We start from the raw sequence: 57,671 nt of genomic DNA, 5'->3' as shown, positions 1-57,671 counted from the left end.
ATCCCATTGGGTTCACTAGGAATATAATAATGAGAAAATTATTCTCACTACTCGGATTCATTCTTTCTAAAATAGGTCGTTCGATTACATTTACACGTAATTTAATCTTGAACCTGTTTTTCATTTCTTTTATAGCAATTATTATTATTGCTTTGCAGCAGCAAAAAGATGCCCCCGTCACATTTGCAGATAATACCGCTTTGGTTCTCAACTTAAATGGCGTTCTGGTTGATCAGCCAAAATTAGTCGACCCATTCGACCAAGTTATTGGTGAGCTTGTTGATTCTCAAGATGTCATTAGTGAAATTGCAATTTCAGACGTTGTAAGTGTGATTAACAGCGCTAAAACTGATAATGCCATTAGCGCATTAATCTTAGATCTTGCCCGACTAAAACCTGCGAGTTTAACTAAATTAACGGATATTTCGGATGCATTAGTTGAATTCAAAAAAAGTAACAAGCCAATTTATGCTTACGGGGATTACTTTAGCCAAGAACAATACTTCCTTGCTTCATTTGCGGATGAAATTCTGTTAAATCCTGCAGGGGGCGTATTACTGCAGGGCTATGGTAGTTATAGTCTTTATTTCAAAGATGCCATTGATAAGCTTAATCTCTCATCACACGTATTTCGCGTTGGCACGTATAAATCATTTGTTGAACCCTTCACACGTAGTGATATGTCAGCAGAAAGTAAAGAAGCTAAATTAAACTGGTTAAATCAACTTTGGGATACTTACACCAGTACCGTTGCTAACAATCGTTTAATCAACGCTGACGATGTGGCACCTAAAGCAGATATATTTATTGAACAACTGCAATCAGTCAATGGCAATATTGCCCAATATGCTTTAAAACAAAAACTTGTAGATCAGCTATTAACACGTGAACAAATTTCGCGTTATCTGGCTAAAAAGCTAAACAGCGAATCGGATAAATATGAGAAGGTGGAGTTTTTAGATTACCTTAATCTTCTGCCTACACAGTTTAAAGAACAAGATTTTGCGAGTAAACCTGGAGTTGGTATCATTTTCGCCAATGGCCAGATCTTAGATGGTAACCAACCTCCTGGCGCTATTGGTGGAAAATCGCTGACTAAATTGCTATTACAAGCAAAAGACGACGAAAAGATTAAAGCCTTAGTCCTACGTATCGACAGCCCAGGTGGTAGCGCATTTGCATCAGAACAGATCCGTACCGCATTATTAGAAGTGAAAAAATCGGGTAAACCCGTGATAGTGTCCATGGGTAGCGTCGCCGCATCCGGTGGTTATTGGATAGCTTCTGCGGCAGATGAGATTTGGGCTAAACCAACCACGATCACCGGTTCAATTGGTATCTTTGGTCTATTTGCGACAACCGAAAAACTACTCGCTAAAATGGGCATTTACAGTGATGGTGTCGGGACAACAGATTACACAGGACTATCTGTAAATCGGGAACTGCCTGAACACATGGCTAAAATTATCCAAATGACGGTTGAAAATGGCTATAGCAACTTCTTAAATGTCGTTGCTGAAGGTCGAGATATGACAATAGAAGAAGTTAATGAGGTTGCTCAAGGTCGTGTTTGGACTGGTAGCGATGCGCTTAATCTTGGCCTTATTGATAGCCTTGGTAGCCTAGATGATGCAATTGCGTCTGCCGCAGAAAAAGCAGGTGTATCGAGTGATTCATTAATTTTAATTCAAACACCCCGTAGTGAGCGTGATAGATTACTGTCTATGTTCACTCAATCTGTTGCAAAGCAAGTATTAACAGAGCTCAACATTAGTCCTAATGGTAGTGTGGCGACTTGGTTAGCAACAATGAGTCGACAAGCCGGACAACTCACTAACTATTCAGATCCGCAAGGCCTATATGTGGAATGTTTAGTATGCGAAATTAAATAATCCTCTAGATTAGCTGGACCTAGTGAATAATGATATTAAGCGGTAAATGAATCCATTTACCGCTTAATTCAAATTTATATCTTAATTACCCTATTAAATTGCAGTTTTATTAGGCAATCTAGTATCAAGCTATTCCATTAATTGATTTCAGCACTATAATCCTCTTTAAAAACGCACAGGGGAATTTATTAATGGCTAAGAAATCAATCTACATCGCATATACTGGTGGCACGATCGGTATGCAACATTCAGAGCACGGTTATGTACCGATGGAAGGATTCATGACGGATTGCTTAGCGCGTCTACCTGAATTCCACCGCGAAGAAATGCCTGATTTCACCCTTCACGAGTATTCGCCGTTAATCGACTCTTCTAACATGTCACCTTCTGATTGGCAGCAGATCGCTGAAGATATCCAAAGCAATTATGACGACTACGATGGCTTTGTGATCTTACATGGTACTGATACCATGGCGTACACAGCATCAGCATTATCATTTATGTTAGAAGACCTTGGCAAACCCGTGATTGTTACTGGTTCACAGATCCCACTGGCTGAGATCCGTTCAGATGGCCAAAGCAACTTACTGAACTCGCTTTACCTCGCAGCAAACTACCCTGTTCATGAAGTCTGTTTATTCTTTAATAACCAATTATTACGTGGCAACAGAACAACGAAAGTGCACGCTGATGGTTTTAGCGCGTTTGCAACACCAAACTGCGAAACACTATTGAAAGTTGGGATTAACATTGAAGTCATGTTAGGTGATGTAAAACCAATTACTGAAAAAACACTTACCGTTAGTAACATTACACCACAGCCGATTGCGATCGTGACACTTTACCCTGGTATTTCAACAGAAGTTATCTTTAACATTCTATTACAACCCGTTAAAGCGTTAATTTTGCTAAGTTATGGCGTAGGTAATGCCCCGCAAAGTGAAGCACTATTAAATGCGCTTGAAGCCGCGAACCAGCGTGGTATCGTGGTGGTGAATCTTACCCAGTGCATTAAAGGTAAAGTTAACATGGGCGGTTATGCGACAGGCGATGCCCTAGCGCAAGTTGGTGTTATTTCGGGTTATGATATGACAACAGAGGCAGCATTAACTAAGTTGCATTATCTCATCAGTAAAAAACTACCGAGTGAAGAAATTAAAATACAAATGCAACAAAATATCCGTGGTGAATTAACCCACTAAACTATCCTAGTACAGTATCAAGTAAACCGCGCTAGCATACGATTTAGATTAATGTTACCAATAAAAAAAACGGGAAAGACAATAGCTGTCTTTCCCGTTTTTTTATTCAAATTTTAGCTTGTAATAAATTAAACCACTACAGCATCACTTGCTGATATATTCGTTGTTTTATGCTTAGCGAGTACATAACCAACCACAATCAGAAAACCTTGGAACAACATCACAGATGTAACAGCATAAACACCATGTTCAGAGAATGCTGATACCACACTGCTTGCTAAGAAACAAAACATCGTCTGTAAGAAGTTAAGCAAACCTGCAGCGGTTGCACTACAATTCTTGAAGTCAGCGAGTGCAGCATTAATCACCAATGGATAAATCGCGCCATTAGCCACGGCTAAAAAACAGAATGGGATCAAAATAGGCCAAATAGTCGTTGGTGACGTCGCAAAAGCAATCACAAACATAAGCACAACCGTTGTGATAAACAATGTAATTAACCAAGGCAATAATTGTTTCGCACTAAAACGTGTTAATAGGTTACGACAACCATAACCACCAACAAGAAAAGCCACTGTCTGAGGTAGATAACTTAGACCAATATCCGCCCCCGAATACCCCATTGCAGTCATAATGAATGGCGAACCGGTTAAATAGGCGAAGAATGCAGCTGAGCACGCCGCAAATATCAACATATTACCAATGAATATTTTTGATTTTATGATTTGCTTATAATCACGCGCCAATTGCAACGACAACTTTTCTTGTTTTTTACCTAAAGGTGCGCTTTCTTGTTCGCGACTTGTTGCAAATGCCAACGCTAAACCAGTCACTACAAGCACAACAAAAATACTACGCCAGCCAAAAAACTCTTCTAATCCAGCGCCAAGTAAAGGTGCTAATGCAGGAGAGAGCGCGACCAGTGGCATGATCGTCGCAAAAACACGCTCTGACGCTTTACCTTGATAACGGTCAATTACGACCGCCTGCCAAATGACAGTACCACAACATGCACCTAATGCCTGGCCAAAACGTGCAAGAAGAAATAGCTCAATACTGTTAGATACGGAGATAACAGCGGTTGATATCACAAAGATAGCCATGCCAACAAACAGCATTTTTTTACGGCCTACACGATCAGATAACGGACCATAAACTAATTGACCCAGTGCCATACCCAATAAAAAAATACTGAGCGACAAGCTAATTAATGTCTGAGATGTACCAAATTCATGACGAATCGTTTCAAATGCGGGTAAATACATATCAGTTGCAAGAAAACCCAACATGCTTAATCCAGAAAACCAAACCATCGTGCTCATTGGGACTTTATTTTTAGTGTTATTTTTAATATTGTTCATTACTTAAACTACATAGACTAATGATGATGTTACTAGTTTAATACTGGCGATTCTGTTTGAGAAACGCTAATATTTCACTATTGCTTTCAAAAAATTTGATGTGTATGTTTTCCCAACAAGATCTACAAGTTATCGACGCAGTTGCAAGACGCGGAAGTTTCACAGCTGCAGCAGATGAATTATGTAAAGTACCAAGTGCTATTAGCTATACGGTTCGTAATATTGAAGAGCGATTAGCGGTCGCATTATTTATTCGTCTGCACCGAAAAGTAGAACTAACACCTGCAGGTGAATATTTCGTGATTGAATCTCGGAAATTGCTCAAGCAAATGGCACATATGAAATTTCAAACACAACGCGTCGCTAACGGTTGGAATCAAAGTGTGTCTCTTGCGCTCGATAATGTAGTACATGAAGGCCGTATTAACACCATGGTGGGTGACTTCTACAACGCATTTCCAGATGTAGAACTTTTACTCACGATGGAGGTGTATAATGGTGTTTGGGATGCCTTAGTTGATTCACGCGCCGATATTGCCATTGGTGCAACCGCATCAATCCCAGTGAGTGGTGGTTTTGATTATCGTGGTATGGGGGAACTAAAATGGACATTTGTCATTAGTCCTAATCACCCACTAGCCAGCGCAGAACAAGCAATAAGTAACGAGGAGCTAGCAAGATACCCTGTTATATGTTTAGAAGATACAGCACGCAAACTGCCTAAACGCACCACCTGGTTACTTGATAATCAACGTCGTCTTGTTGTACCAAACTGGCATAGTGCAACCCAATTACTCAAAGGTGGATTAGGTATTGCTATTATGCCTGCACACATGGCAAATAAACTGTTAATGAGTGGAGAGTTAATAGAGAAAAAGCTCATCACAAGTTTGCTTGTCAGCGACTGCTGCCTAGCTTGGAATACCAAACGAATGAGCCCAGCAGTTCAATGGCTACTTGATTATTTAGGGGATAGTGACCAATTACATCAGCAATGGTTAGAATAATAGCTGTTATGCTAGCCATTGATATTCTATAATTAGTATTAATATCAGGATTTAAATAGGATTTATATTTCTAATGGCTGCTAAAATTTCAAATTTTCGAAAAAATTTTTCACGAGCGCCACGTTATCAACGTTTATTAAGTTATGCGCTTGTTGCCTATTTAATGTATGCCTTACTATTAGGTTTACTTGTCCCCTATCTCGTTAAAAGTATCGCACCAGAAAAAATCAGTGCTTTACTTGGCCGCCCAGTACAACTTCAAGATATAAGTATTAACCCTTTGTCGCTCAAATTTGAGATTAAAGGGTTTGAAATTCAAACTCAAGAACAGGAAGATTTTACCGGTATTGGTCGACTCACATTGCAAATAAACTTATGGAAAAGTTTATTCAATGGCAGCATCAATATTGAGACTATTGAAATTGACCAAGCCTTTGCTAATATTGAAAAATTAGATGAGAGTCAATTTAACTTCTCTGATATTCCAGCACACATAGCTGCACAATCTAAACCATCAGAAACACCAGTACCAGTTAGCGAAGACACAAATGAAAGCAGTGAGTTACCGCATATTCAAATTGCTAATATCAGCATCACCAACACTGCGTTTAACTTTAAAGACAAGCCTACAGGTGCTGAACTCGACTACCCAGCAATCAATATTGTACTGACCAAATTCAATAGCCTAGCAATGTTGAATCGTGACAAGCGGAGCAACGCGCCATCCCCGACTTACAACAGCTATAATTTGAGCATTGAAGGTGCAGACAATAGCGCAGTGACCACGGCAGGTCGATTCCAATTAACACCATTGGAAGCACAAGGTAATCTGGCTCTTAAACACATAAAATTAGTGACATTTTGGCCATTCGTAGCAGAACAATTAACGGCTAAACTAGAGTCTGGCGTTATTGACTTTACAACTGACTATCAATTCATTAGTAACGATAAGTCACCGCAATTACTCACTGATGCGGGTCAATTTTCGTTACGTACATTGATATTCTCCGAACCAGAAAAAGAACTCATTAACCTACCGTTACTCACAGTAGCAGGCATCAAAGTTGACTTATTGCAACAACAAATTGGTTTAGATAATATCAGTACCGATGGGTTAAAAGTTAATGCAGTTGTAAACAAGGACGGTGTTGTTAATCTAACAAATGCTTTTACACTAAAACATACAGAACCAACTAGCGCATCATCAGATAGCAAAATAACCGCTAAATCAGAATCACAGGCAACGCAATCTGAAAATAATGAGGCTCAAGCAACGGAAAGTAAAGAAGCACAAGAGTTGCTCGTCATTCTTGGTGAATTTAATTTAACCAACTACGATATTAATGTCATTGAATCTATGATGACGGATGCAACCGCATGGCGCCTGTTCCCTATTAACGTCAGAACTAAATCATTGACCAGTCGTCTCGATACACCCATTGAATATGACTTAGCCCTAACGATTAACGATAAAGGTACCTTCTCTTCTCAAGGTAGCGCAGATGTAAAAGAACAATCGCTTGATGCTACGATCAATTTAGATAAATTGAACCTCGCACAATTTCAACCTTATCTAAAACCTTACGTGAACATCACAATCCAAAATGGTGAATTCACAACGCAAGGTAGCCTTTATGCGAATACCAAAGGTGCAGCTCGATTTGATGGTTCAATAAAACTAGAATCACTAGCAATTAATGACAACAAATTAAATAAAACGCTAATCAAATGGCAAAACTTCAATATCAACAGCCTTAAATTTGATAAAGAAGCAAACAGTTTGCTTATCGACCATGTTTCTTTTGTACAACCATATGCTCAAATGATTGTCGCTGCAGATAAAAGCTCCAATGTGTCAGATCTTGTTGTCAAAACCAAAGACGAGAAAAAAGAGGCGGCAGTTAAAGGTGAGTCCCAAATAAAACCTGAAACTCAAAAAATTAAAGCGACAGAAGATGCAATGCTGATTGAGATAAACAAGATCACACTCGCACAAGGTAAAGTCGATTATACCGACAATCTTCTTAAACCTACTTTTGAAGCCACTATCGACAAGTTAGAAGGCCATGTAGGTAAACTATCATCAACGGCAACCAAGAATGCGGAACTAAATATCAGAGGCATAGTAAACGAGTACGCACCTCTCACATTACGTGGTGAAGTTAACCCTCTCATCCCACAGCCGTATGTGGACATCGAATTTATCTTTGATAATTTTGAGCTACCCTCTATGACCCCCTACTCTGGTACTTATGCAGGGTTAGATATTAACGAAGGTCAGCTCTCACTTGCACTTAAATACAAGTTAGAAAAAAATCATTTAGAAGGTCGCAACCAAATATTCATTGATCAGCTTGATATGAATAATACAAAAAACAGTGACGCAGGGACAATATTACCGATTACTTTAGCTATTCCATTATTAAAAGACAGCAATGGCGCTATTGATTTAGGCGTTGAAATATCGGGGGATGTTAATGACCCGAGCTTTAATGTCGGCGAAATACTGCTAAAACAATTTACCAATATCATAGTGAAAGCCGCTACATCGCCATTCACATTATTAGCTAGCATCGTAGATTCCACAGAGGAATTAGATAAAGTTAATTTTGCTAAGGGCTCAGTGATACTTACCCAACTCGAACAAAATAAACTCGATACATTAGCAAAAGCACTAGTACAACGACCACAATTAAAACTCAATATTAAAGGCAGCTATGATGCGAACGTGGACAAACAAACACTTCAAAATAGAGCCGTAAATACGAAACTAAGTCAATTAACAAACGCGAATATTCCAGAAACGACTAATGCGACGAATCTACCACTATCAAATGATATGGAAGATGCACTTATCACGTTATATGAACAAGAAACCCAAGGCAAAGCGGATACACTACGTAATACGATTTCAGCTCAGCAGGCGTCACTCGATAAATCAGCACTTAAGCAAGTTTGGCTTAGCAGTTTATATGCCGAAACAAGTAAGCAACAAGCTATCACAGATAAAGTGCTAAGAAAATTAGCTAAATCTCGAGCTAATGCAATTAAAACTCACCTACGAGATATAAGCAAAGTTGATGCGGGTCGTATTTTTGTATTAAGTCATCAAAGCAATGTGCCATCAGCAAGTACGCAGACAACCTTGACGCTTGTCGTTAAATAAGGTGATTAAATAGTATTATATAAGAATAGGCTTCATTGACAGTGCCATCACAACCGATGAAGCCTAATTTTATTTTTCAGACACAATATCAGCTTTCGTAGATTCAACAATAGCAAGTAAATCATGAGTTTCCATCGCTGATACTTTATGCTTCGCTAGCACTTCTTTAAACAAAACGACCATCCGATACCATTCTTTTTCCGTTATGTGCAAGTTCTTATGCGCCTCTTTCATTTCTCGTCCTTTATAAATACAGGGACCATTTGTGACTTGACACATCATAGTAGTGACTTGAAACTTTAAATAAGCTTTAGGCACCCTTGCTCGTGAAGTGTTGATTGCTGAATTTTTATTTAACTCGATATCGATTATGACCGTATCTACAAAATCATTCACAACAACAGTTATCGGTACTAGTCCTCCAAGTCTGTCGTAAAGTGAAATATCTGAATGTTCATACCCAACATCTTTTGAAGCTTTAACACCCAAACTAAACGCTATACTAGAAATAAATAAACATATAAATAATACAGTAACTAATAAAGAATTGTATCTCATCATAGCTATTTCCTACTGCTGTAAATTAACAACACCATAGCGAAAGTTTAGCTAAATTTTAAATATTTTCCATTGTCGATTAACCAACCAAAGACCTGCTACGTCAGCACCATATCCAATAAATATACAAATCAAAGATCATCACTTATGCTTACATGAGTTTGAGCTAATTAGAATGCCAAACTGTATGCAATCTACTGATTAATATTTAGTGATTTGTAATTGGAGACCGACTTATGCTTGAAGATAACTTTGTCACATTAAAATCAAAACTATTAATCCGGCATACTCAGCAATTCATGAATAACAAGCTAAGTTACACCATGCTATGTGATTATATTTGGGAAATATTACAAGACTGGCAACGTTTGAATATTGTGGAGAACAGAATATCAAGTCAAAAAGAAATGGTTTTTTGGTACTTAGTATTTGAATTGCAATTTCAAGATGAAACGTCTTTATTATATGATAAAGACGTTAGTTTAAAATTACATAACTGTATCTTGTTTTTGCAAAATGAGCTTAAGATGCCTAAAGACTGTATTGGTGTAAGGCCTAATTACGCTTAATAAGCGATATCAAATACAGCAATAATTTGTAAGTTAATATACTCATCCAATTCATACGTATTTTTTCGCAGTTAACTCCGCCAACCGAACAATAACACGCACTGATTTTTCCATCCCTGCAGCCGTAATAAACTCATGAATACCATGAAAATTATAACCACCTGTAAAGATATTAGGACAAGGTAATCCCATGAAAGACAATCGAGCACCATCAGTGCCTCCACGGATAGGTTTAATATCAGGCTGTACATCACAATCAATCATCGCTTGTTTCGCAATCTCAATAATATGTACGTGAGGCTCGACCATTTCACGCATATTATTATAACTATCGATTATTTTCAGCTCTACCCGTTCACAACCAAGTTCTTCATTTAATTCTAAGACTTTTTGTTGTATAAATTCTTTTCGATGCGCTAATCCCATCGTATCAAAATCACGAATAATATAATTCAAGGTGGTTTTTGCCACACTCGTTTGCATTGAATTCAAATGGTAAAAACCTTCATACCCTTCCGTGCATTCAGGTGTTTCGTCTGCAGGCATCATCCTTTGAAATTTAGCTGCAATTCCCATGCTATTAACCATCTTATTTTTCGCTGAACCTGGATGCACATTTACCCCGTGACAAATTATTTCAGCAGCGCTCGCATTAAAATTTTCAAACTCGAGTTCGCCAACTGGGCCGCCATCAATGGTATAGGCCCACTCAGCACCAAAATTTTTAACATCAAACAAATTCGCACCACGACCAATTTCTTCATCGGGTGTAAAGCCGATACTAATATCACCATGTTTGATTTCAGGATTAGCTTGAAGATACGCTATCGCGGTTATGATTTCAGCAATACCGGCTTTGTTATCAGCACCTAATAAGGTTGTACCATCGGTCGTTATTAGCGTATCACCATGTAGGTCGTTCAAATCTGGGTACATCGAAGGTGATAAAACTTCGCCATGTCCTAAACTTATATCACCACCTTGATAGTCCTTCACTATTTGCGGTTTAACCCCCTTCCCAGATGCATCAGGTGCTGTATCCATGTGCGCAATAAACCCAACAGTTGGTACTGTTGTGCGAATATTACTGGGGAGCGTTGCAGTTAAATAACCATTGTTATCTAGTTTTACATTCTTTAGTTTTAATGCCATCAGCTCTTGCTTTAACTGTGCAGCAAAAACTGTTTGCCCAAGCGTACTTGGGCATGCATCAAACGTATAATCAGATTGGGTATCAAAACTTACATAACGTAAAAAACGTTCAATCAAGGTAGTCATAATAAAGCCTTTTAAAAATAAGTAGTTATGATGTACAACCATTATGCTTAATAAATAATAACGATTCGTTGTTCTTAATCATAAATAGGTATTAATTTAACTTTATTAATTTTCCCCCCCTAACCTACGGGCCTTATCAGCCCCCGACATTGTATTATAGCCCTCATTTTTATTGTCTATTTATACAGCTCTATTTTTGCTATTAATCACATTTAAGCATAAAACAAAATGCTCACTTTTAGATGTTACAACCAACTTATCACTTAAAACTTTCATTTCCAGAACAATCGTTATATCATGCTCCTTAACAGCTTAATTAAATAAACTATAGTACTTAAAATACAACAAGTTAGTGAATTATCATTTGTTTGACCACCAAATTTATAATCAATTAATAGGGAACTGTTATGTTAGGTACCGCCAACAGCAAAAATGCAACACGTGTATTACTATTAGGCTCTGGAGAGCTTGGAAAAGAAGTGACTATTGAATTTCAGCGTTTAGGGGTAGAAGTCATTGCCGTTGATCGTTATGACAATGCACCCGCGATGCAAGTCGCGCATCGCAGTCACACCATTGATATGCTTGATGGTAATGCCCTAAGACATGTGATTGAACTTGAACAACCGCATTATGTTATTCCAGAAATAGAAGCCATCGCAACAGATACCCTGCTTGAATTAGAACAAGAAGGTGTCAATATCATTCCTACAGCGCGTGCAACCAAGCTAACAATGGATCGTGAGGGTATTCGTCTTCTGGCCGCAGAAACCCTTAATTTACCTACCTCACCTTACATCTTTACTGACAATAAAACTGAATATGAAGGCGCAGTGGCAGAAATTGGCATTCCATGTGTGATAAAACCAGTCATGAGTTCATCAGGTAAAGGTCAAAGTATTATTCGTGATAAAGATGACATCGAGCAAGCTTGGCACTATGCACAAGAAGGTGGCCGAGCAGGCGCAGGGCGTATCATTATTGAAGGCTTTGTAAAATTCGATTTCGAGATCACCATGCTTACAATCAGTGCGGTAGATGGCATCCACTTCTGCGACCCAATTGGTCACCGTCAGCAAGATGGGGATTACCGTGAGTCATGGCAACCACAAATAATGTGTGATGATGTGCTTGCCAAAGCACAAGAAGTATCTGCCGCGGTAGTTAAAGAATTAGGCGGTTATGGTCTATTTGGTGTCGAACTCTTCATTCGAGGTAAAGACGTATTTTTTAGTGAAGTTTCACCGCGTCCACACGACACAGGTATGGTGACACTAATCTCACAAGACTTGTCTGAATTTGCTTTACATGTACGCGCTGTTTTAGGGCTACCTATCACCCAAATCCAACAATATGGTCCATCTGCCTCTGCCGTTATCCTAGCAGAAGGTCACTCGACTAATATTAGTTTTAATCAATTAGCGCCAGCATTGGCCAGTGTACCAGGCAGTCAAATCCGTCTCTTCGGCAAACCAGAGATCGCCGGCCAACGTCGCTTAGGCGTGGCTCTGGCTCGTGGTATTAATAGTATCGATGCTATTGATAAAGCCAAGAAAGTAGCACAAACAGTTGAAGTGACTCTTAATTAATATATACCGTTGACGAGCATAAAGTCTAACGATCAAAAAAGGCTAACAAGTTATTACTCGTTAGCCTTTTTTACATCTGTAATTCAAGTTAATTGTTGTATCTATACTTTTAATTATTAACGATTAACGATTAATTATAAACTTAACATCACACCAGCAATCGCAGCGCTCATCAAATTAGCTAGCACACCAGCAAAGATGGCGCGGAAGCCATGTTTAGCAATAAATTGACGACGTTCAGGGATCATACTGCCTAAACCACCAATTAAGATAGCCATAGTACTGATATTAGCAAAACCACACAATGCAAAGGTAATAATCGCTTGTGAATGTTCACTTAATTGATCTTTTACTTCCATCAACTGAATAAACGCTACAAACTCATTTACGACGATCTTATTACCAATCAGCGAACCTGCAACAATCGCTTCATTCCATGGTACACCAATCAACCAAGCGACAGGAGCAAACACATAACCTAGAATGATTTCAAAGCTTAATGTTAGATTAAACCAATTGCCAATACCACCTAACATACCATTCAGTAACGCGATAACACCGACAAACGCTAACAAGGTAGCACCAATCGCAGTTGCCATACTTAAACCAGCCATTGCACCGTCAGCAAGGGCTTCAACCACGTTTGTTGCGCGCGGTAATTCAACTTTAGTGATTTCATCATCGCTTAGTTTATCTGTTGATGGCGGGAACAAAAATTTCGCCATTAACAAACCAGCAGGTGCAGACATAAATGATGCCGCAACAAGGTATTTGATCTCAACACCGATCATCGCGTAACCCACGAGTGTGCCACCAGCAACAGACGCTAGACCGCAAGTCATCACAGCAAAGAACTGCGAATCACTCATACCTTTTAAATACGGTTTAACCACTAAAGGCGCTTCAACCATACCAACAAAAATGTTTGCCGTTGCCGCTAACGATTCTGCGCGGCCAGTGCCTAATAATTTCTGTAAACCACCACCAACAATGTTAATCATCTTCGGCATAAAGCCAATATGATACAGCGCTGAAATTAACGCAGAGAAGAACACAATAATACCTAATACATTGATAGCAAATACAAAGTTTCCTTCAACTAAACTACCAAATAAGAACGATATACCCTCCTGGCCATAATCAATCACGTTTGATACACCTGCACTAAAGCCATTTAATGCGTCTTTTCCTGCTGGAAAATATAATACAATGAAAGCAAACGAGATCTGTAATGTAAACGCTAGCGAGACAGTTCTTAGTGGGATATTGCGGCGATTGTTAGAGCTGAAATACGCCGTTAATAGGATCACTATTATGCCTAAAATAGATATCATGGAACAAACCTGTTTAATGATTAAAATTATAAAGATGCGTATTGTAGTCCGCACCATTATTACAGCAAGCCCAGTAAGTTACTTGCTTGTTACAATTAAATTCAAACGTCTTGTTGTGATAGCTAATCTATTGTTTTATAACAATTCAACAATGATATTTTAGGTATTGTTTCCATATGGAAAAGATATTTCCCCATGAGGAGATAAGTTCTTGTAGATTAGATTTTAATCTGTGACTTTAATTGCCGATCCCAGTATGAAGGCTGACCAATATATTCTTTGAAAAAAATGATCGCCGCGCTAATTTTCTTCGGTAAATGCTTACGACTTGGGTATACAGCATAGAACTGCATCCTTTGACTCGCCTGCCACTCTGGTAATAGTTGTATCAACTTTCCCGCTCTAAACTCATCCGTTAATAAATACGTCGCTAAGTAGGCAATTCCCCATCCTGATATCGCGGCATCGCGGATAGCTTCGGCTAAATCAACACGATAATCACCATTAACATTTACATATAACGTGTCAGTACCTTGTTTGAATGACCATAAACCATAGTTACGCTCACGGCTTTGGTAAATCAGGCAGTTATGATTCTCAAGGTCTTCCGGATGTAATGGCGCTGAGTTGTGCATCAGATAATCTGGTGACGCAGCAACCACAAAGCGGGTATCAGCCAAATGCTGAGCCACATAACCTTCGGGTATATCTTCAATGTTCGTCAACCACAGGTCTAAACCGTCATCAATCATATTGGTTTTATAATCAAACAGACTCACTTCAACATGCAAGTCGGGATGCAATTTACGAAATTGTTCAATTGCAGGGATGATATGGATCGTACCAAATGACTGCGAAACACCTAAACGCAGGATACCCGTCACTTCATCTTGCAGATTAGCCATCATGACATCAGCGTCTTGTACACTGATTACCACGTCAGCACAATAATGGGCAAACAGTTGTCCCGCATCAGTTAAGGTGAAGCTTCGCGTTGAACGCTGCACAAGTTTAACGTTTAAATCAGCTTCTAAACACTTGAGTTGCTTACTGACATGAGAAACCGACACACCTAACGTATGTGCAGCAGCAGTAAAGCTACCAGTTTGTACAAGTGTATGGAAAAGTGCCATTTGGCTAGCGCGATCTTGAATCAAATGAGAAGTACCGAGTAACGTCCGATCTGTGTGACCAGGTAATAAAAAATAAACACCGTTATTGATGTTTATACGGTCAGTGTATACAAAAATCAATATGCAATAAAGCAGTAAGCCATTGCGGGACTAAAGTGCTGGCTTACTGCTCGATTATATTAAGGTTTATGATATAAAATTGAACGAACGTAACTGCGTGTATTAGCGTTATGATCTGACATAAACTCAGCGAGTAAGTTGATCATTTGGGTTACCCCCTCTTCGCCATTTTTCTCTCGGATCATATCAACAATCATGTCGACTTCCTTACTACCATCGACTTCAAAACTCGGGTCACTCACTAGTTTCTCAGGCACCCAACGTTCAAGGTAATCAGCCAATTTCTGTGATTTGTCATATGATTTCTTGGCAAATACCTCTACAAATGTCGTATTTGTGTATTCAATAACAGGCATCTCTTGTTCTAACGCTTTAAATAATATGCTACTAAAGTCATTATTTTCATAGGCTTGCTTGGTAATGTTCTCTTGAAATGTTTCTAATACTAAATGGCGATTAGAGAGCAATTGAATCGCATCTATTTTCGCTTGCGGGAAACCCATCATATCTTTGGCATTTGTCCAGATACTCGACACCGTACTCACACCCGGTTGTAATGTTGAGTGATATGACTGTGCAATGTCTCCAATGTAGTGCATGCCCCATCCCATAAAGCGCCAGCCCCAATAATCATGGCCAGTACGAAAAGCATATTCAGATAACGCTTTGTACATATGGACACGATAATCAGGGAAGGTATCACGTAAGAAGGGGGCGAGTGTAAAGAGTACACTTGATTCATGGTAGAACCCCATATGGAAAGGTGCTTGCGAACTGTATTCTAATGCAGGATTACCAAAGGCTTGTTTACCAAAACCATACAGTTTACCCGCGTTGGTATTGCTGTCTTCAAACAAACCAATATCTAAACCATTATCAGGATCATCATTAGCCGATACTAACACCTCGATTGGCGTTACCATTTCTCCACTTTTCACTTCAACAAAAGTCATGGTGTTGTAATGGTCTAGACTTTTAAATACGGTAACTTCTGAGGAATCCATTCGACGACGGCCTTGTTTATCCTGCCCTGGTAATAATTGAATATACGGATTAACACGTGCATTCGGGTTGATACGTATGGCATGGGTGAAACTTGTTTGTAAGTCTTGCCCAGCAGCGTCAAATGCTAAGGTATCTGGACGCGGTTTATAATACAGGACGTTTTGGCGTAACCAGTCTTCATTGCTTGCTAATAACGTTTCTAACCCTTGCGCCTCTGCTGTCACAAATTCAGCTAAGGTTTCAACCTTAATCGGCACTTGATCTGCGACGTCAGGAATAGTCTTTAATATTGGGTAGGTAATAAGACTGTGTTCAGACCATGCACTGGCGTTACTCACAACGACACTACTACACAAGATGACTTTCAGCAGTCTTTTAAACAAGATCGAGATAAACATAATATTCCTTTAAAATCTGTCATATGTTGAAGCGCCAACTGATTTTTTCGCGCAATCAACACTGTGCCTTTAGGTTGAGCGTACTCATGAATAATCTCGGATCATCAATCTTATCCAGCATTTCAATGCTCGGTAAACATTCGTCATCGACATAATCGGCAAAGTCCGCATCCGGATCAAACACTAAGATATCCAGCGCTAATCGATCCATACCATATAAACCGCGGTGGATCATATCAGCTGAAAACACGAGTAAGTCGCCCGCGGCTAAGTTCATTACCTTACCACTAGAGAGACTATCACAGCTCACTTTGCCTTTTATTTCTTGTCGTACATTAAACTCTTCTTCATTGTCCCAGCGCTTATGCGTACCAGGGACGAGTTCCATGCCAAGTTCATCAAACAAAGGAACGCGAAGATGTACCACTTGCGTCTCTTGCACGGCTATTTTTTGCTGTTCGACCTCATGATCGTATTGACAATCACGATGCCAAAAATCTTTTTGTTTAGGGTTAACAGGGTTGAAAAATAATTGGGTATTCATAAATGCTGGATTAGACGGTATAACCGATTCGACAACATCCATCATTTTTTTTGAGCTGATGAAATTGAAAAGCTTCAGCCGATCGTCGCACTCTAAATAATCGATGCCGGTAATGACAGACGAATTAAACGCTTCAGAACGATAGAATTGTATATTGTCTTCTTTCCAGCGCTCATGGAATTTTGATACGACTTCTCTCAGCGCTAAAATCTCATCGGTATTAAAATAATTTCTTATTACAAAGTAACCTTGCTCGTCATATTCGCTATTCAATTGACTTTGATTCACTACCTTTAACACCCATTACCTCTATTTTATGATAACAACCCGGCTGCCAATCCTTTGTTAGATACCAGACTAGCTCTAAGGATTAAGCCGAGTTCGTTGTAAGTTACTTTTTCAAGAATGAATTCCATTTCTTCTCCATAACGTTTTAATATTATTTAACTATACCAACACTTGTCGTGTATTTCTGATGTAGTGATGGATCTGTCCTTCAACTTTAACATCAATCATTTCTTCTGGTCGACGATCATTAGGACAAGGTATTCTAGGTGTTGTACCAAACAATCGGCAGATCAACGGGCGTTCCTCGTACACAGTGCAACCTTTAGGGCCTAAATGTACGCAGTTATACTCATCTAATGCGGCATCATGCTCAGCATCCGTTTTATATGGCAGGCGCGACATTTCTTCTGCAGACGTAGTTACAGGTCCACAGCAATCGTGGCAACCCGGTGTACATTCAAACGTCGGGATTTGTTTGCGCAGGCGTGCAAGTTCCTCTTTATTATTGTTCTTACTCTTGTTTTTTAACAATAATTTTATTTTCTCGTATTCCGAAACCATTATAGTTTTCTACCTAACTTCACTAGAAGATGACAATGCCTGTAAATTTACGGCGTATGTTAACATTTGTAAGCATACGACGCTTTGATTTACTGCGCCTTTTCACCTAGCTCACTAGCGACCAAATAAAATGGGCTGAAAGCTATGAGTAACAAACAGAGACCGCTATTTTGTCCTTTTTTAAGGACTCGTTATTTTTTTAATTTAACCGCTGTTCCAAAGACCATAATTTCAGATGAGCCATCCATAATTGCGCTTGTAGTAAAACGAATGCCTACAACAGCATCAGCCCCCTTTTCATGCGCATCTGCAATTAGACGTTGAACAGCTATATCCCTAGCCTCCGTTAACATTTCTGTGTAGCCTCGAATTTCACCACCGACAATACTTTTTAAACTTGCCATGATGTCACGTCCTATATGCTTTGCCTGAACGACGTTACCTGTCACTACACCTACTATTTCTTCGATTTCCTTGCCTGGAATTGACTCTGTGGTTGAATAAATCATAAAATTTCCTTAAAAATATAAAGCTAAGCTCAACAGCGTAGCAAGCTAGCGGGGATTTGGGAATAAACGTCATGTTGTGTTGATGTTATTCTTTATCTTTTGCGGATTCATTTTCCACTTTTCTCTCTAGGCAGCGTCCTCTCGGTTCATCTCCCTCATGCAGCACAATATTAGTATGCAAAAACTCAGCAGCCTCCGCGGAGCCTTTTACTTTCTTAGCGCTGCGCTCTAACATTTCGGATTCAAACTCAGTTAACACACTTTCCCTCACGCCAGCTTTACGCCATTGAGACAAGGGTCTACATTCTTTTGTAATTACCCTAGCCAATGCCAACGCATCCAGCAGTGCTTGATTCGCACCTTGTCCTTTGAATGGACTCATAGGATGAGCAGCATCTCCAATCAAGGTCACGTTAGCCCCTTCCTGTAACAATTCAGGTTCGAGTAGTGCTCGGTCATACACAGGATAACCAGAAACCATCACTTCCTGCGTCGCCGTTAAAATCTGTGGAATGGGATCGTGCCACTGACATCGTCGCAACGCTTCTTCTTTTAGCGCTTTAGCTCCTTTAGCACTCAAGGCCTTAGCCTCTTCTTCTGGCATTGGAAAGCTGAGCTGCCACATCACCGAGTCCGATGTATAAGGCATGATGTAGATCCGCTCATGGCCATTGGCGGTTTGGAATACCGTGGCCGAATCCAGTAAAACACGATCAAGACCTTCATCTTCAAGATCGGCCAAAGGACAAATCCCCAAAATCACGATACAGCCTAAATAATTTAAGGGAGAATTATCCTCACCCACCAGTAACTTGCGCACCGAACTGCGGATACCATCCGCCCCAACGACAAGATCCGCATGAGCGTACTTCATCTCACCTTCAACCTGAAAGCTCAAATCAACACCTTCACCCTCAGATTGTATAAAACCAACTAACTGATGGCCCCACTGCACCACATCATGTCCCCCTAACTGCTCAAGTAAAGCTAAACGCAACGACTGCCTTGCGATATGCACATTCGTGCGTTTGGGTAAATTTTTGTCGTCTGACGGCACCCATTTTCTGATCCCCCATTCACCGAGCACTTTTCCTTCGGTCGTATGAACCACATGTCTGGTTGAGATGATCCCCTCCTCTAACGAGACAATACCCAGCCCCTCGATCGCTCTACTCGCTTGTTGTAAAGTAAGTCCATAACCTTGGGATCGTGCATCGAAGCTGCTATCGCGTTCATAAAGTGTAAAAGGAATGCCACGGTGAAGACAAGCTACAGCAAGGGCCACCCCACCTATTCCACCGCCAATGATGGCAAGATGTGGGTAGTTTTCTTGATCCGGCTCTTTATCAGAAAAGGCTTGGATAGCAGATCGAATCAGCCCGGAACCTTTACAGTGCGAGCATGCATCAAGGTGAGCCTTAGGGCGAACGGGAGCGCTCCCTTCGCGGTTGTTTCTTTCAAATATCTCTAGTTCTCGCTGGTAGCTGAGTCTTACTTTCTTTCGGAGCCGCTTACTTACTTTCCCGCGTCCCTTACATTCTGCACAAATAGTCCAGTGGTTCTCTTCAATCTTCAACTTTTCTACCTGTCCTATGTTTAACCCGCTATTGGTACACTTGAATAAGAAAACTCCCAGCTATTAAGTTCATATTAAGGCTGACATTAAGCTGAAAGCTAAGCTGTAATTATAACGCTGATTACGGTCTATTACCGTTTAACTCGATAAAACTTAGCTTTTTTTACATTCAGCCTGCATTTCCGGCTGTTTTATAGCGGGGTAAGAGCGAAGAGTAACCGTGATAAGCTTACTGTAGCGTCTCCAATAAATGATTTTATCTAAGATAATTTTCATACTAATGCCTTATTTCCTCTTTATACACGTCTTACATCTAATTTTGGAAAATACTATCTCGCCATAAAATAAAAGACTAACTACATTAATAAATATAAATGAACAATAATATCAACAACTAAGACCTAGACATAAGAAGTAAATACCCAATCAAACCCAATTTTATAAATGAGATTAAGTTGCAATAATTATGGACTAAGCAATAGAATCAACCCAAAATATAAATTGAATAGTGAAAATTATTATTTTTAATCAGTACCTTAAGTAATATGGAAATTTAAAGTACGCAGCATTATATTCGGACACCAGTCATAACAGAGTGCCGAGTAAATAAGGATATTAGATAAATGCAGCATATCACCAAGATGTACTTACTACTTAGCTTGTCATCAGCTAGCTTTATTGCTCAAGCGGCTGAATCTCATCGGCTCAATTTAAAAGATGCAGAAAGTATCGAAAGTCGCCTTCATTTAGCAAATCAATTTTCTATTCGTGGGCCCCAAAGCAATCCCCACAGCTTTAAACTATTGCCAGAAGTGTCCCCCCAAACGTTTTCAGGCCAAAGCCAAACAAAAAAGACAGACAAAACTCACAACAAGTATCAGCAAAATTACTTAGGCATTCCTGTTTGGAGTCATCAAATAGCCGTGCATCGTGATGCTAAGAGTCGGATTTATGCGCTCAATGGCAAACAATTAAAAAACATTGAATTAGATGCTAATCTTTCGAGCACTGAATTAGCAAACACTAAACCAAGCAAAGAGCTACAAACAACGCTCATCATTAAAGCAAAAAAACAATTTGGTTTAAGTGAAAGCGCCCAAGTATCAAACATTGAAATTACAAATTATATTCACTTAAATGAACAAAAAAACGCAGTACTGGTTTGGTATATCTCATTTAAGCTTGAAGATGATGAAGGTAACATCGCACAACCTATCTTATTAGTTGATACCGATACCAAATTTATTATTGATTCATGGAATAACCTACAACACGCGACGGCAACAGGACCCGGTGGAAACGCTAAAGTAGGTCAATATGAATACGGTACTCATTACACAGCACTAGATGTAACACAAAATGGTAATGATTGTTTACTTGAAAATAAAAACGTCCGTACTGTTGATTTGCAGCACGGTACAACCAACAACGACACCTTTGCTTTTACTTGTTCACGTAATGAATATAAAGAAATAAATGGCGCATACTCTCCGCTTAATGACGCTCATGGATTTGGTAATGCTGTATTTGATATGTACAGAGACTGGTATGGATTAGCACCTTTGACATTCCAATTAGTCATGAAAGTGCATTACAATAATAACTATGCCAATGCTTTTTGGGATGGCTCGAGCATGACATTTGGGGATGGCGATAACAATATTTATCCTTTGGTTTCTCTTGATATTGTCGCCCATGAAGTCAGCCATGGTTTCACAGACCAAAATTCTGACTTGATTTATAATGGTCAGTCTGGCGGTATCAACGAATCATTTTCAGACATGGCAGGTGAAACTGCAGAGTTATTTGTACGTGGCAGTAATGATTGGTTAATAGGTGCAGATATCACCAAAAATGGCGGCGCGTTCCGATTTTTCGAAGACCCTACCCTTGATGGAAAATCTATTGGTCATGCCGAAAATTATTACGAAAATATCGATGTTCACCATAGCAGTGGCGTATTTAACCGTGCCTTTTATATTCTTTCAAACACACCAGGATGGAACATCAAAAAAGCATTCTCGATTATGCTTGATGCAAACCGCTTTTATTGGACTCAATCAACAGATTTTGTCGATGGTGCGTGTGGCGCAATTAACGCGAGCGTAGATAAAGGTTATGACGCTTTTCCCGTTATCAATGCTTTTTCACAAGTCGGTGTTACATGTGACAATCTTCCTTTTAGTGATCAAGATAATGATGGCATGTCTGATTATTGGGAACAATCCTATGGTTTAGATTATACGACGCCAGCTGATGCGGCACAGGATCTCGACCAAGATGGTTTATCAAACTTAGGTGAATACCTTGCAGACACCAATCCAACCATTTCAGACTCTGATAGCGATGGCTTAACAGATTATGAAGAAGTATCAATTTATAGTACAGACCCGAATAATACAGATACAGACAATGACCGACTTCCTGACCAATGGGAAATTAACGTTGGACTCGATCCATTAGATCCTAACGATGCACACTTAGATTCAGATTCCGATGGCGTAACAAATATAAACGAATATTTATTAGGTTCAGATCCTTTCAAATCAAGCTCAACGCCTGAAGTCGTCATAAACTCCCACTTCAATTTCGAAGATGCTACGATACCAAGCCAATTAGTTAATATAGATAACAACTGGGAATTAGTAAGCGGAGGCTCGTCGACAGGCACATATTCAATCGCGAATAAAACCATTGCGCATAGTCAAACTACAGAGCTTCTCTGGATCGCTTTATTTAGTGAAGGCACATTTACCTTTGACTATAAAATAGATAGCGAACTTGGTTTTGACTTCTTTGAACTATATATAGATGATCAACGAGTACTCCAAGCATCTGGAGACGAAGATTGGCAACATTTCAACTACACATTATCTTCAGGTCTGCATACCATTCGTTTCCGCTATAGTAAAGATCCGTTAGTTTCTGCAGGTTTAGATCGTGCTTGGCTAGATAATATAGCATTCTACTCGACTGATCTTGATAGTGATAATGATAATGATGGTATGACAAATTCATGGGAAGCCAGTAATGGCCTTAACCCAAATGATCCAACCGATGCTAATACCGATTTAGACAACGATGGGTTAGATAATTTGACCGAATTTCAACTCGGGACTTTAGCCAACAACGCAGATAGTGATAACGATCAAATACCTGATGGCTGGGAAATATCGTATGGTTTAGACCCACTAAATAATCTTGATGCATCTGATGACTTAGATAATGATGGTTTTTCTAATCTTTCAGAGTTTCAAGCAGGAACTGATCCAAGCGATGCAAATCAGCAGCCGCCATCGATTAAAAATGTTTTATTCGATTTCGAAGACCTGCAATCACCACAAGGTTGGATTAGTGATGTCAATGCCAACGCCAGTTGGAAAGTTAGTAATGATGAAGCAAACAATAGCAACTATTCATTAACGTCTCAAAATATAGAGCATAATCAGAATTCAACTATCATCTGGTTCGGGAATTTTAATGAAGGGGTTTTATCCTATGATTATAAAGTTGAGTCAGAATTAAACTGGGATTTTTTAACCGTTTATCTTGATGACCAAGCTATAACCAATATTTCAGGTGCTCAAGACTGGTCAACACACACTGTCAATATTTCAGCTGGCAATCACACCATTAAATGGGTTTACCGTAAAGATAGTAGTGTATCTACCGATCAAGACAGAGCTTGGATTGACAACGTCAGTTTTAATTCAACCATTCAAGATAGTGACAATGATGGTATGCCTGACCAATGGGAATTAGACAACAGTCTGGATCCAAACGATCCAGCCGATGCGTCACTTGACCCTGATCAGGATGGCCTTACTAATTTAGCTGAATACCAGGTAGATTCTGACATCAACAACAGTGATACGGATGCTGATGGTGTACCAGACAGTGAAGATAGCGCACCTCGCGATAGCAATATAGGTAAAATGCAACCGCCAACGTTTAGCGCTATTGCTGATATCCAAATTGAAGCAGAAGCGACATTAACGGACGTTAGCGCCCTCACCTTACCGCTTAATACTGTCAGTGATAACAGCGGATTACCCGTTCAAATAAATCACAATATAACGGTAAACCTAGCAATTGGTGATCATAACATTACCTGGACTGCAACGGATCACTCAGGCAACACTGCAACAGCAACACAAATATTACGAATTAGAGATACGATTGCACCAGAATTTAATTTATCTCCAGTCTATCAAGTTTCTAGCCAAGGTATATTTACAGATCTAACTCAAGTGTTAAACCTACAAGCAAATGATCTTATAGATGGTGATATTAACGCACAAATAACGACACCTTCTCTACTAAAATCGGGATTACACCTTGTTAACGTTCAGGCTGTAGATCAATCAAACAATATGGCAAGAGCACAAGTTACTGTTGCCATCAATCCACAAATTGAAATACCAGCCCAAATCCAAACAGCAGTCGGCAATCAAGTCATCGTGCCTGTTTACCTCAATGGCCCGGCAGCCCAATATCCTGTGCAAATTGATTACACAGTAACTGGGTTAATAACACCCATACAATCACAATTAGAGATTAACCAAGGTATGTCGGGTGAATTAGTATTTAATATTCCAACAAACCATTCCGGTAATAGTATTACTGTCGGTCTAGACAGTGCTGTAAATGCACACATCACCAGTGGTATTGGTCAAATATCACTAATTAGCGATAATCAAGCACCAAGCCTGAGCGTTAATATTAAGCAAGCCGAACACCCTGTGACTTTAGTACAAAAAAGTCTTGGTTTAGCTTATCTTGATGTGTCGATCAATGATATCAATTTAGCTGACCAGCATACAGTTTCATTCAACTTCCCGAGTGAATTCGGAGCGGCACTCACTCAGAAAAATGGAAACCGTATCGAATTTGATCCAGCGACGATCCCAACGGGTACTTACTCTGTCGATATAACCGTGTCAGAAACGAATACTGCGGCACTGTTATATAATCAGCTAACAGTCCAAATCTTGGTCAAAAATACGCTACCAGCATTAGGACTAGAAGACACAGACCAAGATGGAATTAACGATCAAGATGAAGGTTATGCAGACACCGACGGGGACGGTATTGTTGATTACCTCGACATCAATAATAATGTAACTCAGCTCCCCTTAAGTAGCAGTAACCTCCCCTTATTTGTTAAGGCATCAAGTAAGTTATCGCTTGGCGATATTAACTTACAAAGTAAAGGTGCCGATGCTGAGTTTGCAGATATTCATTTCAGTGATATTCCGATAAATACCAAGTCAATTCATGCTAATGAACGACGATTAGCAAGTGCGTTAATCAATGTGCGAATCAATAAAAAACCGAGTGGTGAATCAGCATTCATTGTTGTCCCAACAGAGCCATTACCTGCCAATTCGTTCTTGTATTTACATACAAAATTATCTGGCTGGTCAATACTCAGCGCTGGCACGTATAACAATGTATCTTCTGCACCATTCAACCTCAACGGTAATTGCCCCGAGATAATGCATGAAAGCTATGTATATGGCTTAAATCAAGGGGATGAATGTATATTAATTCAGATCGAAGACGGTGGTAATTATGATATAGATAAAGCCACAAATAATAGCGTATCTATCACCGCAGCTGTTTATCCCGAAATAGAAAATAACGCACCAAACGTGATGGTATCAGCGCCAAGTACTGCATCGGAACTAACAAATATCATCATTGATGCGTCAAGTTCTAGTGACATTGATAATGATCTACTGACTTACCAATGGACTTTACCAGACAACATCAATATTCAGTTAACCAACATAGCCCCCGGTAAAATAGAGCTATCCTTACCTGAAATCAATAGCGATACCGGTATTGCTATACAGCTAACGGTAAGTGACGGTCACACAGTTGTAATACAAGCTCTTAACTTGATGATTACCAATACTAAGTCAACTCCTGATAACAATTCCTCAGGTGGTACTTCGTCGTACTGGTTCGTCTTAACGTTAGCCTCACTGTTATTCTACCGTAAAAATGTAAACCGATAAAAAATACACCTGAGACCATAGAGCCCTCGTTGATTACGTCAACAGGGCTTCCAAGTGCACACCAGCATTAAAGTACTGTGTATAAAGTCATACTCCAATACTTGTTTTCACTAATTTATGATTTAATTAGTAGATAATAACTTGCATATCCATCTAACAGGGTTATGATCTGCCAACACCCATCATTTTAGAGCAGTAACTCTACTGCACCTCGACCTACAGAGAGTGACAATATGGAAAAAGCTTGGCTAAATCGCTACCCTAGTGATGTACCAGAATTCATCGATGCATCACAATATGACAGTATTTTAGATATCGTAGAACAAAGCTGTAAAAAACACGCGGATTCAATCGCCTTTTTGAACATGGGCGCAACACTTACCTTTCGTCAACTTGAAGAACAAAGTCGCGCTTTTGCTGCTTATCTACAACATGATCTAAAAATGCAGCCTGGTGACCGTTGCGCAATAATGATGCCAAACCTACTGCAGTACCCAATTGCGCTTTTTGGTATTCTTCGAGCCGGACTAATTGCGGTTAACGTTAACCCCCTTTATACACAACGAGAATTACAGCATCAATTAGCGGATTCAGGCACAAAAATGATTGTTGCTATTACCAATTTTGGCGCTAATCTCGAAAAGGTATTACCGCAAACCAGTATCAAGCATGTGATAATGACCAGTGTAGGCGATCAATTACCACAACCAAAACGTACCTTGGTTAACTTCGCTATTAAGTACGTTAAAAAAATGATCCCCAATTTTCATATTTCCAATGCTATTTCAATGCGTAAAGTAATAGCCACCGGACGTAAACGTTCTTATCGCCGCCCCGCATGTAAACCTGAAGATATTGCATATCTGCAATATACAGGTGGTACAACAGGCGTAGCAAAAGGTGCCATGTTAACGCATCGCAATATTGTCGCTAATGTATTGCAAGTTTTTGGTCAATTCTCTCCGCGTACACTTTTGTCTAATGATCATGTAGTTACTCCCCTACCGCTTTACCATATCTTTGCTAATTCAGTAAGTCTGATGTTTATAATGATGATTGGGGGGCGTAATTTATTAATTACGAATCCTCGAGATATGGACAGTTTTGTCAAAGAACTAAAAGATTATCCTTTTACTACCTTTTTCGGTTTGAATACTCTGTTCAACGCAATGTTAAAGAACGAAAAGTTCCGCGCATTAGATTTCAGCAGCTGTCGTTTTACCATCGCGGGAGGCATGTCAACCCAAGAAGATGTTGCAAAAGAATGGCAAAAAGTAACAGGGATGCCAATCATCGAAGGTTACGGCCTAACAGAATGTTCGCCTGTTGTGTGCAGTGGTATACATACTCAACAAGAATATACAGCGGGTATTGGCGTCCCATTACCATCAACAGAAATGCGTGTCGTGAATGATGATAAGCAGCCACTGGGAGTCGATGAAGTTGGCGAACTGCAAGTTCGAGGGCCTCAAGTTATGGCTGGATATTGGAAGCAGGAAGAAGCAACATCTCAATCAATTGATAGTGACGGTTGGTTTTCGACTGGCGATATAGCACGTATGGATAAAGACGGTGCTTTTTTTATTGTAGATCGTAAAAAAGACATGATTTTGGTTTCTGGCTTCAATGTTTACCCTGCTGAAATTGAAGAAGTACTTCGATTACATCCTGATATTGAAGAAGCGGCTGCAGTTGGCATCCCTCACCAAATCACTGGCGAGCAGATTAAAGTATTTATATGCAGTACCAATAAAACACTGACGAGCAAAGACATACAAACATTCTGCCGCCGTTATTTAACCGCTTATAAAATACCACGTAAGATTGAGTTTCGCGATACACTACCAAAAAGTGCCGTAGGTAAAATACTTAAGCGCGAGCTTATCACGGTATTAAAAGATTAATTAAGGCATAAAATACAACAAGGTATACTCATATTTAAACATCTTGTTGTATTTTATAATTTAATTGTCACAGATAAACCAACTCGAAAAACTTAACTTAGTTACTAAACACAACAAAACTATTTTATATATAATTAATAAATTCATATAAATGTCACATATGTCTTATACCCTAGCTGCAATAAAAACAACTAGATTAACCATTTACAGGGATTTATGATGATTAAAAATAGTGTATTAATACTTGCGATTTCGAGCGTGTTTCTTAGTGCTTGCAACAACTCTCCAACTTCTACCGTAAGTACTCCAGAGCCAACCAAAGTTAAAAATTTAATCTTGATGATTGGTGATGGTATGGGACCTCAACAGGTGGGTCTATTAGAAGAATACGCACAGCGTGCCCCACTTTCTATTTATAACGATAAAGGCAATAAAACCGCATTATCAACATTCGCAGATGCGGGCCAAATGGGTTTATCGTTAAACGCCCCTTATGGGAATAATGGTAGCCTTGTTGTTGATTCAGCGTGTTCAGCAACTCAACTCGCGACAGGCCTTGCAGCCGGATCTGAAATGATCGGTCTAGATAGGCAAGGAAATGTGGTTGAGACAATCTTAGAAAAAGCCAAAGCACAGGGTAAAGCAACAGGTCTAGTATCAGACACCCGTATTACCCATGCAACACCCGCTGCATTCGCAGCCCATCAGCCACACCGTTCGTATGAAGCTAAGATCGCAGAACAGCTAATCGAATCAGGCAGTGTCGATGTAATGTTATCAGGCGGTACACGAGTATTCCTACCCGCTGACATTAAAACTAACCAAGCTAGCCGTGATCAAATGGCCGCTTTAGGTATACCTAACAGCCTTTACAAAAAATCAAAACGTAAAGACCAACGTAATTTATTATTAGAAGCCAAAGAACAATACGGCTACAATCTTTCGTTCAATAAAGACCAACTCACTGCAGCTGAAGGCACTAAACTGCTCGGGTTATTTGCCAACTCAGGTATGGCAGACGGTATTGCTTATACCGCATGTAAACAAGACAACAGCTGTACGCAGCCATCATTACGTGACATGACCATTAAAGCCTTAGATATATTATCTAAAGATGAAGATGGTTTCTTCCTTATGATTGAAGGTGGACAAATAGACTGGGCTGGTCATGTTAATGATGCAGGTTGGATGCTACATGAATTAATAAAATTTGATGAAGCAGTAGCCGCGGTTTATGACTGGGTAAAAGATCGCAACGATTCGCTCGTTATTGTCACTGCAGATCATGAAACAGGTAGCTTTGGATTCAGCTATTCACGTAATGACTTACCAGAAGCACAGCACTTAACCGGTAATGGGATGCAAGGTAAAGAATACAAACCCAACTTCAACTTTGGTGAACTTTCACAACTTGATAAGCTGTATGCTCAAAGCGGTACTTTCTATGCGATGATGGATAAAGTCAGTGCTGATTGGGATTTCAAAAATACCACAGGACAACAATGGGCTGATGCGATCAACAGCTACAGCGTATTCAAAGTAACAGCCGAGCAAGCCGCGCCCGTTGCTCTACGTGAAAAAAATGAATATCACGTGGCAGGCCATAAATACCTAAGTGCGAAGGAGTTCCCGAAAGTTAATGACTTTAAAGAATTCTACGTATACGGTGATGAACTTCATGCTAATTTAATTGGTCGTGTATTAGGGACTGCGCAAAATGTGGTTTGGGGAACAGGCACACATACAGCCTCTCCAGTACCTGTCTATGCATTTGGACCTGAGAGTATTACCAAACAGTTTTCGACCATGCAACATCATGTTGAATTAAGTCAGAAAATGGCTGACGCATTACTATAAGAAAACACCTAACGGTAATACAGAACCAAGGTAAGTAATAAACCAAGCTCGTTTAAGGTTCGCTTTCATCGCACCTTAAACGAGCTTGGCTAATATCTGGTTTTTTCCTGAGTTCTTCACTTTGTACAACAATTTATCTGCCATTTCATACAAGGTTAACATATCTTTATCAGTGTATTTAATCGTCACCATACCTAGTGATATTGTTACACATGAATAGCCATTATTCTCCTTATGCGGGATCCCCAAGCCCTGCACTGCTAAACGAATATCGTTCACAAATTGCGATGCTGCTATTTCATCATCGGCATAAAATAACAGCCCAAATTCTTCACCACCTAAACGAAATATATAATCGTCAGTGCGTAATAACTTATTCTGTAGCAAATTAGAAATTATAACCAAAGCATTATCACCGGCTACATGCCCATAGCTATCATTGAATTTTTTAAAATTATCTATATCGATAATAGCGAAATTTAATAAACGATGATGGCGTCTAGCCACGCGTAAGTTCTCTGGAAATACATCGTTGAATTTACGACGGTTATACAACCCAGTCAATGGGTCTGTCAGTGAACACATTTCTAAACGACGGTTATTTTCTCGTAGCTCCCGCTTTTGCTTCTTCAGTTCAGTAACATCAAGCATTATGCCAACAACCCCAATAACCTGCTTGTACTTATCAAGCACAGATGCTTTATAAAAGATAAATATGCGGATAGAACCATCAGCACATTTAACAGAGGTTTCGTAAACTTGCGTACCAGGTTTTTTTAGTAACAATAAATCTTTAGCATGGTAAATTTCAGCTAATTCATTAGGTATATAATCGCTCAAATCGAATAACGATTTATTAATGATTTTATCTTTATCGATCCCTAATATCACCTGCGAAAAAGCATCATTACACTGTTGATATACGCCATCGATATTTTTATAAAAAAACGGGCAGGGGATAGTATCTACTAAGGTCTGTAATAGCTTCGTCGATCTTAACAATTCATTTGTTATTTGGTCAGTAAGATCAAGTTGTTTTTGTAGATTTTCAGATTTACTTTCTAGCTTTACAACTTGTGCTTCTAATTCTTGGTAAGTTAACTTTTTGTTCATTGCACACCAAATAATAAGTAATATAAAGTAATAATCGAAAACGATATATCCATAGTTTCAGAAGCTAACCACGCACAACACACCTCCATATGGGTACTCAATTATACAGTGATATTTTATTAATTGGGTATGTCTATGCTGCATTATTCAAATAAATTATATTACTCTAACTCAATAAACAAAGGGTCATGATCTGATGAAAATGCAATATCATTTAAAAAACCTTTATCCTTATTTAATAATCGGCTTTCAGCTGCATTAATATGCCATACTTTTTTAACTACCACATCGGATAAAAGGTCAGAACTAACCAGTATGTAATCTAAACGACCTAATGCCTGAAACGAGTAAGTCCAGCTATCTGTATTTTCATATACAAATGGATCATGATAACCAAAACCATAATCCAGTTTAAGATCAATTAATTGCTGATCAAGATAACTATGTGCACTACCCTTTATTTTATAATAAGCATAACGATCTTGTTTATAATCAGTTAGCACTAACAGCGGATCCTCTTTGGGGTAACTATTCAAGTCACCCAATATAATCTTATCTCCACCTTGCAGAGCCAGTGACCGTGCCAACACACTCGCCGCTAACGATCGAAACATAGCACAATGCCCCTGCCTATCTTGTTTTAATTTTAGTTTGGTTCTTTGCCATTTTTCTAGTGCAGCTCTATCCTTACTACTGTTTTTTAACCGCTTGAGCATTGCTGAGCGTTGCTTGTCTGCTGCACATTTAGAGCCTTTAGATTTAAAATGGTTAACACTAATAGTGAGTTGTTCATTTTCTTTCTTATGGCCTCTTTCTCTCATAAATGTAGGCGTTAACGCTGGCCGATGATAAGCATTACCCAAAATACTACGCTGTATAGGCAGATCAATTACGCGGGTCACGACATGCTTAAGCTTAGATGGTCGATAGAAACCAGCAACAGTAATTGCTCCCGAACCTAAGTAACGTCCTCGATATAAATCTGACTTGTCAGGTTGTAGCATTTTATAATGTTTATCTGGATCCTTTATTTGACGATTGACTAAGCTTAATAACCGTTGAACCGCTGAATTTTCACCAAAACCATTGTTTTCCACTTCCATCAAACCAATAAAGTCAGCATCAAGTGTGACTATTGTTTTAACCAATTTAGTTTCTTGTCGGTATAACGCTAATAATGTTGCAGCCCCCCTATTATGCCTTAATGGATTATTAGCCCCACCAGCTATGCTATTAAAATAATTAAGTAAATTGAAACTAGCAATACGCAAATGCTGCGTCGTCCGCGGGGGTAATGTTTCACGGTCACTTAAATGCGTGAACTGTATTTTAGAAACCCGATCAGCCGTGACTAATCTAAATTCGCCATAACTAAACTGTAAAATACCCACAACGCCTGCCACCTTATCATTCACACGTATATAATCAGATTGGATATACGCAGGACGACCAGATAGCTGTAAGTATAAGCGGCGTTGTTTGTTATTCAGGGCATGTTGGTCAGCAAGAATACTGCCTGGAAAAGCAGTCGTATTAGGGTGGATATTTATCTGCTGATGACTAAGAATGATATTATAACGTTGCCAACGTCGATCATAGTATAAAGGTTTAGTCACGCGCATATCCGTCATATTGACCAAACGTACACGCATCCCCTCATAACGTTCAAGTGTTTCGCTAAAATTAGCGTCAACGGCTGCAACGATGATATTGGTAGGTGCAACCCCTTTAGCATCACCGAGTACGATAACATCTGCAGTGAGGTGTAATTGCGTCATACCGTAATACTCTTCAACAAAACCTGTCACGCATACACTTGTATCAGGCTTAATATTCTTCATGTCAGCGGTACGGACAAAAATTCCTTTTGACGCGAGGCTCAACATTGATTTATCTATTTGTTGCATGAAAAAGCCCGCATTCCGCCCCTCTTTCAACTTGGTAACAACCCCCTTAACAGTAAAGAATGAATCACTACGAAATCGTTTATTTCCCTTTTTTATCACATAAGGAGAACGAGCCCCCTCCCCTTGTAATTGACTAATCGAGCTATTCTCATCGATACAATTTATATTGTTTTTATTCGAAGATTCGTTTGCATACGCATCATTAAACAACAATATTATACTAACCATGTATGTCAATAAACGTCCTAGCATTCTATACATTTCTGTTTTAAACTCATGCTTATCAATCCTTTCACTAGACCCCGCGTCTGTGTTGTATGAGTGTAGTTATTATGGATATAAAATCGCTTACTTCAGAACAAAAAAATTTAGCAAGTGCTAACCTAGATCAACTTTCAACATTAGAACTTGTTAAGTTATTCAACAGTGAAGACGAAAAAGTCACTCAAGCTATCAAACTTGAATTGCCCCTTATTGCAGCTTCAATTGATATGATTGCACATGCATTTCAACAAAATGGACGATTGATTTATATTGGCGCCGGTACATCAGGCCGTTTAGGTGTATTAGATGCATCGGAATGCCCACCAACATTCGGTGTAGGTAGTCAGCAAGTACAAGGTATTATTGCCGGTGGCGAAGCGGCTATGTTTAACGCACAAGAAGGGGCTGAAGATGATTTATATGCTGCGCAAGTTGATTTAAACCAGATCCAATTAACACCACACGATATTGTTGTTGGCATCGCCGCATCAGGTCGAACCCCCTATGTGATTGGCGGTTTAAATTTTGCCAATAAACTCGGCTGCGACACAATTGCAATAAGTTGTAATAATGACTCACCAATAGCTGCCATCGCTAAAATTGCAATTACGCCTGTTGTGGGCCCTGAAGTACTAACAGGTTCAAGTCGAATGAAAGCCGGTACAGCCCAAAAGTTAGTACTTAACATGTTAAGTACTGGCGCGATGGTAAGAACTGGTAAAGTTTATCAAAACCTGATGGTAGACGTAAAAACCTCAAATAAAAAGCTAATTACACGCAGCGAGAACATCATCATGGATGTCACCGGTGTTGAACGCGAACGCGCACAAGCATTATTATTACAAGCGAACCAACATGTAAAATCGGCTATTTTAATGGAACTAAACGGTATTGATTATGATACTGCCACACAACAGTTAGCAGATAACCATGGTTTCTTACGTCAAGCATTAGCAATATAATTAATGCTCAGCCGTCATTGACTCTTATCAAACGTAAAGATAATGAGGAAAGTTCAGTCGTCATGCGTTGGGTTTAGTAAATATATACTCCCTGCGTTTGATGTATGATGGTGTTGGTACACGTGCGGAACAATACAATATAAACCCAGTAACAGATAACTCAGTTGATACACAGCCCCCCTGCGCCAATAGTGAATCAATCAATGTATCACTCGATCTATTTATACGAGCCAACGTAATATGTGGTACATATTTACGCTCTTCTGCTTTTACCCCACGATGGAGTAATACCATTGAAATAAGCTGATGCAATTCACTAAGTTCTTTATTTGGTTTTACATTTAAAACAAAAATGGCTTTAGCTCCGTGAGCGTTGAAAAATTGGCAACCCGCAACAGCTAACTTAAATGGCACCACATTTATTGATATCAATTCAAGTTCAATCGCACACGCTTCTGCTTCGGTGACGTTACCGATAAATCTAAGTGTGACATGCTTTGAGACCCGAGCTGGAAGCTGGTTCGCTTCTGGAAAGCATCTATTCAATTCATCACCAACACTGTTCGAGACTTCTATGGCAGTAAATAATCTTGGCATATTCCCCCCATTGAGCGGATAGCGTTATCATTAGATCGAGATTAATAAAAATCTTACCTACTAATTATAACTTACGGTCTGTTTTTCATCATATCCGCTCATTTTATAAATACACTCAAAAGCATTTAATGATAATATCTCCTTCATTCCTGCATCATTGACCCCAGATTAACCGCTCGATGAACTTTAATGAGATTAACTATATGACAGAACTACAGATAACAGACATCCAAATTGGTGAAGGCAGAGAAGCCGTTAAAGGTGCTTTGATCACTACGCAATACCGTGGTTTTTTAAATGACGGTACACAATTCGACTCTTCTTACGATCGTGGTAAACCATTCCAATGTGTGATTGGTACAGGTCGTGTTATTAAAGGTTGGGATCAAGGTATTATGGGGATGAAGGTTGGCGGAAAACGTAAACTATTCGTCCCTTCAGAGCTGGCTTACGGGGAACGTAAGATGGGCTCAGTAATCCCCGCTCATTCAGATCTAAGTTTTGAAATTGAGTTGTTAGAAGTACTAACTCGCGACGATTAGCGCATAACAGACATTCATAACAACCAACACTGTGTTATGAATGTCATATGACAATGATATAAGCGCTATACGGGTAGCAGCTTTTTCAGTAAGTTTTCACATTGCGCTCTATTCATCAATTTCGGCACAGGGTAATCACAGTATGCCTCTCTCACTGCACGCTTAGCAAGTTCAGGGATATCATTGGCTTTCAGTTCTGGAAAATTGGTTTGGATATTCAATGTTTTATTCAACGCTTTAACACCGGCAACAAATTTATGTGCAGCTTCAATCTGAGTATCATCGCTCGTCGCAAGTCCTGCAGCAATAGCCAATTCGGCATAACGACATAATGCATTTTCAAATGAGAATTCAAGTACATGAGCTAAGATTACTGCATTCCCAAGACCATGAGGAATATGGTAATACCCCCCCATTTGATGCGCAATCGCATGCACATAACCTATCGATGCTCGGGTAAAGGCCACACCAGCATTAAAGCTAGCAATAGACATTTGACGCCTGGCTTCTACATCGCTGCCATCTGCATATGCTTTTGGTAAGTTAGCGAAAATACGTTTTACCGCATCGTAACCATAAGCTTTAGTTTGTTCTGTCGCATGATAACCAATGTAAGATTCAATCGCATGTGTTAACGCATCAATACCTGTTTCAGCGGTGATTTTAGCTGGAAGCCCTAGCATCAATAACGGATCAATAATGGCAATAGCTGGTACCAAGCATGGGTCTACAATCGTAAACTTTTGTTTTTTATCCGGATCAGTAACCACAGCAACAACCGTCGCTTCAGATCCTGTACCAGCCGTAGTTGGAATCGCGATAAATGGCGGTAAAGCTTTACGCACACGTAATAAACCAACCAATTTTTTCGCATCGACATTCTTAACGGCCGCAGCAGCAATGCCTTTAGCACAATCCATCGGTGAACCACCACCTAAAGCAATCACGCTATCACAACCGTTTTGTTTATAATGCTGCAGACCATTAGCAATTAATTGTAATGTAGGATCAGGGGTTACTTCATCAAACAAGACATAGTCAATATTTGCAGCATCTAACGCATCTGTTAACTGCTTTGCAATACCAAGCTTAACAAGCATCGCATCGGTGACAATCAAAGGTTTAACACCACCGAGCTCTTTCAATGCGCCCCCTGTTTGTACAACAGAGCCCCCACCTTCAATCAGTTTAGGAAGCGGGATTGGTATTAACTTATTTACTTGTCCGCGTATTTTTATAATGGTTTGATGTAGCATACGTCTCCATTTAAATTTTTATTTACATACATAAAACAAGTATTACTTATTACCCAAGCCTAGTGTTGCTAGTCTCAAAATAACCCGATTAAGAACTTGTTTCTCTTTCGAAAGCATTATTATCGAGTTTACATCACTTTGTTAAAATTAAAGTACTAATTTAGTTTTGACTTTATGATTAGCTATTCTTATTCACTTACAGGTTAAGAGTTAACATTTATTTTTCATCTAATAGTAAGTTACAACCTTTACTATCACACTCTTCGCTGTACATACCAAATTGTGAACATTCAGAAGACAGCGCATTGACCGTGGATGTTGTCTCAACCTCTGCTAACTTGTTTGCCAGTTCACTATTATGATGCGTCTTACATTCTTTTTGTTTGATTAACTTAAATGCTAGCATGATAGAAGCAATACCAAAGAAAACAGACCCTAACGCCTGGCCAATTAATATCCCCTTAACACCCGCTATATCTGCACCAATAAGTACAAATGGGATCGTGCCCAATGTTGCTTTTCCCATATTAAACCAAGTCGAATATTTAGGTTTACCTAAGTTATTAAAACTTGCATTAGCAATAAACATCATGCCGTTAAAAACAAACGTCAGTGCTAATAAACGACAGAACAAAGTAACCACTTCAACCGCATCACCAGTCAGATTAAAGCCTCTGATCAAGTAATCTTCGAGCAAATACAAGATGAAAGAAACAACAAACACATAACCAGCGCAAAACCATAACGCATCCTTTAAACTTTTACGTACACGTGGTATTAATTTAGCTCCGTAGTTCTGTCCTAAAATCGGGCCAATAGCCCCGGATAATGCGAAGATCATACCAAATGCAACAGGTAGAATACGGTTAATAGTTGCATAACCCGCCATAAAGCTATCTCCAAATTCCGCGATACTACGCGTAACAAACGCATTACCGATTGGCGTTGCAATGTTCGTTAGCATTGCTGGTAGCGCGATGGCCATAATAAAGGGTAGTTGGGCTTTAAAACGGTTGATATGCCAACGACCTAATAGCTTATGTTTTGAATAAACCCCATAAAATGACAGGGCAAATACAGCGCAACGAGACAGCACACTCGCGATAGCCGCACCTTCAATCCCCATACCTAGCGTAAAAATAAAAATAGGATCTAATATCGCATTAACTAAACCACCACCAATCGTAGATAGCATAGATAATTTACCATCACCGACTGCACGTAAACTCGCACCGAGTGACATAGCGATTGACATTAGCGGCATCGAAGGAACTAAGATTTGTAAATACATGGTCCCCAAGCGTAACGTCTCACCTTTTGCACCCAGTAGACTCAACAATATTTCAATATTAAACCAAGTTAATAGCATAATGATCAGCGATACAAAAATGGTAACTATGCTGATATTCGTTACATAAGACTCTGCACTTTTACGTTTCCCCTGCCCCAACGCTTTAGACACTAATGCTCCCATAGCAATAGACAGACCAATCGATATTGAAGTAGTAAAGAAAGCCACTGTTCCCGCATAACCAACCGCCGCAGCTAAATGCTGTTCGCCAAGTAAACTGAGATAAAACAGATCAAGTAAATCAACGAGGAAAAGACAAGTTAAGCCAATAGCACCTGTAGAGCTCATATAAATAATATGAGACAGAGTAGAGCCTTGTGTGAATTTAGCGGTGGTCATAAGAAATCAGAATAATCAATGAGGGAATATAGTTACTATTAGTAACACTGTGGTTTAAATATCGCAATGCAGAAAGTAAAAGTTAATATAGTGGATGTTCTTCAAACAACCACATCTTATTAGCAGAAGTTGATACCCATAGAGATTGATTCCCCCATTCTTCAACCTTCCAAATGACACGTTTCTCTGTAATTTTTTTGCTACATTTGTCTTTCATACTACGATTAAAAGGAATAATATCTATCGTTCTATTTTGCATAATTAACGCTGTGGTACCGACGTCGTTATCAAAACTAAACGTAAAATCACCACTACGGCTAATAAAGGTATTTTTTGTATCTGATTTCTTTGAATATAATATAGAGCCTTTATACTTCCCTTCATATTTTTTATCTTTAATCTTGAATTCTTTAAATCCACTTTCGACCTGATTTTTAAAATTGAAAATAAAGCGCATTTTATCCGTAATGGTGAGTTGTTCATCAACAAACATATAGTTAGTCGAACTCATCATTATCCCTGTAAATAGCGGGAGAGCAGTTTTAATTTCTTGCTGTAATGAGAACCACTCTTTCACTTTATTAGCCGCTATGTTCTCTTCATTTGCAGGTAATTCTAATACTTTACTTATAGTACTGTCACACATAATGGCATTATTACTTAATGGGCAAGCTAGAATATAGGTTTTATTATTGGTTATAAAAGAAAATACCTTACTTTTAGTTGGTATTTTATCAGAGAACATTTCAATCATAACGTTTCTATCTTTGTTTATGTTCTCATTTGAGATAAGCGTAAGGTAATTACCATTATGTGTATAGTTTGTTTTAGGAAACAAGAAAGCCAATTCTTCATTATGACTTTCACTCTGTAGAAGTTGCTCATAAAGTATGTAGGGTAATAGTAAACAAATGAAAAATAACAGTATATTTGTAGCGTTGATCTTATAGATAGAGTGCGCTTGTAAAGATAACGCATTTTCCGATAATAGCTCCGTATTTTTAACGGTATAGCCCTGGTTGAAGACAGTCGCAATAACATCATCAGCGCCACATAACGCTAATTTTTTCCTTAGTGAATAAATAGCTTGTGTTAAAGATTGATCGGTTACTTCCAACCCCGGCCAGCCTATAACCTTCAGCTCTTCTTTAGAAACAACGGCACCATTTTGGCTACATAATAAATCAATAATTTCTTTTTCTGATGAACTTAATTTCTGTATACCTTCCGGACTTTTAAGATTCGCTTTTATTTTACAAAAAATGACATTATTTGAAAACTGGTATGTCATAAAAGGAACCTTCCATCAGGATAATAAATTAACATCATAATAATTAATATCTTACATGCTGTTTAGCATATATAACCTGAAAAACTAAATATAGCTATATATTTCTTATTGAGTATTTAATAAAGATGAACGTTCTAATTTAGATAGTCAGAATTTAAATGGTGCTTATATAGAAGATATTTTTAGATTTACAATGTTAAAAATCCATATTTTTCTTAAATCCCCCCTGCTTATTGCATTAGTACTGCGATTAACTCTGCTAGTTAGCAATAATAACTGCATTTATACATATTTAAAATAAAAACAAAACACTTATAAATCAATAGTTTTATACATATAAAAAGCCATAAATATAATTAGAACTTTTGATACATATCAAATTTTGACCTGTGTTCCAAAAACAATTCTTTCGGTCTGACATATTTCTATCGCGGAAAAGGCTTAATATTTCTTAAACCTTAAAAATAAAATGATATTTATCTATTTACTTACTAAGGGAACAAACAAATGAAAACTAACACAACTCATAAACGACTACGTGGTTTCAAAATGAGCTTACTTGCTTTATCTATTGTTGGCTCAACGTTATTGCATGCACAAACCGTCACTGAAATTCCACCTCTAGATTATGATACGATCCAAGGTAATTTTGAAGGTGACTCATTATTCCTTGATACAGGCTCAGATACATCCTTACTTTCAACTACGGAGTGGTATCAAATTCAAGCCTATGCAACAGCGGCCATCGCATTACCAAAAACAGAAGCATCTTTACGTACACTCACAAAGTTTCCAGCTAATGATGAATTTACGTTTCAATATCAAAATTTGCTCACTGAATTCACTAATATTAATCAGTCAGGTTATGATTGGAACTCCAAAATTTACCCAAGCATTGTTGATTTAGCATTACAACTTGCAAACTACGGTAATATACATCCACAACTAATCCAGCCCTTGATGAATCAACTTACCCAGCTACAACAAAACGCTTTTGCGTATAACCTTTCCGCAGCAGCGACCAATCGCGATGCTGCACTCTCATTTTTAAATGTATTAAAGAACTTTAGCCATAAACAGCAGCAAGCAACAACGAAAGCCGTTGAGGATTTAAAGCAGTTTGCAGCCGATGTTGAAGCACAAAAAGCACAACTTGATGTTATTGAAGGCGATTTTTCAACATTATTAAGCAGCGCTACTATTAGTACATTAAGAGAGAACATCCGTCTGTTAAACGATGAAATAGCAGGTTACAGGAGCGATCTAAGTGAAGCAAAACGTAATATTGGCCTCTGCGCAATAGGTGGTCCGCTTGTTTTAACTATTTGTGGCAGTATTGAAGGCGCTAGAAAAGTCAGGTTAGATAATTTGATTGAAGAAATAGACAATCAAATAAATGCGGCAAATACAAGTTTAGAACATGCGGTTAACCTTGCTGCTTCTTACGAACTCGCTCATTCAAACATCAATGATATGCTGACACATATTGAAAATGCATTACCTCAGCTTAAAAAAGTACAGCTGCATTGGCAAGGTCTAGAAAGTGATTTCGACTCGCTCACCACATCACTAAATTCATTAGACAGTGAAGATGCCTTACGTAATGCCAACTTAGTGGTCGCTGGTATTGTAAGTAGTCCATTGGCTGGCACCGTAGGGCCTAAATGGCTCGAAATAAGCAACAAAGCAAGACAATTTGCGCAGAACGCTTATGTGATCGTGGAATAGAGGTATTTATTAACACTATTTATCTGGCTCTATTTATCTAACGCTATGTAGGGTTAGATAAATAGCGGTAACGACCTATATCAACTCAATCAATATTATCCATACTCCTATGATCATAAGGACATAAGATGAAGATTTTCAACCATTTTATAATTACTCTCAGTTTGTTATTTAGCGTGAGCGTGAGCGTCAGCGCCACTGACTGGCTTAATAATTATAAGCTCGCACAACCTAAAAATTTACCTGATAACGTCACTGAAAAAACAATTAACAATGATGGACAGACTTATTTAGCTTCGGGAATGTTGCTAAATTTGAGTACCGTTTTAAATGATTATTCATTAACGACTGGTACTAATAAACCGAATGTAATCGTTATTGTTGCAGATACACTGGTTGTTACTGAAAGTGTTATCACAAACTTAACGAATCAGCGCTTATTTATATTTGCGAGAAACATTACCGGCGATAAAGCCATCACATTGAATATAGATGCAAGAACGCCAAACTCAGTCAGCTTGGGAGTATTTGCAAAAAACATCAATGATAATATAAACGTGATCACTCTACTCCCGTCTGGTTATGAGTTTGATATTGTCATGCCGGTAACGGATGGTTTTGGTGAAATTTATACTATCTCAGAAACGGTATATAACAAGACCGTAATAAAGAATGAAATAGACGGCTTAATCGCAATCGATAGTAATCCATACTTAGCTGTTTTTAATCATTCTTTTGACATGGCAGCATCTATTTTTGATAACGCACCAGAACTTAGCGTTGCAATGCTTGACTGGGTTGAAAGCGTATTAAGGTTCATGCCGGTTACAATTGCTAACAACGTAGAATTAAAGTCACTCTATTTACAAGTATCAAACTTAAAGCAATTCATTCAACTCTCTTACAATAATCCTAATTATGTGCCGAGCTTAAACCATGATATGTATGAATATACCTATGCGAGTTATTTAGCTGCAATGGGCGCTTATGAAGACAAATATCAGAACTATATTGATCGAAATATCGTGCTTGCAGATCGTAAGCAGCTTGCCCTTCTCATGCTTGAAGATTTGCAAAGCGTCAATAATGCTGAATTTGCGATTATTGAAAGATCCGTTAACCAAGTCAATCAGTTAAGGCAATCGCTTATTAAGCAAACGACTAACTATCAAGGCCAAGATACCAATATACTTAAAGCTCAAATTGCATTTAGACAAGGTTTAGAGACTTTTGAAAACGATGCAACCATACAAACCGTGTTTGATGTAGTCAGTGCAATAGCCAAAGCCGGTACCGCGATTGCAGGTTCAGCTGGCGGTGACCCGAGTGGTTTAATTGAATTTGCAAAGACTCTACCTGCCTTAGGCACAAAAATAATCCAGTTAAAGGAACAATTAGATACTATTGTGAAAAAACAGCGTGAGATTCAAGAATCACTAGCTGCTGTCAACTCTTTCTCCAACGATGTTAAATATGAAGTTGTGGTCCATGATATCGCTAAATTCTATAATTCGATTCAGCATACAGTACCAACACTGGAAGCATCTAACCTAGTGTGGGATGAATTCCTCATTGATGCTCGCGCTAACTTTGTGCCAGTGATTAGTGCGGGTGTTTCAGGGGCTAAGCCATATCTTACAGAGCTAGAAAGGCTTGCAGCGCAAGCAAAAGCGATTTCAGCAACAGAGATTAATTTGGCTCAAGAGTTATCGAGACAGATTGATTTAAGAATTGCGAGCCAAGTTAATGCGGCGAATATCAACCGGGTATCAGCGCTTATTGAATCAATTGATAACGATGCCAGTGCAGTTAACGCCTTAGAAGACGCATTTTTCAGAACCTTGAGTAACCTTAAACGCCCTATGTTTATCGCCCTTGCCAATTACCAGTCTGCGTTTGCTTACTGGTCTTTAGAAGAGAGTGTTATCACGCCGTCGTTAAACAAATCATTTGCTGCTTATACGCGAGATCTTGCATTTATGCGTGAGCAAGAAGCAGCAAGTTTGGATCGATTTTACCCTCGTCCACAAGACTTTTCGTCGATTATTCATAACATTAGTGACATAGATAAGTTAGCCGAATTTAAAAATACCGGTATTTTACATTTCACCTTACCCTTAAATAGCACCATATTTGCAGATTTCGACAGAGTAAGACTAGATGAAGCCAGTGTATTGATAGAGGGAACTGAATTACCGACAGGTTTGTATAATATTGACCTGCTATCGAGTGGTACTTATCAAGATAGAAGGCATCAAGATAATTACACTTTTACAGCCACCCCATTGTTTAGAAGAATCATTTACAATTTGGTAAATAGTCAAACACAAGAAGTGAATATTCTGACAAGTGGCGCTATCGCATCTGATTATGCGTTAAACTATTTTATGCCAACTCCTTTTACAACTTGGACCATAAAATTAAATAACTGGAAAAATATCGACCTGAGTACAATAAATAATATTAAAATTAGCTTTTCTGGAAATGGAATTCCAACTTTCTAGGTCAATATAGAAAGCAAAAAGCCGGAACTTAAATGAATAAGTTCCGGCTTCTCTAATAGATGGCGGAGGAGGAGAGATTTGAACTCTCGAGGAGCTATTAACCCCTGCTGGTTTTCAAGACCAACCCCATAAAGACCGTTTTAACATGCATATCAACAACATACAAGCTTCATTACAAACCACTAAACACAGAACTAAACACAGAACTAAACAACGTGAGGTTTGTAAAAATGACTGACTTATCTAATATACACGCAAAATCAGCTTATATTCCGTTACACAAAGGATTATCAATTCGTAAAGTTCCACAGTCTAGAAATTGGGGATTGTACTTAAAATTTGATGGTCATAAACCACTTCAATTTTCTCTTAAAACTAGCGATCTTGAAACAGCAATTGCTATGGCGTGGGAAGAATACACTCTAAATAATATATTATTAAGAAGAGGTGAAATGATTCGTCAGCCTCAACAGAGAATTACATTGCATGAACTCATTGATGAAATAGTTAAAGAATATAAAAAATTACAGATCTCAGCTAATTTGGTTCGAAAAGCCAGAAAAGGTAATGAAAGATACTCAACAGAGTTGAGATTTTGGAACAGGTTTAAAGAATATTATAGTAATAAGATGCTTCCAAGGGAGTTAGGCATAGGTAATGTGCGAGAGTTTATTATTGATTTTGGTTCTACGAGTAAAAACACTATTGGTAAGATTAAGTTTTGTTTTAGAACGATTCTTGAACGGTCATTAGAAAAAAAATTAATCACTAGAGATAATATGTTTGATATGAGTAAAATTTCTTTTGAAAAAAATGATGAAGGAATTCGAGATCATTTCACCGAAAAAGAGTTTGAACTATTAATTGATTTTGCTTCGAACAAATACAAGACAAATGGTAAAGGTATTCATACTAATAAAATGTGTATAGGTTTTGTCTCATATCTCTACCACGTAGGTATAAGACCAGGGAACGAGGCTTTAAATATTAAATGGTCTGATCTTGGAATTAACAATCACGGGGATTTATTCTGTGTAATTCGAAAAGGTAAAACCGAAAGCTACGGCAAATCTAAGCGTAATCGACACGTAATTGTAGATACTGATGCACATAAAGCTTTGATAGCAGTTGCTAAAATAAAGCATTTTAACGATATTAAAAACCTCAATGATAATGAAGTTATTGAATACCTATCTCGAAATCACGCTGATGAATTTGTATTTTCAACAAAGTTTTCAAATAGTCCAAACTATAGTTTAACACTTAAGCATTGGTTAGAAGAGTTAAGAAATCAAAATCTCATATCAAAAGATAAGAATCTTGTGCTGTATAGCTTCCGCCACAGCTATATAACAAGGTCTATTGAACGAGGTAATATTCCTCTGTCATTACTTGCTGAAAATGCAGGAACAAGCGTTCAAATGATTGAGACACATTATTCACATATTTCTACAATGAGCGAAGCTTCTAGAAAATATTTAGTCAGTCAGAAGCTAGAAAATGAGTTAAAAGAGAGTAAACTTGAATAAGTGTTAACTTCTTTCAAGGCTTATTAGGTTCAAAATGACTGAAACAAAGGTGATGAAACAACCTTACATAAATCTGCACGATGGTTTAGCTATTCTAAAGGTGGCGCAGTCTAAGCAGTGGCGAATATATTTAAAGCTCGAAGGACAAAAAGCTTTAAGATTCTCTTTAAAAACTCCCGATCAAGCCGAAGCTACAAAATTGGCTTGGAAAGAGTATACGCTTAATTCTGCCTTGCTCGAAAATGGAGAAGTGATCAAGCAACCAAAAAGTAGATTAACACTACATCAAGTTATTGATAAACTTATTGACGATTACTTAAAACTTCAAGAAATAATAGATAAAGAAAAAAAGAGACAAGAAAAAGAGGGAAAAGAAGAAAACAACAATAAGAAACAAAGAGTAGGTAATGAAACTCATTCTAGCAAAATTCGACACTGGAAAAGAATTAAAGCTTTTTATGATGAAAAAATGCGCCCTTCCGCTCTTTCAACAGAAGAAGTTCGAGATTACTTTTATAATTTAGATATGTTAAGTAATACTCAATTTAAAATAATTAAATTTTGTTTTATAAAAATATTTGAAAAATCTCTAGAGTTACAATTAATTAAACATGAACAAGTTGTTAATTTAAAGAATATTGAAATTAAAACAAAGGATATGGAAAGTCGAGATGTTTTCACAAAAACAGAGTTTAATCTTTTGTTTATGTATGCGATCACGAGCTTTAAAACGAGTGGAAAAGGTATTCATACTAATAAAATGTGTATTATGGCATCAGGTTTCATCTATCACACAGGGATCAGGATTGGTGAAGAATTATTAGGTATTAAATGGTCTGATTTAAAAATAACGCCAGATGGTCATTTATTTTGTGTAATTCGGAAAGGTAAAACATCAAATTACAAAACTAAAAATAGAAAAGTATTATTAGATGCCTCAGCACACGGTTTTTTGTTGTTTGTTGCAAAGTTAAAACATCCAGATCTAATAAAAGGTCTAGATGATTATCAAACAATAATGTATTTGTCAAAAATAAAATATAACGAACAAATCTTTGCTACTAAATATTCTAAAACTCCCGATTATCGAACAACTTTTAATAAATGGATTGTAAATTTAAAAGAAGATGGTTATCTTTATAAAAATAAAAACTATGTGATGTATTCACTACGTCATTCATATATCACAAATGCCCTAGAAGATAATATACCTCTGACAGTTATTTCTGATTCGTGTGGTACGAGTTTAAAGATGATACAAGAACACTATTCTCACACGACAGTAATGAGTCAATCCGCTATTGAACATTTGATGAAAGAAAAGTTGATGCTACTTGAAATGAGTAAGCCAGTATCGAAAGAATTAACCGCAGAAGAAATTCAGAAAGAAAAAAACATCTTACTTGATCTTGTTGAACTAGAATTCCCAAGCGATAATTATTCTAGCAATTAAATTAACTACAATAAAAGGCAGGTTCAACATTGAAGTGTATAACGACCAAGCAGATATAGCTACCATGTGTTCAGTCATTAATTTGGCTGACGCTTAGATAGTCTCAAGAGCAAACAAAGCCTTAAATACATTATCTTTCAATCCTATCCCGTTTTATTTTATTCCTTTTCATTTACATATCTAAATTTATTGATACATTGACAGTAACAACAAAAAGGAATTAAAAATGGTAAAAATGATTAAAGCCGTTGGTGATACAGACAACGATTTAGAAAATTATATAGTAAAGCTCACAGCCCTACTCGGTACAAAACGCCCTCAATTCGCTTCTGTGCTACGAAAACTTATAGAGTCTAACTGTGTACACGAACATTCAATTTCAAGCTCTGATATACGTGATTATCTACCTCAAAAAGATACCCCAAGTGAACAAGCAACAGCGTTAAATCAGTTTAAAAATGTTGGTATTAAAACAGGCATATTCTTATCTACAAGCACAACTGGTGTAATGCTTAATCAAACCCTATTTTCTTCAAATGGTATATTTGTTACTGATTTTATAATGACTTACGAAAAAACCATTAAGACTATCACTAAGAAGAAATCAGATTTAGATTCAAATATTTCTGTTCGATTTACTTCTGACGATTACATAAATGACTTACTAATCTTGATTAGAACAGGTAAGACTGCAAGAGATAAATCACTCTCAAAAATCATTAAAATGTTTGATAGTAAGAACTTAATCAATATTACTTATGGTCATGGTAATTTCGGAAAAATGTGTGAAGAAGCAGGTTTGAAAAACAATAGAGCTTTAAGAGATAAAATCGACTTGATGGTTTCTCACAAGATGTTTAAAAGAGATAAGAATCATTTAAAATTATCGAGTTCATTTATTTTATCGAAACAATGGTTCAACGATCTAGAAGAAAATCAACACTCTTTGTTTGTAGCGTTTAAAAATGGGAATGTCATAATAAAAACCTTCTTATAATGTCTTATTATACATCTTATACATCCTATACATCTTATACATCCTATACATCCCATACATCCTATATATCCTATACATTTCATATGTCTTATATGCCTTATACAATCCATATAAATATATACCTTATATATTTACACCTGTTATATTCCTTATACATCCACATATTTTAATTAATTTAAAAATAATACACTTAATTAAAAACATTTAGTTATAGCCAAAAAACCAACCTTCCAATTCTTAAGTTATACGTCTTATATAAAATATATATGTTTTTTCATTGACACCTTTAAAGGTCCTGATAACATTAAGTATATAAATGAAAAGTAACACAACGAGGAACTAGAAATGGATATAATTACAGTGGCTTCGATCAAAGGTGGTTCTGGTAAATCAACAATTTGTGAGCAGTTAATGTTTACACTAGAACGAGAGCTTTTATTGAATCTTGACCCTTACGGCACTTATGAACTTACTAATGCTCTACGTTCAGCAAATGGATACAGAAAAATCAATTTTCTAAACATCACATCAATTGAACAGTTCAAACTAGCTATCAAGAAATATGCTGACAAGAAAATTATCATAGATTGTGGTGGATACGAAAGTGCTTTAACAATGGCAGCTATAAGCGTAGCAACAACGATCATTACACCAATCAATGACTCCATTAAAGAGATTGCTACTCTAAAAAATGTAAACGCAACACTTACTTCTATTAGTGCAAAAACAAACAAATCTAAGAAAGCTTATGTACTTGTTAACCGTGTTCATCACAACAAAAAATCGCTGTCTGAGTTCGATAATTTAACCAGTAAATATCCTAATTTACAGCTTCTTAAGTCAACTATTAGCTATAAAAAAGGATTGCTTGAAACAGCTACATCAGAAGGTTTAACGATTCCTGAGTATGAACTTAATCGAGTACAAGAAATACGAGCTAAACAAGCGAAAAAACAACAGAAAATGATTGATGATAAAGCCAACGGCAAAACTATTACTCTAAAGAAATTCGTTGCACCAACACTCAATCAATCAGTAAATGAGATTTACGCACTAACTGACGAACTTAAATCAATTATTAACGGATAAGGAAAATTAAAATGACTAAGAAAAAAGATATAGATTTATTTGAAATGCTTGAAGATATAGATAAAGCTTCAACAGGTGCTTCACTTGTAGAAAACGAGAACGTTAACCCTATTGAACGAGATCGATCACCAACGAAAGGTAATAACAAACTTCTTACTTCACTACCAGAAACGCTTGAGGCAGATTTTTATCAATTAAAAGCTTCTGGATTGGTTAAAGGTTCATACACTAAATTTATTATTGAAGCTCTGATCGAAAAGACTGATAGAGAACTAAACAGAATGGAGAATCAAAAACGTGAACAGGTTTAAAACTAAGTTCGATTTTGGAGAAGATAACTTGTTTGTCTTCTTCAAACTGAACAATCAACGTAAGGCGATAGTATGGCTAACTCACTCAGCAAATAAAAAGGCACTTTCAGAAGTGTCTTTTCTTTGCGAAGCATTAAAAAATTAATTTAATAAATATACTCAAACAGATATATTAAAAAGAAATTTAAACATTATAATACTGCAAATAATCCTTATATTTAAAGATAACTCCCCTCTTCCATAAAAGCATAGAATCATCTTGAAACCTCGATCCCTTTACTATCAGAAAATGAATGATAGAAATATATTAAAGGACATTTAATATACAAAGGATTAATACAATGGATTTATGTAAATCAGCAATACTTCTAACAACACTTTTCACTTTATCAGCACAAGCAGCGTTCTACGCAATCGTCATGCCGCCCAAAGGTATGTACAAAGAACCAAGTGCAGAATTAAACGTAACTCAGGAAACTGATACAGGAACATATTCTGTAACTAACGCAGAACTAATATTCTCTGAGACTCTAATCAGTGATGAAGGTTGTGATGTAGAATTGGTCGGTGATGAAACTTCAGGAACGTGGACTTACTACAACAGTCTAGCTTGCTCTGATGATGATAAATTTACTCTTTTAGCTACAAAAGGTTTAAGTAATACCGTTACAGTTTTTAAGAATAGTTCATGTGATTATCTAGCAAATGGTTGGCTTGCAGCGGCTCATAATGGAACAGGAACAGGTCTGATATACAACGAGGGTTCGTGTAGTATCAATAATTCTATAATACGTTCTTTAATGTCTTTTGACAGTGTGCCTAGCTATTTCTTAGATTCAATAAACATAGATATATTCTCGACAGGTGAAGGTGAAGAAGGTGTTGAACCAACAACACCAGACGAAGGTGAAGGAGAGGGTTCTGTAAATCCTGAATTTAACCTTCCAGAACTTAGATGGGTTTACGATGACATAGTTGTGGACCACCCTTTCTTAATTAAACTCGATTTATCTAATCTTACTTATGTTTTAGGCGATACAATAATCTTACGTGGAATGAAGAATTTAACATCATTCGATTTAAGTAGTTTAAGAAACTACAACAACACTCCATTAAATATAAATATTATGGGTGCAATGTCAGCTAAAAATCTTGATATATCTAGATTATCTTATTCGAATGTAATTGATATTAGTTACACATCCATTAGTGATATTTCTACATTTAGTAATTTGAGAACAGGAACAATCATAACAAACAATGATAGTGAAGCATTCTTTCCTCAAATAACTACATTCCCAAGTAGAAATTCAATTTTTTGTAAAGCGGTACGATGGGGAGACATAACGTTATCAAGTTCAATTTCTCAATCTAATGCTGAAAGTTCTTGTCAGTAAAACCAAACATTTTCTTTACTAATAAAACCAATTTTACCACATCAAATGATGTGGTTTTTTCTTTCTAATACTCGACAAATTTAAACCCTATAAAATTATATTTACTCCCCTTCTTTCATTATATCAAAATTGTGATATTCCTATAATTAACACAAGGAATATCACAAATGAAATTAAACAAGGAAAACATACTAAAGATAATCATCATCCCAATCTTACTTTTAGGCTTGTCGGGATGTTTTGAACATACTAATGATGCTTGCATTAAAAAAGCAGAAGATGTAAAGATAACTTACAAATCTTGTAAAGATCAGAACAAATTTCTAACAGAAACAAACTTTCATGTACTCGATGCAGAAAGAACACCATATTATGATACTAGCGGAGGTTTATCTTCGTCAGAAGTGAAAAGACTCAATAACAATGCAATTAATGCAGAACACAACCTTACTAAGCTTCATGAAGTTAAAGTATATGTAGCAGATATTATTTTATCATTTATTCCATTCGCTGCTTTTATCATTGTTCCAATCGGTCTTTACAGAACGATAAGAAGAGCAAGAGAAGGAAAACCACACAAGATTTACTTCAGCCTTGCAATGTTATTATTAATATCTTCTTTTACGTATTATGTTGTTTCATCGAATGATTTCATTAGAAGCATTGGTAGTAGCTTGAATGCTGTTTCACAAGTTCTATTTACGGCTAATGTAAAAGTATCTCTGACAGACAGCCACCAGAAAAAATCGCAGATTAAGAGTTACAGCAAGAATGAACTTTTAAAGGATACTGAGGCGTTAATCAAGATCGGAGTATGTCTTAGTAATAACCAAAGAAACACACTTGAACGTCTTCAAATCGGTATTGATTTAAGTGATAAAAAGCTACTTTCACAGAAAGATGTTGTTGATTTTTACTATGAGAAAAACGTTCCTTATGTGAAGTATTACGATAAAAGAACCAACAAAAAAATCTCTTACACGACTAACAAATATGGATTGATTCATAAAGTATTTCTTGCAAACTGTGGAGAGATTACAGCAGCTAATAAACAAATATCATCAGCCGTTTTTGCCATAATGGAAGATGTAAATTTCAATAGTATTACTCATAATGCGATAAAAAACAAAACTCTAGAATCATCTTGGCATGAAATTCAAACAGCATACGAAAACAAGTATTTGATGACAGAAAATGCAAAGTTGAGATTGGTACAACTTGCGGTAATCTATTTGGTTGAATACAAGAAAGGTTTAATCATCGGTTCTGTTGAGTTCGGATATGATGCAGGTAAAGACCCTAAATATCTGGCAGGAAAACAAGAATATATTGATTTTGATTCAAGCAATTTACAATCATTTTTGTCTAAATCTGATGCTATTTACGAGAACATAAATGAGTCTATCTGTATCACTAAAGCGGATTTGGTAAAAGAGACAATCAACGATCTAAAAGACTTCGATACAACGTCATTTATGAGCCAATACGACTGTGTGAATTTCGATAAAGAGAGTGGAACACTTTCAGCGTCAACTACTTCAAATAAAATTTATGACAATAGTAATAAACAAGAAATTGATACAAACATCGTCAGATTAGTGAATAGAACTAATCCTTTGGTTGAAGAGTCAGTAAAGGATCTGATTGCTGGTTATGCTGCAATTGATGATTTGTTCATTGATATTGTAGATAGTCTTTACAGCTTTGAAGAAGACGTAGCAACGATTATCAACAAGGGCTATTTCGCCCAAGGAGATTTTTATCACTATCTAAACACGAATACGAATGGCTACCTATCTATGTACTCAGAACTAAACGATGTTCTGGACATTAGCTATACTCAAGCCTTGCCAAATTACGCAAGTGGTGATGATACGGTAGAATCAAATTTATACGCTTATACGTCTGGTTATATCAACTATTTCTTAAATCCAATCTTTGATCAATTAGATTTATCTCTAAGTGCAGCTCCAAGTAGTTATAGCTCTCACGCTATCGAAATCGCTACAGATTCAAGTCGTTATAACATTGATAAAACTGACTTAGTTTCAACAAGAAATGCTGAAACTCTTTTTTATAATGGTCTTGATGCAATGACGAACATCTTTAAATCATTAGATAAATTTGTTTGTGCTGATGATGCTACTTGTGCTGAAAAACAAGAAGATTATCAAGGTGTGCCAGAGGTGCAAAAGCTGAGTGAAAACCTAAAAACAGGTTCAGCATTCGCATTTGGTTCAGGGCTTGCACTTAAAGCAAGCGGAATGACCCTTGAGGCAATTACTAAACAATCTTCTGAAAATTCGACTTACAAACAAGGTAAAAAGAAAAAGAAGAAATCACACTTAAAAAGTATTGGTAGTGGCATTGGTTCAGCGATAAATGAAACAGGAAACTTGATGATTGGATCTGGTGTTATCGCTGTAGTATCAGCGACAATCATTGATTTTCAATTCAAGTATGAAAAGATATTTTTACTATTTACAGAGGTGTTTATTACTTTCTACCTTCTTCTTCTACAATTCTTTGTATTGATTTCATACTCTGTTTTCTTATGGACTTGGAAAGATACAGAAATGAGTAAAAAGATTGTTATGTATAATTTTAACGCAACGGTATACCCATATATGTTTTTAGTTGCTTTATCAATTGCTCTTCCGCTTAACAACTTAATGAGAGCATTTATAATGAAGTATATGCCAACAATTTCAAGTCATACAAACTTTGATTCTGATACTAGCTCAATGATTTTAGGACTGATTTCTCCTGTTTTACAAATCATACTGACACTTGTTATCACTCTTGGATTGATATATATCGCACTTAAAAAGATATTGATAGAAGTTAAGCCATTAGTTGATATTGTAATGAAAGGTGGTTTTAATAATCTTGAATCATTTATTGATAGAAAAGAAAGTGAAAATCTAATCGCAAAAACAATACTTGCGAATAAAACTTTAAAACACATGGCGAAACAAAAAGGAAAAGCTGAAGAATAAAACGCTTCATACCAAAATAAAAAGACTGTATTCACGGTCTTTTTTTAACCCTTGAATATATCTAAATTGAAATAATGTTGATTCGTGATATTAAAATATTATCACAAGGAATTAACTATGAGAAAGAATGATAGAAAGTCTAGAGTCAGACAAATCAGAAAATCAAAAAAGACCAACAGAAAAAACCGAATCGCAAAAGCTAAAATACTAAATTCAAAAAAATATTTAGACATAAGCTTAAGAACTATCATCGTCAAACATCAATCAGAAATTTTAAATAATTCTATTGATAAAGAAACGATAGATGATCCAAGTACAACCCAGAAAGTTTTTAGTGATGTTCATTCAAATAAAAAGTTCTATTTATTTTGTTCTATCGTATCGACTCTAATTTTCTCGTATCAATCTGAAGCTGTGAATACCCTTATATTTCAGAGCTTTCACGCACCAATGACCAGGATTGTAAATTCAATCTTTCCAAGTGTATCAGATGAAGTTTATCCGTCTTACGTATCCTTAGAGACTCCGACACAACTTGCAGCGTTAGCGCAATCTCTCGATCAAATTCTGTTAGATTATGTACCCATAGTTGCATTGATTTTCTGTGTGCTTTTTCTCCTAGAATCACTCACTCCAGAAGGTGCATCGAAAGGAACTAGAAGTAGAGTTATAGCTATGTTGTTCGTTCTTTTCATAGCTTCGCCTCTTAATACTCAAGAATATAAAACGGCTTCAGGACACACAGAGCAGGTTAATAATTATAGGTATATCATTCAGACTGCCTTTGCAAAAGTGGTAGAAGCAGGTGAAAAGATGATTGATTTCTTTGATGGTGAAGATATAACCATTCATTCAATCCAGCTTCCAGATCCAAAAGTTCTTAAAGACAACTACCTAGATATTTCTCACGTATTTTTGAAGAACGTTGAATCTCAACAAGACGTTCTAGATACGAAACTGAACGTTAGTTTTAAAGATGATGCTTATACCGCAAGGTTTGAAATGGGTGGATCAGAAACCATCATTTCAAATATGAGCAATACGATTATGAACCAAAAGGCAGAAACGATCGATGAAGCTTTAGCTGAAAAAGAAATGATTCAGGATTTCTACCAGTCGCTTTTTGAGCATAGCTACAAAGTCGCTCAAAACATCTCAAATACTAAAATTTCTTATGATAAAGAACTATCAAGTGATTTCACTGATGCACAGAACTTGGGTCATAAAGAATCAGTCCTTGAAGGAGACTATAAGCAATATTGTGAAGGTATTTACACTTATGATTTGTCTGGAGCTGATATGGGTGTAATGAACGCTTATCTTGATGTTGCAGCACAGTGTGCAAGTCATAATTTTTTAGTTAAGCATTATGCTAGTCCATACTTTGATTCTGAAGAAATCATAAGTGGTCAAGGAGCTTTAAATGATTTGAATGCAATGCCATTTGGACACTCAGTGTTTGAGCTTGATTTTGATGATATTAAAGCGAAAGCAAAATTAACATGTTCTTCTGGGGGATACTTCGCTTGTGCTGAAGCGATTCAAATTACAGAGAAAGCGTATGTTAAAACCAACAAGAAGCTTGGTTTAATCACTACTCCCGTCAATGCGATAAACGATGTTGTTTCAAGCTATGTTGATATATCAGGTGATGTAATGAGGCGTAGACTTCATACACAAACACCCGTTAAAGGTGTTGGTTATCGTGATCTGATTTTAGATAAAGATGCTTACTTTTCGATAAATTTCACTAAGAACATCGAAAAACAAGATTTTGAAGTTCTTCATTTACTTCAATTCATTGATATAACAGATATACCTAAACCTGCTTTTAGCACTATCGTAAATACAATTGCAGGTTCTGATTTTATGTCTCCAATCAACAAATTCACTTCTTGTTATAACGCATTTAATCAAATCCGCAATGGTTATAAATGTGGCTCAGTTAAAGATGAGGTGATTGATCTCGGAACAGGGTTTATTCAGTGGGGTGTGAGTTTCAAAACTGGCGCAATGCTTATGTCTTTCAATAAAAAGAAAGGAAAAGCGTTCAAAATGAGTTCTGACAAGCTTAAAAAATATGGTTCTGCTGTTGGAACAGTTACAGCAATTATTGCCCCTTCTGCTTACGATAATCAATTCAAAACAAGCTCTTATTTTAGCTCGACAGGTGCTACGGAAATTTTAGCTACTGCTGCAATTCTTCAATATTTTGGACTTGAAGCAATAAAGTTCTTAGGCTGGCTTGGAAGTGTTGCTATTGGTATTGGGTTTCTTTTTTACTATCTAGTTTTGATGCTCCCACTGACGTTTTTTAAGTTTTCACTTCTGAGAGCTTATAAGTTCATTATCGACCAAACGATAGCTTTTAATCTGTTCTTCTTAAATGGATTTTCAAGAGGTATGGACGGTATAGAATCTGTTTACGATGAATTTATTATAGATTTACATGCGCTGTTTATGAACTTCATTTTACAAGTCATTTCACCGATCATAATCATTTCTTCGTTCACAATCATCTTCCAATATCTACACGATATTCTCATAAAGATTGATGGTAATTTGGGTACTCAGATAATGAATATAATCATCTTACTCTTTGAGCTTTTGGCTGTATTTCTGTTGCTTAGAATGTTGCCTAAGATGATGAATAGTCAGATCGATAAATGGTGTGATTTTATGAAATCATCACTCTCTAAGTAAAACGGTAAAAACTGAAGAAGAATTATTTATATAGTTCTTCTTTTTTTTCGTTTAAGTAAAAACATTTTTCCTTGTGAATCTTCATTACTCTTTATTTTTTTTAAATATATGTAAGTAATGATAATAGCAGTACAAACAAGGAGAGTATTATTATGCTAGAAGAACAAGAAATTATAGATGCTGATTTTGAAGATATAGATTTAACTATGGATAACGAATCTTTGAAATTTGGTACACCAACCGTTCAATCACCAATGATTGATAACCTGTTTGATTTTGATATTATGAAATCAATGTTCCCAGACACTAAGGAAGCAGTAAAAAAGCCTATCGAAGAGATAGACGAAACGATTAAGAAATCAAAGAAACGAAAAGATTTTCTCGCTGAGATGAATGAAGAAATTTTTTCAAAATACGATAAGAAGAAAAATAAATACTATCTTGAAGGTGAGCTGGCTTTCACTGTTAAAAAATCGCTATTGAGAAGAAACATAGGTATAGATTGTGGATTTAATCCATCGGTTCAAATAATATCAGACAGTCTTTCAACGTGTAAGCACCCGATCACTGATATTCCAGTAGATAATCCTGAGTTTATGGACAATTTCAAACAGGGCTTGATCAAAGCAATTGATGATAATGACTTTGATATTGATACGCTTAAAGTTGCTAAAGGTTGCCCCAAGCGTGAAGAATTACTTTTGATTATTGATGAGGTTAAAAACCGAAACTCTCTTAAATATGGTGAAGAACTCGATGACCAAAATGAAGATGTAAAGAATGACAAAGTTCAATCAGAAAATAAATCTACACAGCAGAATGCTGTGTCTACTGACGATGATGAAGAGATGTTAGCGTTAGAGCTTCTATCATCTAGTTATGACGATGATGAAAAACCTGATTTTCCACAACTGCCCTTCTTAGGTAATAAGCGTATTGAAGTTCCTTCTTTACCTGTACCTACTGATCCAGATAATGAAGCGTTGGCTTTACCTGCGCCTACTGACCCCGATTATGATATAGATAGGATGTTTGAATTTGACGATTTGGATTTGAACTTTGACGATGAAAATACAGATTTTGAACGTGCGATAGAGCAAGATTTTGATCTAGAAATGAATGAACTAGACAAACTCCCTCAAAATATTTTAGATCGAGATGATCATAAAAATGAATTGCTACGTTCCTTTGAAGAAGATTCTCGACCTACTCCTAAGAATGATGATGAACCTACAGCCCCTAAAAAAAGAAACAGATTATCAGTCTAAACATTAAAGCCAACACATATGTTGGCTTTCTACATATCTTTGCTATAAAGTTTGACACAAAGTTTGTTATGTCTTAAATTACTTATAATAACTAATTCCACAAGGTAAAGATTATGTCTATTGATAAGCAGCAAGAAATTGAAAAACTAAAACAGCAACAACAAAAAGAAAATGATGAACGCAAGAAACAACAAGAA

At 37.3% G+C, this 57,671-nt stretch carries 38 protein-coding genes; 22 read left to right on the top strand and 16 right to left on the bottom strand.

Annotated elements, in window-relative coordinates; translation table 11 throughout:
- Window positions 1-29 precede the first annotated feature (29 nt).
- Together sppA and ansA are read left to right on the top strand one after the other, a co-directional pair.
- Window positions 30-1,892 carry a signal peptide peptidase SppA gene (gene sppA, locus BT797_RS07380; RefSeq protein ID WP_075471527.1) on the top strand — a complete coding sequence of 621 codons (1,863 nt, stop codon included), beginning with the start codon at window positions 30-32 and terminating at the stop codon, window positions 1,890-1,892.
- Window positions 1,893-2,083: 191 nt separating this feature from the next.
- Entirely contained in the window at window positions 2,084-3,094 is a 1,011-nt protein-coding gene (ansA, locus tag BT797_RS07375) for an asparaginase (RefSeq protein WP_045110175.1), read from the top strand.
- Window positions 3,095-3,222: 128 nt separating this feature from the next.
- Here the strand turns inward: ansA and punC are convergent, their stop codons facing one another.
- Window positions 3,223-4,455, bottom strand: a complete 1,233-nt coding sequence (gene punC / locus BT797_RS07370; protein ID WP_075471525.1) for a purine nucleoside transporter PunC — start codon at window positions 4,453-4,455, stop codon at window positions 3,223-3,225.
- 104 nt (window positions 4,456-4,559) lie between these two features.
- Here punC and punR point away from each other — a divergent pair, with 104 nt between their 5' ends.
- Window positions 4,560-5,462: a DNA-binding transcriptional activator PunR gene (gene punR, locus BT797_RS07365; protein WP_075471523.1), complete on the top strand. Its 903-nt coding sequence runs from the start codon at window positions 4,560-4,562 to the stop codon at window positions 5,460-5,462.
- Between the two features lie 73 nt (window positions 5,463-5,535).
- Window positions 5,536-8,628, top strand: a complete 3,093-nt coding sequence (locus BT797_RS07360) for a DUF748 domain-containing protein (RefSeq protein ID WP_075471521.1) — start codon at window positions 5,536-5,538, stop codon at window positions 8,626-8,628.
- A 69-nt stretch (window positions 8,629-8,697) separates the two neighbouring features.
- Here BT797_RS07360 and BT797_RS07355 read toward each other — a convergent pair whose 3' ends face one another.
- Window positions 8,698-9,189: a group I truncated hemoglobin gene (locus BT797_RS07355; RefSeq protein WP_052678306.1), complete on the bottom strand. Its 492-nt coding sequence runs from the start codon at window positions 9,187-9,189 to the stop codon at window positions 8,698-8,700.
- 233 nt (window positions 9,190-9,422) lie between these two features.
- On the opposite strand from BT797_RS07355, the gene BT797_RS07350 reads away from it, so the two are divergent.
- Window positions 9,423-9,755, top strand: a complete 333-nt coding sequence (locus BT797_RS07350; protein WP_045110171.1) for a hypothetical protein — start codon at window positions 9,423-9,425, stop codon at window positions 9,753-9,755.
- A 51-nt stretch (window positions 9,756-9,806) separates the two neighbouring features.
- On the opposite strand, the gene pepT is transcribed toward BT797_RS07350, so the two are convergent.
- Window positions 9,807-11,033 carry a peptidase T gene (gene pepT, locus BT797_RS07345; RefSeq protein WP_045110170.1) on the bottom strand — a complete coding sequence of 409 codons (1,227 nt, stop codon included), beginning with the start codon at window positions 11,031-11,033 and terminating at the stop codon, window positions 9,807-9,809.
- Between the two features lie 407 nt (window positions 11,034-11,440).
- Here pepT and purT point away from each other — a divergent pair, with 407 nt between their 5' ends.
- Window positions 11,441-12,622 carry a formate-dependent phosphoribosylglycinamide formyltransferase gene (gene purT, locus BT797_RS07340; protein ID WP_045110169.1) on the top strand — a complete coding sequence of 394 codons (1,182 nt, stop codon included), beginning with the start codon at window positions 11,441-11,443 and terminating at the stop codon, window positions 12,620-12,622.
- A 134-nt stretch (window positions 12,623-12,756) separates the two neighbouring features.
- Here purT and BT797_RS07335 read toward each other — a convergent pair whose 3' ends face one another.
- The 7 genes from BT797_RS07335 to BT797_RS07300 form a co-directional block, all read right to left on the bottom strand.
- Window positions 12,757-13,956, bottom strand: a complete 1,200-nt coding sequence (locus BT797_RS07335) for a NupC/NupG family nucleoside CNT transporter (protein ID WP_045110168.1) — start codon at window positions 13,954-13,956, stop codon at window positions 12,757-12,759.
- Window positions 13,957-14,174: 218 nt separating this feature from the next.
- Window positions 14,175-15,113, bottom strand: coding sequence for a LysR family transcriptional regulator (locus tag BT797_RS07325; RefSeq protein ID WP_045112502.1), 939 nt, complete (start codon window positions 15,111-15,113; stop codon window positions 14,175-14,177).
- A 155-nt stretch (window positions 15,114-15,268) separates the two neighbouring features.
- The gene (locus BT797_RS07320; RefSeq protein ID WP_045110166.1) at window positions 15,269-16,612 is read right to left on the bottom strand and encodes a phospholipase C/P1 nuclease family protein; all 1,344 of its coding nucleotides are present in this window, start codon (window positions 16,610-16,612) and stop codon (window positions 15,269-15,271) included.
- 55 nt (window positions 16,613-16,667) lie between these two features.
- Entirely contained in the window at window positions 16,668-17,456 is a 789-nt protein-coding gene (locus BT797_RS07315) for a phytanoyl-CoA dioxygenase family protein (RefSeq protein ID WP_045110165.1), read from the bottom strand.
- Between the two features lie 147 nt (window positions 17,457-17,603).
- Window positions 17,604-18,005, bottom strand: coding sequence for a YkgJ family cysteine cluster protein (locus tag BT797_RS07310; protein ID WP_045110164.1), 402 nt, complete (start codon window positions 18,003-18,005; stop codon window positions 17,604-17,606).
- Between the two features lie 191 nt (window positions 18,006-18,196).
- Complete coding sequence (locus BT797_RS07305; protein ID WP_045110163.1) at window positions 18,197-18,514, bottom strand: heavy metal-binding domain-containing protein; 318 nt, start codon at window positions 18,512-18,514, stop codon at window positions 18,197-18,199.
- A gap of 85 nt (window positions 18,515-18,599) precedes the next feature.
- Window positions 18,600-20,090 carry an FAD-dependent oxidoreductase gene (locus tag BT797_RS07300; protein ID WP_045110162.1) on the bottom strand — a complete coding sequence of 497 codons (1,491 nt, stop codon included), beginning with the start codon at window positions 20,088-20,090 and terminating at the stop codon, window positions 18,600-18,602.
- Window positions 20,091-20,713: 623 nt separating this feature from the next.
- Here BT797_RS07300 and BT797_RS24245 point away from each other — a divergent pair.
- The 3 genes from BT797_RS24245 (at window position 20,714) to BT797_RS07285 (ending at window position 29,874) form a co-directional block, all read left to right on the top strand.
- On the top strand, window positions 20,714-26,113 hold the full coding sequence (locus tag BT797_RS24245; RefSeq protein ID WP_075471519.1) for a M4 family metallopeptidase: 5,400 nt from the start codon (window positions 20,714-20,716) through the stop codon (window positions 26,111-26,113).
- A gap of 233 nt (window positions 26,114-26,346) precedes the next feature.
- Entirely contained in the window at window positions 26,347-28,017 is a 1,671-nt protein-coding gene (locus tag BT797_RS07290; RefSeq protein ID WP_075471517.1) for an AMP-binding protein, read from the top strand.
- Window positions 28,018-28,236: 219 nt separating this feature from the next.
- Window positions 28,237-29,874 carry an alkaline phosphatase gene (locus BT797_RS07285; RefSeq protein ID WP_045110161.1) on the top strand — a complete coding sequence of 546 codons (1,638 nt, stop codon included), beginning with the start codon at window positions 28,237-28,239 and terminating at the stop codon, window positions 29,872-29,874.
- 75 nt (window positions 29,875-29,949) lie between these two features.
- Here BT797_RS07285 and BT797_RS07280 read toward each other — a convergent pair whose 3' ends face one another.
- On the bottom strand, window positions 29,950-30,987 hold the full coding sequence (locus tag BT797_RS07280) for a sensor domain-containing diguanylate cyclase (protein ID WP_045110160.1): 1,038 nt from the start codon (window positions 30,985-30,987) through the stop codon (window positions 29,950-29,952).
- Between the two features lie 161 nt (window positions 30,988-31,148).
- On the bottom strand, window positions 31,149-33,122 hold the full coding sequence (locus tag BT797_RS07275; protein WP_244534147.1) for an ExeM/NucH family extracellular endonuclease: 1,974 nt from the start codon (window positions 33,120-33,122) through the stop codon (window positions 31,149-31,151).
- 104 nt (window positions 33,123-33,226) lie between these two features.
- Here BT797_RS07275 and murQ point away from each other — a divergent pair, with 104 nt between their 5' ends.
- A complete protein-coding gene (gene murQ / locus BT797_RS07270; RefSeq protein ID WP_045110118.1) occupies window positions 33,227-34,120 on the top strand; it encodes an N-acetylmuramic acid 6-phosphate etherase in 894 nt (297 codons plus the stop codon).
- A gap of 60 nt (window positions 34,121-34,180) precedes the next feature.
- On the opposite strand, the gene thpR is transcribed toward murQ, so the two are convergent.
- On the bottom strand, window positions 34,181-34,717 hold the full coding sequence (gene thpR / locus BT797_RS07265; protein ID WP_045110117.1) for an RNA 2',3'-cyclic phosphodiesterase: 537 nt from the start codon (window positions 34,715-34,717) through the stop codon (window positions 34,181-34,183).
- A 203-nt stretch (window positions 34,718-34,920) separates the two neighbouring features.
- Between thpR and BT797_RS07260 the strand changes: the two genes are divergently transcribed.
- A complete protein-coding gene (locus BT797_RS07260; RefSeq protein ID WP_045110116.1) occupies window positions 34,921-35,259 on the top strand; it encodes an FKBP-type peptidyl-prolyl cis-trans isomerase in 339 nt (112 codons plus the stop codon).
- A 65-nt stretch (window positions 35,260-35,324) separates the two neighbouring features.
- Here the strand turns inward: BT797_RS07260 and BT797_RS07255 are convergent, their stop codons facing one another.
- The 3 genes from BT797_RS07255 to BT797_RS07245 all read right to left on the bottom strand — a co-directional run bounded on the left by BT797_RS07255 (window position 35,325) and on the right by BT797_RS07245 (window position 39,496).
- On the bottom strand, window positions 35,325-36,515 hold the full coding sequence (locus tag BT797_RS07255; protein WP_045110115.1) for an iron-containing alcohol dehydrogenase: 1,191 nt from the start codon (window positions 36,513-36,515) through the stop codon (window positions 35,325-35,327).
- 217 nt (window positions 36,516-36,732) lie between these two features.
- A complete protein-coding gene (locus tag BT797_RS07250; protein ID WP_045110114.1) occupies window positions 36,733-38,205 on the bottom strand; it encodes an MATE family efflux transporter in 1,473 nt (490 codons plus the stop codon).
- Between the two features lie 82 nt (window positions 38,206-38,287).
- Window positions 38,288-39,496 carry a winged helix-turn-helix domain-containing protein gene (locus BT797_RS07245; protein ID WP_075471513.1) on the bottom strand — a complete coding sequence of 403 codons (1,209 nt, stop codon included), beginning with the start codon at window positions 39,494-39,496 and terminating at the stop codon, window positions 38,288-38,290.
- A gap of 507 nt (window positions 39,497-40,003) precedes the next feature.
- Here BT797_RS07245 and BT797_RS07240 point away from each other — a divergent pair.
- From BT797_RS07240 to BT797_RS07190, 11 genes are all read left to right on the top strand, one after another.
- Window positions 40,004-41,224: an alpha-xenorhabdolysin family binary toxin subunit A gene (locus tag BT797_RS07240; protein ID WP_075471511.1), complete on the top strand. Its 1,221-nt coding sequence runs from the start codon at window positions 40,004-40,006 to the stop codon at window positions 41,222-41,224.
- A 128-nt stretch (window positions 41,225-41,352) separates the two neighbouring features.
- Complete coding sequence (locus BT797_RS07235) at window positions 41,353-43,728, top strand: hypothetical protein (protein ID WP_075471509.1); 2,376 nt, start codon at window positions 41,353-41,355, stop codon at window positions 43,726-43,728.
- A 230-nt stretch (window positions 43,729-43,958) separates the two neighbouring features.
- Window positions 43,959-45,257 (top strand): tyrosine-type recombinase/integrase, encoded by a 1,299-nt coding sequence (locus tag BT797_RS07230; RefSeq protein WP_075471507.1) that lies wholly within the window; start codon window positions 43,959-43,961, stop codon window positions 45,255-45,257.
- A 34-nt stretch (window positions 45,258-45,291) separates the two neighbouring features.
- Window positions 45,292-46,710 carry a tyrosine-type recombinase/integrase gene (locus BT797_RS07225; RefSeq protein ID WP_075471505.1) on the top strand — a complete coding sequence of 473 codons (1,419 nt, stop codon included), beginning with the start codon at window positions 45,292-45,294 and terminating at the stop codon, window positions 46,708-46,710.
- Window positions 46,711-46,936: 226 nt separating this feature from the next.
- Window positions 46,937-47,707 carry a hypothetical protein gene (locus BT797_RS07220; RefSeq protein ID WP_075471503.1) on the top strand — a complete coding sequence of 257 codons (771 nt, stop codon included), beginning with the start codon at window positions 46,937-46,939 and terminating at the stop codon, window positions 47,705-47,707.
- A gap of 345 nt (window positions 47,708-48,052) precedes the next feature.
- Window positions 48,053-48,796 carry a ParA family protein gene (locus BT797_RS07215; protein ID WP_075471501.1) on the top strand — a complete coding sequence of 248 codons (744 nt, stop codon included), beginning with the start codon at window positions 48,053-48,055 and terminating at the stop codon, window positions 48,794-48,796.
- A gap of 11 nt (window positions 48,797-48,807) precedes the next feature.
- A complete protein-coding gene (locus BT797_RS07210) occupies window positions 48,808-49,107 on the top strand; it encodes a hypothetical protein (protein WP_075471499.1) in 300 nt (99 codons plus the stop codon).
- Window positions 49,108-49,448: 341 nt separating this feature from the next.
- On the top strand, window positions 49,449-50,504 hold the full coding sequence (locus BT797_RS07205; RefSeq protein ID WP_075471497.1) for a hypothetical protein: 1,056 nt from the start codon (window positions 49,449-49,451) through the stop codon (window positions 50,502-50,504).
- Window positions 50,505-50,671: 167 nt separating this feature from the next.
- Window positions 50,672-53,503: a hypothetical protein gene (locus tag BT797_RS07200; protein WP_075471495.1), complete on the top strand. Its 2,832-nt coding sequence runs from the start codon at window positions 50,672-50,674 to the stop codon at window positions 53,501-53,503.
- A gap of 117 nt (window positions 53,504-53,620) precedes the next feature.
- Window positions 53,621-56,206, top strand: a complete 2,586-nt coding sequence (locus BT797_RS07195) for a hypothetical protein (protein ID WP_075471493.1) — start codon at window positions 53,621-53,623, stop codon at window positions 56,204-56,206.
- Between the two features lie 152 nt (window positions 56,207-56,358).
- Window positions 56,359-57,474 carry a hypothetical protein gene (locus BT797_RS07190; RefSeq protein WP_075471491.1) on the top strand — a complete coding sequence of 372 codons (1,116 nt, stop codon included), beginning with the start codon at window positions 56,359-56,361 and terminating at the stop codon, window positions 57,472-57,474.
- Window positions 57,475-57,671 lie beyond the last annotated feature (197 nt).

The organism is Moritella viscosa, from assembly GCF_900120065.1.
Lineage (GTDB): Bacteria > Pseudomonadota > Gammaproteobacteria > Enterobacterales > Moritellaceae > Moritella > Moritella viscosa.
This window is presented reverse-complemented; position numbering and strand designations above follow the sequence as displayed.

What these genes read in the sequence shown, in the direction of transcription:
- sppA (WP_075471527.1), top strand. Translation starts at nt 30, where the DNA reads ATGAGAAAATTATTCTCACTACTCGGATTCATTCTTTCTAAAATAGGT.
- ansA (WP_045110175.1), top strand. Translation starts at nt 2,084, where the DNA reads ATGGCTAAGAAATCAATCTACATCGCATATACTGGTGGCACGATCGGT.
- punC (WP_075471525.1), bottom strand. Translation starts at nt 4,455, where the DNA reads ATGAACAATATTAAAAATAACACTAAAAATAAAGTCCCAATGAGCACG.
- punR (WP_075471523.1), top strand. Translation starts at nt 4,560, where the DNA reads ATGTTTTCCCAACAAGATCTACAAGTTATCGACGCAGTTGCAAGACGC.
- BT797_RS07360 (WP_075471521.1), top strand. Translation starts at nt 5,536, where the DNA reads ATGGCTGCTAAAATTTCAAATTTTCGAAAAAATTTTTCACGAGCGCCA.
- BT797_RS07355 (WP_052678306.1), bottom strand. Translation starts at nt 9,189, where the DNA reads ATGATGAGATACAATTCTTTATTAGTTACTGTATTATTTATATGTTTA.
- BT797_RS07350 (WP_045110171.1), top strand. Translation starts at nt 9,423, where the DNA reads ATGCTTGAAGATAACTTTGTCACATTAAAATCAAAACTATTAATCCGG.
- pepT (WP_045110170.1), bottom strand. Translation starts at nt 11,033, where the DNA reads ATGACTACCTTGATTGAACGTTTTTTACGTTATGTAAGTTTTGATACC.
- purT (WP_045110169.1), top strand. Translation starts at nt 11,441, where the DNA reads ATGTTAGGTACCGCCAACAGCAAAAATGCAACACGTGTATTACTATTA.
- BT797_RS07335 (WP_045110168.1), bottom strand. Translation starts at nt 13,956, where the DNA reads ATGATATCTATTTTAGGCATAATAGTGATCCTATTAACGGCGTATTTC.
- BT797_RS07320 (WP_045110166.1), bottom strand. Translation starts at nt 16,612, where the DNA reads ATGTTTATCTCGATCTTGTTTAAAAGACTGCTGAAAGTCATCTTGTGT.
- BT797_RS07310 (WP_045110164.1), bottom strand. Translation starts at nt 18,005, where the DNA reads ATGGTTTCGGAATACGAGAAAATAAAATTATTGTTAAAAAACAAGAGT.
- BT797_RS07305 (WP_045110163.1), bottom strand. Translation starts at nt 18,514, where the DNA reads ATGATTTATTCAACCACAGAGTCAATTCCAGGCAAGGAAATCGAAGAA.
- BT797_RS24245 (WP_075471519.1), top strand. Translation starts at nt 20,714, where the DNA reads ATGCAGCATATCACCAAGATGTACTTACTACTTAGCTTGTCATCAGCT.
- BT797_RS07290 (WP_075471517.1), top strand. Translation starts at nt 26,347, where the DNA reads ATGGAAAAAGCTTGGCTAAATCGCTACCCTAGTGATGTACCAGAATTC.
- BT797_RS07285 (WP_045110161.1), top strand. Translation starts at nt 28,237, where the DNA reads ATGATTAAAAATAGTGTATTAATACTTGCGATTTCGAGCGTGTTTCTT.
- BT797_RS07280 (WP_045110160.1), bottom strand. Translation starts at nt 30,987, where the DNA reads ATGAACAAAAAGTTAACTTACCAAGAATTAGAAGCACAAGTTGTAAAG.
- BT797_RS07275 (WP_244534147.1), bottom strand. Translation starts at nt 33,122, where the DNA reads ATGGTTAGTATAATATTGTTGTTTAATGATGCGTATGCAAACGAATCT.
- murQ (WP_045110118.1), top strand. Translation starts at nt 33,227, where the DNA reads ATGGATATAAAATCGCTTACTTCAGAACAAAAAAATTTAGCAAGTGCT.
- thpR (WP_045110117.1), bottom strand. Translation starts at nt 34,717, where the DNA reads ATGCCAAGATTATTTACTGCCATAGAAGTCTCGAACAGTGTTGGTGAT.
- BT797_RS07260 (WP_045110116.1), top strand. Translation starts at nt 34,921, where the DNA reads ATGACAGAACTACAGATAACAGACATCCAAATTGGTGAAGGCAGAGAA.
- BT797_RS07255 (WP_045110115.1), bottom strand. Translation starts at nt 36,515, where the DNA reads ATGCTACATCAAACCATTATAAAAATACGCGGACAAGTAAATAAGTTA.
- BT797_RS07250 (WP_045110114.1), bottom strand. Translation starts at nt 38,205, where the DNA reads ATGACCACCGCTAAATTCACACAAGGCTCTACTCTGTCTCATATTATT.
- BT797_RS07245 (WP_075471513.1), bottom strand. Translation starts at nt 39,496, where the DNA reads ATGACATACCAGTTTTCAAATAATGTCATTTTTTGTAAAATAAAAGCG.
- BT797_RS07240 (WP_075471511.1), top strand. Translation starts at nt 40,004, where the DNA reads ATGAAAACTAACACAACTCATAAACGACTACGTGGTTTCAAAATGAGC.
- BT797_RS07235 (WP_075471509.1), top strand. Translation starts at nt 41,353, where the DNA reads ATGAAGATTTTCAACCATTTTATAATTACTCTCAGTTTGTTATTTAGC.
- BT797_RS07230 (WP_075471507.1), top strand. Translation starts at nt 43,959, where the DNA reads ATGACTGACTTATCTAATATACACGCAAAATCAGCTTATATTCCGTTA.
- BT797_RS07225 (WP_075471505.1), top strand. Translation starts at nt 45,292, where the DNA reads ATGACTGAAACAAAGGTGATGAAACAACCTTACATAAATCTGCACGAT.
- BT797_RS07220 (WP_075471503.1), top strand. Translation starts at nt 46,937, where the DNA reads ATGGTAAAAATGATTAAAGCCGTTGGTGATACAGACAACGATTTAGAA.
- BT797_RS07215 (WP_075471501.1), top strand. Translation starts at nt 48,053, where the DNA reads ATGGATATAATTACAGTGGCTTCGATCAAAGGTGGTTCTGGTAAATCA.
- BT797_RS07210 (WP_075471499.1), top strand. Translation starts at nt 48,808, where the DNA reads ATGACTAAGAAAAAAGATATAGATTTATTTGAAATGCTTGAAGATATA.
- BT797_RS07205 (WP_075471497.1), top strand. Translation starts at nt 49,449, where the DNA reads ATGGATTTATGTAAATCAGCAATACTTCTAACAACACTTTTCACTTTA.
- BT797_RS07200 (WP_075471495.1), top strand. Translation starts at nt 50,672, where the DNA reads ATGAAATTAAACAAGGAAAACATACTAAAGATAATCATCATCCCAATC.
- BT797_RS07195 (WP_075471493.1), top strand. Translation starts at nt 53,621, where the DNA reads ATGAGAAAGAATGATAGAAAGTCTAGAGTCAGACAAATCAGAAAATCA.
- BT797_RS07190 (WP_075471491.1), top strand. Translation starts at nt 56,359, where the DNA reads ATGCTAGAAGAACAAGAAATTATAGATGCTGATTTTGAAGATATAGAT.